This is a genomic window from Haloarcula sp. K1 (assembly GCF_001647155.1).
Taxonomy (GTDB): Archaea; Halobacteriota; Halobacteria; order Halobacteriales; family Haloarculaceae; genus Haloarcula; species Haloarcula hispanica.
Map to the genome: position 1 here is coordinate 1 of NZ_LRHL01000006.1, position 57671 is coordinate 57671.

The window sequence follows — 57671 nt, forward strand, 5'->3', positions numbered from 1 at the left end:
GGCAAATTTGTTGGTTGGTATAATCCATGACAAAGCAAGATATACCACGAAACAGCAGTATCGACCGCAGAACAGTGCTTGGACTCCTTAGCGGGAGCCTTGCTGCGCTTGCAGGATGCAGTGGCGGGCTGTTTGATGATAGCGGCGGAGACGGTGGAAGTGCCGGTCCGCCAGAAGAGCAGTCCGACTACATCGAAGAGACATCGATTGAAATTGTCGAGAACGGCCGCCAGTTGGCTCTGGAAGTGGCTGTGACCGATGAGATCGAGCCCTCATCGGTCAGCATCATCACAGAGTCCGGTCGAGAGTTCGTCAGCGACTATTTCAGTCCTGGTGAAACCCGGACTAGCCTATTGCTAACGGCGGGAGATGATAAATACAAGCCATTGCCCCGGGGCCAGCACACGCTCTATCTCCGTGGGGATGACGTTGAAACCGAAATCCCACTCGAACTGGGCACTACATTCGAACTTGAGAAAGTCGTTCCTGCCACTGAACATCCAGACGTTCGCGAAGGCCTCGGCCACTTGGTGGTGGTTGTCAGGAATGTGGGTGAGCGAACCGGTGCAGCTACCCGCGCATTAATGAACGGGAAAGAAAAAGAAGACGTGTTTGTCCCGGTAGAGCCTGGTGAAACCAATGTCGTCAGATATTTTTCCCTCATTGAAGACACCGTCTCTTCTTGTCCGAAAGTTGATGAGAGCGCTAAAAGAGATGAGCAATTAACCGTTGAATTCCTTTGGAGCGATCCAGTCACATTCACTCAGACGATCAGCTATGAAAATTCATCTGGATGCGAGCGGACTCTGATTGGGACTCCTGAAGAAGTCACTGCTACCTCAGTAGAGACAGAGACGGAGACGGAGACGTAGCAATGCAGTCGGGAATAGGCGAGGACCTCGTTGAGGAGGTTTTCCAGAGATTGCTGAGAGAACTCTCGTCGGCAATCACAGCTGGTATCAGTGGTTTCCTTGCTCAACTTAAAACGCAGATAGTCAATTATCTTGACGGGTTCTTTAAGAGCCTCATTGACCCGATGGTAGGGACACCCGCCCCCGAAGGACCGAATTCATCGGCCCCAGTTGACATTGCGTTCGAATCTGCGAGTAATGCCCCGTGGAACTCGCTAATATCGGGCATCTACTTCGATGGAATCGTTGGGTTGGCACTCGGGCTGCAGTTCATCGTCTTGGCAATGATTGGAGTTCGATACGGGTCGATGAACCCGGTCATTCGGAAGAAGCTCCTACGCCGACTTGGGGTTGCCTTCCTCTCACTGTTCTTTTGGCTTCCGGTCGCCTCACTGGGGACTCAGTTCTTCAATGCCATCGGTCGCGAGATTTACAAATCCGGTCAATCAACGACTGAAGTCGCCGCACTAATCAGCTCAGCCCAGCAGATTGCGGATCTCAGTCTGGGGATATTCCTCGTCCTCATCGTTGTCGGACTGTACGTCTACCTCAAGGCAGCGTTCATCTTTATCACCAGATGGCTGCTGGTCTTCCTGCTGACCCTGTCGATGCCACTGGTCGCGACGTTCTGGGCGGTCGAGGTCTGGCCGCTGAATCGCTTCTCGGGGCTGGCGAAACAGGTCGCCGGCGCGTATCCCGGAGTCCTCGCTGCGGGCATTCCGCCTGCAATCCTGATCCGCATGAGCTTTGAAGCGACAAACTGGGGACTGGCTTCTGACCTGTCCCTGTTCATCAGCCTCGTGACGCTGTACTTGGCGGCAAAATCTCAGAAGGTCCTCATTCAGCGCAGTAGCCGCGTTGCGATTCAAGTCAGCGAGCAGGCGCTCGCCGGCGGCAAAAAGCCACTCAAGATCGGTGCGGCGGCTGGTGGTGCGGCGGCGACAGCCGGCGCTGGCGCGGTCGGTGGCCCCGGCGCAGCAATGGCGACGGGTGGCACGATTCGAGCTGCCTCAGGCGCTGCAAAAGGGCGTGTCGGCAGTGCTGCCACGGGAGCCCAGATGGTCCACCGCCAGATGGCAGCCAACCCCGCCGGCATGAAGAGGGGTTCTAGCGGCGGCCCCACCGGTTCCGGTGGCGGCAGTAGTCCCAACGGCTCCGGAGGTGGCGGCAACAGTGGCTCCGGCGGCGGTGGGTCAGGCGGTTCCGCTCCGCCTTCTGGTGGCGGCAGTGGCAGCAGCGGGTCTGGTGGCTCACCACCCTCTGGCGGCGGGAGCGGGTCCGGTGGAAGTCCCCTCAACAGCCGATTCACCAACGGTGGTTCGTCCGGCTCGTCTGGCTCGTCCGGCGACTCCGAGAGTGACGACACTCCGATTAGTGAACGCCAGACGAAGATGGAGCGCCAAACCAAGATGGAGCGCCAAACACAGATCAACTCTGGCGATACCAGGGTCTACGAGTCTGAGGTTGATCCGCCGTTCTCCGACGATGACTTCGACGAGAACGATACCGAGACCACGGAGTCCGATGAGTCCGAGTCGTACGACTCGCTCAGGGATGTGTTTGCAACTGATGACGATATATTAGGGCCGGATGTGTACCGCGACGGCTTGCCGCACAAGGAGGATGATGACTAATGGCTGACTCAGAAGAAGAATACAATACGAACATCATCCACGAATCGCTCGGAGATTCGACCAACTTCTGGGGCGACTACACGCTGGGGGAACTCATCCTGTTCCTCATCCCGCCGTTTGGCTTCCTCATCGCGATGGGGATGCCGTTCGTGCCAGCAGCGCTGTTCTTCCCCACGTTGGCCCTCACAGCGGTTGTGGAAGTGTTCCTCTACATCCTGCACAAAGTCCGGCCAGATCACTATCGCCTGACCGAGTGGCTGCGGGTCAAACTGTTCTGGCTCGTCAAAAAGCGTCAGTACACTCACGGCCAAGGGAATCAGGATACTCGGCAGGTCACGCGATTAGAGCGGGTTATGCCCCACGGCATTGAGCGCGTCGACGGAGCGTACGTCGGCGCGGTCGAAGTCGAGCCCGCCAATATGTCGCTACAAGATGACGAGAAATGGGAGAAAGCCGTCAAGTCACTCACACGCCTGTCTGAATCCCTGACTGGCCGGGCGAAACTCCACGTCACGACGGCCGAAGTCGACAACGAGTCCCACATCCAAGCGCATATCGACCGACTCGACGACCCCGATGCGAAGAGCCATTCGATCTTCCGGGGTGTCCTCATGGAGTTTGTCAACCGCTACATCGACGACAGCGGCAACGTTGAAACTGAGACTGAACTCCAGCGGAAGTACTACATCGTCGTTTGGGTGACTGACGACGACATTCACGACCTCCAGATGAACAGCGACTCCATCGCGGATTACCTGACCGGGATACCGGTCATTGGGCGGCTGTTCACTCGATTCGACAGTGACACGCTCACTGACGCCGAGCGAGAGGAGTTCAAAGACAAGAAGCTCCACGACCGGCTCGAAACCGTCGACAGAGCAGTCAACAATATGTTCCGGTGTCGTAGTCGGTCGGTCAGCCCACATGAGCTGGCGCACTTGACCGAGGACTACTGGGCCTGTGAAACCCGGACCGAGCGGGAGTACGAAGAGGCGGCCTCCGTCTCCCCGGTGACGTACTCGGCACGGGAACTCATCAAGCACGGCGAGGGCGCTGCAGCCCACGACGCTGCGGAGGGCATGGACACTGACGATGTCGGTGGGACCGACTACGAGGTCGACGAGACCGACTTCGTCTCCCAACTCTACCGGCCCGGTGAGAACCATCGGTCACTGGTCGCGCCGACGGATATCGAGTGGGAAGCCGACCACGCTCTCATCGATCAGGAGACGTACACGCGGTGCTTCTGGATCGAGACGTATCCCGAGCATCCGACGAGTGGGATGTTAGAGCAACTGCTATTGGATACGGACCTTGCCGTCGACGTCTCAATNNAAAGGAGAGTTGGAAGCGGAGGATATCGAACAGGAGGTCAACCAAGCGAAGTACATCCGGCAGATGGTTCGGCGGAACCACACGTCGCTGTTCCGTGTCGGGGCGTTCATCCGCCTCACTGCGGAGACCGAAGAAGACCTTCGGAAGCAAACGAACCGGCTCGAAACGCTCCTGCGCGACTCGCCCTCGAACTGCGGCGTCAAGCGAACGACCCGCCGGCAAGAGGCGGGGCTGGTGACTGTCTCGCCGATCGGGGCCAACGAACTCGGGCAGAACNNGAAGCACTCGGGTCGCTGTTCCCGTTCTCGTCGAACTACCTCCGTATGGAGGACGGCATCGAGTACGGACTGCACGGGCACAACGACTCCTCGCTGTTGATCGACCCATGGGCACTGGAAACCGGCCACTCGGAGCTGGTGACTGGGATGCCCGGCGGCGGGAAGACCCACGGCACGCAGGCTCGGGCGATGCGGATGCTGAAAAAGCGGTCGGACGTCAAGCAGATCTACATCGACCCGGTCGGGGACATGCACGGCAGCGCGCAGATGCTGGATGCAAAGACGATCACAATTAGCGGTGAGACGCCGCTGAATCCGTGCGAGATGCATCCGACGCCGCCGCATGTCCTCGAACAGTCCCCGGATATGCAGCCCGTCTCCGCCAAGAAAGACGAAGTGTACGGGGTCATCGAGAACTTCCTCCAATCCCGGGATGTCGATCTGGAGATGCACAGCGGCCTCATCACGTTCCTGATCGACACGATATTCACTGAGTCCGATATCAACCCAACGGACCCGTCAACGCATACGCCAGAGAACTCACCGAACCTGAGTGACTTCCTCGAAGTGGTCGACCGCCTCCAGGAAGAGCCAGAAATGTTCCCCGGAGCGACAACGGAGTCCTCCCAGCAGAAAATCCAGCAGTACGCAAACGAACTCTCGATTGCACTGCATCCGTTCCGACCGGGGAGTACGTTCGGCAACCTCTCGAAAGAGTCGGACCTGCGGCTGATCGACGACAGCAGCAAAGCCGTCTATCTGGATCTTCAGCAGGTCGAAGGCTCGGGGAGTGGCCTCGGCAAGCAGTCGTTCATCATGCAGTTGCTGCTGAGCACACTGTACCAGCAGGCCAAGAATATGCAGCAGAAGGTCGAGATCATCATCGACGAAGCTCACTACCTGTTCAACGACGACGCGAACTTGGAGTCGCTGAACCAGATTGCTCGCCACCAGCGCCACGCCGGACTGCGGCTGGTGATGCTGTCCCAGACGCTCTCGGAGTTCGAGGACAAGGGCGCAGCCGAGGAAATCGCGGGAATGTGCCCGATCAAGGTGCATCATCGTGAGCCAGAGCTAGGCGACGAGACAGCAACAAGCGCTGGACTGACGGACGAACAGCAGTCCTATATCCAGCATGCCGAAGCCGGCAAGGAGTCACTGGGTGACGGACAGGGCTACTCACAAGCGCTGGTTCGCGTCGACGAACACGGAGACTACCCGCTGACAATCAAGACGTCGTGGGAGGAAAAGCAGATCATTGACCTCGACGCTGACGCGGAAGATGCGCTCGACGTTGTTGCTCACGAGGCCGACTCCCGCGCTGCTGACTTCGAAGAGTTCGTCCATTCCAAAGCAGTCGAGCAAGAGCTAGCGACTCGTGGATTGTCCCCGGAGAAGGCTGAACACGTCCTCAACGGACTCAGCGAAGAGGAATTAGTGGACGTGGTGTCTGTGGCACTTGACCAGACACAGCCAGAAGCAGTTGTCGCTGACGGTGGTATCGAGACAGAGACTGATGCGGAGTTTGACACTACGGAGTGATTCACATGAATGACATAATCTCGCTACGGATGAGTGCAGAAGAGAGAGATCAGATAGTACGGCAGGCTCGGAAGGTAGATGAAGACCTATCGGAGTATATCCTGAAAGCTACGGAGCAACGCATTGCCCGTGAGCTGCACGATCAGCGTGCGGAGGAACTGGGTCTGGAACCAGAGCTGGAACAGATCGCTGAGAGTGTGACAGAGCAAGTGAACAAGGCAGCAGATATTGAGACAACTGAAGAGTTGGCTTATGAAGTAGCTCTCTGGGACTTGATTTCGACAGACTACTCCTCAGAGGAGCGTGCTATTGCGATGGATGAAGCGACAGACAAGCTACAGGAAGAGGTAGACAACGTCCGTAACAAGGAGGGTCAAGAATGAGTGAGAGAACTGTCATTCAGATCTATACGACTGACGAAAATCGGGAGTGGCTTGAACAACTAGCCGATGAAGAGGATACGTCAATCTCGGAGTATGGTCATGAGATGATTGAGGATCACATTGACCGTGAAACTGGGGAGCGTCAGTACGGCCGGTATGGAACTGATACTGAGATAGAAGTCATTTTGGACTCTCTCAAGGAGGAACTGGGGGAGACTCTGGACCAATTTGAGTCTGAAACACTCGAGGAAGTACGGCACATCCAGAGAGTGCGGACAGCGTATCTTATCTCGATCTGGAAGCTGATTAAAGACGACTACTCTACTGCCGAGCAACAGCTTGCGATGAAGTTTGCTGAACGGTTCACTGGACAGGAGCTCAACACCGAGTCCGAAGCAATTCTTCCAAGGGAAAGCAGTAGCAGCGAAGATGGACAGGGGTCCGCCGGCGCAGCGGGTGATGGCGCATGATCGTAGAAACGGACTATCAGCAGAGCGGAGCAGGGAACCTCGTCGATTATATTCGCCGTGATCGAGACCAGGATGCCGGCGCGACAGTTGATCTACGGAACCCGGCCGGCCGAGAACTGTCCAACCCGGAAGTAGACCGATTTGTCGACAAGAGTCAGGAGTTCGGATTCCAGCGGCATCTGATCGTCTCGCCAGATCCTACTGGACAGTATTCTCCCCAAGAGGTCCAGACCAACACTCGGGACGTAATGAACCAAGAGTTTGCCCGCCAGCCGACAACCGACTATGTGTATGCTGTCCACAGGGATACAGACTTTCCTCATGCACATATCGCAGCTACTGGGAAGCAGGCAGAGCTGGAAATGGATTTAGAAGACATCCAGAAACTCAGTGAACGGGCGGAAACCGCGTTTGAAGAACCGGCTCGAACGCGAGACCCAACGGCTGCCGCCAGTGATTCTCCGGAGGACATCGGTCGGGTCGTGGATGAAGAAGCACGGGAGCAGTATCATGAGGAAGAACTATCGCTGAACCCCGAAGCGGAAAAAGCGCTCAAACGGGCGACTGAGAAGAGTCAGCAGAAAGACGTCGGACAGCCCACGGCTGAGAAAGCGAGCGATGAGCGCCAAACTGACCCACTCTCAGAGCGTGCTGCGGAGAGGGCTGAAGAACAGGCGGCAACTGAACGCGAACCCGAAGTTGATCTTGAACGCGAGCAGGAACCCGAACGCGAGCGTGGGTGGTGGCAGTGAGTTCTAGTTCCTCTGCACCACCAGGACAACGCTCCGGAGAAGTCCCGAATAGCCTCAAGTACGACAACGTCGTCGGGTTCGTCTGGGCCGGATTCATGCTGTTGTTCCCGCCGATGATCGTCGACAGCGACAAGGTTCTCCCGAAGCGGTTCTGGGCGTGGCGCTACATCTACCTCGGGTTTGGACTCATCAGTGCGGCGTTCTTTTACGACGTGCTTGTCCAAACTCCCAGCGCAGCGCTGTTGTTCCCGTTCGCACATGTCCTGGCTGCTATCTCAGTCGGGACACTGTTCGCTGACTTCACTGTGCCCGGCCTGTCGCTGCCGATGCTCTCGTACTCAACCACGGTAATCCTGTATGCCATCTCAATCGGTATCGTGTTCTCCGGGGAACTGCTCCGCCGGACCTCGCCGGAAATACTCGCGATGAACCAGTGGGACCACGACGACGGGGAGTCCGTCGTCCCACTCGAAGAGGTCTCTCACGAACACGAAGAGGCTGAGATGCCGTTCACGCTCGATCAGGATGTCTCTACAGCCGTCGTGGGCGAGACTGGTTCGGGGAAGACGTCAATGATGAAGCTGCTGGCCTACCAGTTCCCGTACTACAGCGACACAGCGGTCATCGCCCATGATACTGGGGAGGACTTCCAAGCGTTCTATGAGGACCTGGGCTTTGAGGTTCAGCGCATCCGCCACGAAGATAGCGATGTGGTCTGGAATCTGTTCAAGGACGCCGATTCAGAGTCGGACTTCCGCGAGGTCGCCGGCGCGATCTTCGGCGAAGCCGACGGCCACGACCCGTTCCACCGGCCCGCCAAACAGACCTTCGCGGAGATGCTGATGTATCTGCATCTCAGCGCGAAAAAGAACAGTCGCCGTCACGCGCTCTGTCACGCCGATATCGTCTCGCTGCTCAACGAGGGTCACATCGCGCTCAAGAAAGCCCTTGACGAGTTCGACCGGCTGGATTCGGGTCATATCGACCCTGACAAGGGGAAAGGCGCACAGAACGTCTACCAAACGATCAAGGAGAATGTCGATCCCGTCTTCACCGGCGACTTCGGAGACTACGGGGAGTTCTCACTGCAAGAGTACATCGAGAACCCGGAAGGGCGAGTCCTCATCATTGACTCAAACCCAACGGAACTGGAAACGCTCGGGCCAATGTATCAACTGATTGTGGACTGGTCGATCCGCTACGCGATGAATACCCCGAATCCGACGGTCCACATCCTCGACGAGATTGACGCACTGCCGGCGCTTACTCAGGTAACGAACCTCACGGCCCGAGGTCGGAAACACAAGGCCCGGGCACTAGTCGGCGTACAGACAATCGGCCAGCTCAAGGACACGTACAGTACGATTTCCGGGATTGTCGGCAACTGCCCACAGGGAGTCTACTTCGGACCTGGTGACAGCGAGTCGACGGACTTCATCCTCGACGAACTCGGCGAGAGTCGGCAGTATGACCGCTCCGAGATGGTGTCGATGAGCCACCAAGGGCGCGGCGAGAACCCACGAACGCAGGCTCGGGACATGTACAAACAGAAGGACAAGACGCCGGTCACGTCCGGCCTGCTCCGAGACTTCCAGCCCGGTGAGTGCGTTGCCGTCTCACGGACGACGTGGGTCCACGGACAGTCCTACGAACTGGCCGACGTTCGCGATAGCCTTCCGGCACAGGGTGCGGAGTCGCCGGGTAGTTCGGAGCCGGAACCCTCTGAGGGTGACACCGACATCGAGAGTGACAGCTGGTTCTCGTTCACTCGGGCCCGACTTGATGATGTGCTCTATGGGTCACTTGGTGAGACCGAAGATGATGAGTCCAGAGAGAGTGGCCCGGATCGTGACTCCGAAGTCGAGCCGACTGCCGACGCGACAGATGGGGTGGGCGACGACGAGTCGAGCGACCCACTCGACCAGACAACAGCAAACACCGCCGTCACGTCACCGGATACAGACCACCCAGACCTATCAGATTTAGAGGATGACTCTGGTGGCGCGGATCAGGACCAACAGCTGCCCGATGACGATGGCGACCACTCCCCTGAGACGGTCTCAGGTCCCAGCAGTGACGAGACGGACTCTGCTGAGAAGGAAGAGAGTGAATCGCCTGATGAATCGGACACGGAGACTGATACTGACAAGAGTGAAGAACGGGACGAAACTGAGGCAAGCGGAGAGCGACGCAGGCCATCTGAGTTCATGTGACCTACATCAATTTCCCCGTGTTCTAACTATAAGACGTTCTATATATTTCTCATTTCCGTGACGTGGTGGTGCTTCTCTACAAGTTGGTAACCGGGTCCTGTCGAGACTGTAGCACTCGACTTGTATCAAAGTTATTGAAGTTACTTTCTTCGGACTATTCTATATGCGAAATCGCAAGACGGCGTCGGTAATTTGCCAATCTGAATCACGGTGAATCACTCAAACACAGCGACGAATCATTAGCAAATCGCAGGACGGCATGGGTATGAATCGCCCAGAATCGGATACAAACTACACTCTTTACCTTGTCGTGCATATCCCGGCGGAGGCGCGAGAGACATAAGAAGAAAAACATAAGAGATAGAACAAAGGAAGAGACAGTGGATCGCGGAACCTACCCAGAGCGAAGACTGGTACACTCACCCCGCAAGGAAACCTATCGAGTTTCAGATAGAAGTCGCCTCACTCCCCGGAGCCGTATCGTGACTTGGACGCGGCGGGCCAGCCCCACCGAGCATCATGCGAGTCCACTGTGCCACGCACGTCGTCGGCCACCGACGTCCAGGGCCACGCCGATCACGACTACACGCGAACTGAGCCAGCGCTGGCAGACCGACGCTCGACCCTCGCTTGCTTCGGCCCCTCGTGACGAACAACCCGACAGTCACCGGCCGGCGAACACACCACTTTGTCCGGAGCTTTGTATCCGAATCCCAACAAGTACAACACGCCTTGTTTTCGCACTCTTTCACTATCGCAATTTAGTGTGGCATTCAGCCGGGGAACCGTCTGACTTCCGGCGGGGATCGCGCCCGCCACTGCAGGCACGAGTGGACCGGCGTGAGGCGCGCGACCGCGCCGAGCGCAGCGCCCCGTCGTCCGAGTGAGCACCAGCGAACGAGGACAGGACAGACGAGCATCGCGAGTCTGTCAGTGGCGTCGCGCGCTGGGACGGGCCACTGGTTCAGGTTTGATTCTCACGGACAGTTCGGTGGCTCATCAACCCTTCAGAAGGGTTCAACAGACAGAACTGAACTGCGTTTGGCAACGCATTTGATAGTTGCAATATACTATTCATATAATTCGGGATGGCTATACTGGATGATCTCTCGGGATTCGAGTTCGAAGACCTGATGGAGGACGTGTTCCGCAACCTCGGCTACGAGAACGTCCGCCAAGCCAAGCGCACAGCCGATGAGGGACGGGACGTCATCATGGAGGAAGTGATCGACGAGACGCGGCGTGCGATTATCGTCGAATGCAAGCATACGGGAACGGTCGGTCGCCCGGTCGTCCAGAAGCTGCACTCGGCCATCGCGACGTTTGACTTCGACGGCCCCAAGCGGGGGATAGTCGTCACCACTGGCCGATTCACGAGCCCTGCTCAGGAGTACGCAGATCGGCTCCAGCAAAACGACGACCCGTACCCCATCGAGTTGCTCGACGGTGAGGACCTCCGAGAGATCGCTGACGAGATCGGCCTCGACCTCTACAACGGTCGTATCGAGATTCTCTGCGACGAGACCCTGCGCCCGTACGATCCGGCGGCCGACGTCGACGCGCCGGTCCAGGAAGCGTTCCGCGATATCAAGAATATCGAGGCCGCTGACCTCCCAGAGCCACACTCGCGGGTGACGTTCCGCCCGGTGGTCGCGGTCACCGCGGACACGAACGCAGTCTTCGAGACGTCGGTGGGCGTCATCCACCGGATCAACGACCGCACACAGTTCGTTGTCCACGCCGCACGCGGCCATCCGAAGGTGGCCGACGACGATGTTGCGCCGCTGGTCATCGAGAATTTCCACGCGACGATCGACCTCGATACCGAGCAGTTTACCGAGGTATTCGACGACGTCGAGGAGCGCCGATTCGGGCAGACCCAAACGGAGTACAAGGAGTGGGCCGTCGAGCGGCTTCAGGACTACCACACGACGACAGTGACGTACACCGGCGACAACAACGTCACATACAACAAAAACTGTGAGCCGAACCGCTCGGACATTTCCGTGCAGTCGATCGAACCAGTGTACTTCCCCGAGGTTCGCCAGACGACCGAACTCCAAGAGTACACCTACCCCTACGAATACTACGCGGCAGGCCCGTCAAGAGTGACCGCCGAGGACGGCATCCATCAGTGCGTCCACTGTGACACGACCGGCAGTGACGAGACGTACACCTACTGCCCGAACTGCGGGGCCATTGCCTGCTCCAGTCACATCAAAACGGAGCGGCTGGAAGGTGAGCCGATCTGTACGGGCTGTGCGGTGACGGAGCGGTTCGCGCTGAAGACGAAGTACTTCTACGACGACCAGAACCTCGAGGCGTTCCGCGAGGAGTACGCCGACATGCCGCTTCACGAAAAGGCGATGGAGAACAAGTGGCTGGCCGGGGGTAGCGTGGTCGCGACGCTGCTGCTCGTCGTTGGACTACTCGTCATCGGCGGCATCATCTGAGCGGGCTCGGTGTTCACCGTGGCAGTCTTCGCAGAACTGATCAAAAACTGCTGTTTCTCATCGGTACAGTCACCTGCCCGTAGCAAACGCTTATAGTTTCTAGTTTCGTAACACTATACACGATGAGCTACGATACAGAACACGTTCGAAACACGGGAGATACCCCGGGGATTATCACCGGGATTCCGACGTTCACAGAATTGCTCGAGAACCCGTCCCTTGCTGCCCTCTATACATCGATTAAACGCTCAGAGAGCACAACAGGCCCCGAACTCGTCGAAGCAATGAGTGTCTCGAAAAAGACGGTGTACGACTACCTACATAAACTGGAACAGGCAGGTCTCGTCAGCAAGGTCGCTGAGGATGCTGGTACCGCTGTGTACACTGCTGAAGAATTCGAACTGACCTTAACGGTCCGCGAGGCTGAGGTCTCTATCACCCCAGAACTTATCGAAGTGATCGCACACAAAGACGAATATCCAGCAATCGAGCGAGTTCTTGAAGACCACGGTATTGTCACATTCGCGCTAGCACACGATCTTGTGAAGGAGCACAGTGAGGGGGATGTCACAATCCGTCAAATCGCGAGTCTCACGGATCTTTCGCCTGGAATTGCGTATGACCTTGTTGACGCGCTCTATTTGATTCTTGACCTCGGTGACAGCGAATCGGCTCCGACGACGTACACACCGGGAGATTTCGATGAGGATGACGACGATCTCCTTGAGGAACTGACAGACAAGTAGACTGAATGACGAGGATATACACGGCGAACATTGCGGACACGGTGATGTTTCGGAATCTAGGAAAGTATCCTAGTCCGCGACTACAATCGCTCAAGAGTGCTGTTGAAGAAGCTGGAACCGAAATCTGGGTGCCAGCAGCAGTCTACCACGAGCTGGCGGATACTGGGGGTGGTGACCAACCGACGAATCCATACCTTGACACGGCTATCGAAGAGGGGTGGGTTCGGGTAGCCACCCCGCTGTCAGGTGACCGAACAGACGACTTTGATAGTACCGCTGGGGCGGTTGAGAAAGCCCGGTTCGTTGCAGATGCCTTTCTCAACCAGCAAAGCAAATATCCAGAAACGAACAACTGGCGGGATGCGGCGTTGGTCGCGTTGGCAGTTCGCTTATTCGACCAGAATGCCCGGATTCGCGTAATAACCCACACAGCGGATAAAACCTGGCAACAGCGTGTGCCCGTATCCCTCCCGAATTCGGCTACTATGATGTCCAGTCCAGATATTATAACCCACCACAGACAGCGAAAGCTGAGTTCCCAACTGTTGACCGGCTTACGTGGGATGGGCCAGAGTAGGTTACGAGATGTATACGAAATCAGCTAACAGATCTGTTAGGTTTGTATGCTTGGCCGGGATCGCGCCCGCTACCGCAGGCACGACTGGACCGCCGCGAGGCGCGCGATAGCGCCGAGCGGAGCGTCCCGTCGTCCGAGTGAGCACCAGCGAACGAGGACACGACAGACGAGCATTGCGAGTCTGTCAGTGGCGTCGCGCGCTGGGACGGTCCACTAGCTACTCAGCCCGGTTTCTCCCCGGCCGGCAGACCCACGCCTGCGATCTATCCGGCACTCCGTGGAACCAGTACCTCGATGTGTGCCAGCTGGAGCCACCCCGACCCAGAGCTTTTTGAGCGATGACGGCCAAATCTCAATCGCACCGTTCTCATGTCACAGCCACACCTTTCCCCAGAGCAACAGCCATCCGACCAGCGTCAGATTCCGAGTATCGAAGCGATTGGGCCGGTCGTCGACGAAGTGATCGACATCGCTCGGCAAAAGCTCAAACACCCGATCAAAGTCCGCCTGTGGACGTGGGAAGATAGGGAGTTCAAAGTCCGCGTCAAGCACTGGTATCCTGCCGGGGCAAACAACCGATACGGATACGAAGCTATCGTCCAGTATCATAGCGACCGCGAAGTGGTTGAAGGGTTCTTCGCTGAGAGAGACACGGAAACTGATGATCTGGAAGTCTTGCTAGAAACTGAGTTTGGTCGTCTCCCAGACCCCGTCGAAAAATGAGGGAGTAGTCTGACCAGCGCTACTTCACGACCTCGCGATAGCAGTCCTCACAGAGCTGGTCAAACGATTCGTTGCGGTCAGAGTCGTGGAACGACCCCGACCGAATCCGGACCGCATCGAACTCGGTAATGAATACGTCTTCACAGCGTGGACACTGGACGTCTCCCATTTGAGATATCACCTCCCGGCGGCCCTGTCTGGCCGCCACCAGCCTGCGGCCACACAAAATCGAGGGGTGTCTATCTGGGATACCGGGACCAGACACCGACTAACCAACAGCTCCCTAGAATCCGCCGACTGTGTTGGTTAGACCAGTGAAAACCGAGATACGGCCCTATCGAAGCCCCTCAGAAAATCTCGACAACGTGGCAAGTATCGTCAGATTTCACGCTTCGTTGGACAAATGATAATATGATGAATATTATGTCGCCCAATGCTTTGATACGATCAGTCCTGATTTTCTCCGAGTCATAGAAGATATTTCGTTATTCAGTGAACTGGCCCATTGGTCAGTTGGTGCCTATGAGGTTAGTAGAATATATCAAATGAATAAAAGCTGTGAGTTGAATCCACCAAACACATAGAGTATCACTGCGACTAACAGGAGTATCCACCACTCATCTATCCACGGGAATCCGTTGGTCTCTTTTTCATCACCCCATGCCCAGTTTGTGAGGTGGATTCCGATAACTGACGTACCATACGTGATACAAAAAAACAAGATAGCCCGCTGCTCGGGCTTACACACAGCCCAGATACAATCGCTCATGAGAGTCTGTATTATTTACAGCACTCTAAAGACTCAGGTGTTAAGACTATAGATGAACGCAATTGTTCTTGGGTTGACAACGACCTCGACTGCATCCGAATCTCAGCGGATTCGGTAATGAATCCGTCCTCACGCCATAGACAGTGAATATCATTCACCGGAGATATCACCTCCCGGCAGCCCTGTCTGGCCGCCACCTGCCTGCGGCCACACAAAATCGAGATGTTCCGCCTGGGATACCGGGCCCAGACACCGACTAACCAACAGCACCCCAGACAGCGCCGACTTTGTTGGTTAGAACGAAGATACCGTTACTCACTCAACAACTCAGGTTTGCATGAGAGCGATACTGTTTGTCCTGTCAACCAAGGGGAGTCACAAGGCTAAAGCCAGCCTAAGTTTATACTCTATGTAGGAACCGCAGTCATGAGTTCAACAGATCAAACAAAGACTATACGCCAAGGGCTCTCGACTCGAGAAAGTCGACTCCTCTCACGACTCGCTGGCGCGGGCCACCAAATCATCTCCGTCGACGACATCGAGACGACATTGGAGCTCTCCCCGAACACTGCCCGAGAGATTGCCTCCCGCCTCACTGAGAAAGGTTGGCTCGACCGGCTCTTTCCGGGCACATATCTCATTATTCCACTGACTGCCGGTGAGGAAGGCGTGTACACAACGCACGAGTACCTTATTGCCGCCCACATCGCCGAGCCGATGTACATCGGCTACTACAGTGCCCTCAGCCACCACGGGCTGACCGAACAAGTCCCTCGGACGGTCTACGTCGTCACACCGACCCGAGCCCAAAGCCGGGAGATCCACGGCGTTCCGTACCGCGTCACGACAGTCACTGAGGGGAAGTTCTTCGGCTTTGAACCGACGTCCATCGATGGGACGACCGTACAGGTCAGCGACTTAGAGAAAACTCTGGTCGACTGTGCGGACCATCCCGAATTCTGTGGTGGCCTTCGAGAGCTCGCATCCGCGATGCGAACCGCCGACCAGCAGGGCTGTGCCTGGGACACCGTCGGCGAGTACCTCGAACGACTGGATAACGGAGCAGCGACCAAGCGGATCGTCTACCTCGCCGACCAACTCGGGATCAATCTTCCCACCCGCGAGGCCCTCGTCGAATCGTTCACGAGTGGGTACTCTCTGCTGGACCCAACGCAGCCTGAAACGGGCTCAAACAACAGCACGTATCGGCTCCAGATCAACGTCGAACCAGCAACGCTGGAGCCGGCGGAGGCCTGATTGAAGTGATCAGTCAAGACCGACTCCGAATTCTCGCTCGCGAACTGGGTGTTCGCCAAGGATACGCCGAAAAGAACTACGTTAATTCGTGGCTCCTCTGGGGCATCTTCATGAGCGCCTACGGTGACAATCTCCTGTTCAAAGGCGGAACTGCGCTCTCTAAGCTGTACTTTCCGCAGTCATGGCGGTTCTCAGAGGATCTCGATTTCGGCGTCGAAGGAGAGTATCAGGGATCCAAGCGAGAGCTACGGACAGTCCTCGATACGATTTCCGACCGCTCTGGTATCGAGTTCGAAATTCGAGAGCATCATGAATCACAACAGGATCACTATCCGACCCACTACGTCGACATTAGCATCCAGTACCGGGCAGTCCTCAACCACCCCAATACGACCAGTATTGACGTGATGGTCGACGAGCACATCGCATTCGACCCGGTTCACCACACCCACACATACGAGGATATCCCCGAATTTAGCCTCCAGGCGTACAGCGTTGAGGAAATCTTCGCCGAAAAGCTCCGGGCGGTCTATCAGCGTGGGGCCGCTCGTGACTACTACGACCTCTACCAGTTGCTCGAAACTGATTCAGTCACGATTGACTTTGCCGACGTGCGACCCGCCTTTAAGGAGAAGTGCGAACACGACGGACTCACAGTCGACTTAACAGATGGGTTACCTGACGAACAACGAGAGACTATCCGCCACCAGTGGGAGACCACCCTTCCGGACCTCACCGGCGATCCGCCGGCGTTCGAGATGGTCTGGAATCAATTAGACACGACAATCTCCCAACGAGAGTCGAGGTAGTCAAGGCCCGATATTGGCATCAGTGACCGGCGAATCTCCCATTCGGAACTCCGGTCCTCGCTCTTCTGTAGAACAGTAGAAAGCCCTGCTAACGATACAGCCAATGGTTGGCTCGACGAACTCACCAGGGATTGGGCGACCGAATGACATGAAATGAACCCACGTAACGGGGCGAAGCCCATCCACTGTTGGCTAACCCGCTGAAGAGGTTTCCACCCACTCACAATATCTAAACAGAGATGCAATGCGGCTTCTTCCTTTTCTTCCCGACGGCAGGCCGGGATCGCGCCCGCTACCGCAGGCACGATGGACCGCTGCGAGGCGCGCGATAGCGCCGAGCGGAGCGCTCCGCTGGCGTCGCGCGCTGTCGCGACCCACCAGCCACTCAGCCCGGTTTCTCCCGGGCCGGCTGGCCCACGCTCACGCACACATCAAGACATCGGCTCTCTCACAGCCGCCACCAGACTGACCCACGTTGACGCGCTGGTGCGGTGGCGTGCCAGTCCGTGCGCGCGGTTGTCTCGCCGCCGCCCGGTGTGCCGGAGGCGGCGGCGAGGCCGCGTGCGCGAGCACCGTCGCACCGCCCGAGGAAGCCCCCGCTCAGTGGAGGACGCCCTCGCTACCGGGCGTCAGTCTGCGGAGTGGACGAGACCCTGATGGGTGGCGGCCCCATGCTCAGTGTCGAACAGGTCCGAACATCCGGGTTCAGGACAGCGGGCCTTCCCGAGCGTCACGGCGACCGCGTGGTCAGTGTCGCGCTCGTTGGCCCACTGATGGGTGTCTGACTCGGCTTCCCATGACGCCACCGCCGGGCTAGCACCGGACGAACCGAACGAGCCGCCCCCGTGTCCGGTGGGCGCGGGACCGTCGCCACGCTCGATGATGCACATGAGCGTGTCGCTCGTGACCGCCACGGTCTTGATACCGTTGTAGTCGTCGGGCTTGCCCCCCGAAATCCGAACTCTGTCGCCCTCGTGGAGCGTGCGAACCATCTCGACGCCATGCATGGACTTGCCCCAGACCGTGACCTTCGCGCTCGTGCCCTCGTCGTCCTCGATGTAGAGGACTTGGTACTGATTGCGGGCGTCTGGCTCCTCAATGATGTGCGTGACTTCGCCTTCAACCGTACACTCGTAGCCGTAGGGACTCACCTCGTCGATAGGCGTGGGGACTTGCAGGTCGTTCTGAGCCTCGTCCAAGACGGTAAAGGAAGCCTCATACAGGCTGTTACAGTCGCCCATCTGCCCGGACACAAGGGCCGCGAGTCGGCGGCTTGCCGCCGCCTGCGACAGACTGGTCTTGTCTGCCAGTGTTGCGGCTTGCTGGTTGACTCGCGCCAGCGTGTCGCGGTCCATCCACTGTCGGGGGTCAGCCGGGGAGCGGAACCCGTCAGCCCGTCCGGTTTCCGCGTCGGTGAGCTGGCGAGCCGAGGCTTCGCGGTCGGCATCGTCGACGTGAGCGCGTGCGACCTCGGAGTGTCGGGCTTGCTCGGTTTCGCGGCCGTGGCGTTCCTCTTGCTGTTCCAGCGTTTCGCCAAAGCGCCGGTCCGGGCCGACCTCGGTCGAGCGCGTCCAGTCGTAGTCGTATGCCTCCTCCTGACGAGCGTAGTAGTTGCCACGGCTATCGCTACCCCGATTCATCCTGAAATCGAGTTCGTCGCCGTTCTCCGTCTCTGCGACCGCCTCTAGAAGTTGTTCGGGGCCACCGTCGACGTGGGCCGAAAGGGAAACCGTCTGGTTGCTTGCCGATGCTTTCTTACCGCTGGAATTGTTAGCGTACATTGTCTTTCGCAATCCTACGGAAAGACACTTGTCGGGTGCTGCTACACCCGATTTCTGCGGCGTGAAACTGCCCTGCCAGCGCCGCGTGCGTCGTGTCTTTCCGTACGTAAATGCATGGGTGCCGACTACTTAAAGATAACGGACCATTTGGATTGTTTCAAGTGCAATATTCGGGTGTCTGAGTGGTTTCTAAGCCGCGTCTTGTGTTTCGCGTTTCGAGGGAAAATAGTATATAAAGACGGTAGGTGGTTGACACCCGGCGGGCGGTCCCATCGTGTGCGGTTGCGGTGAGCCAGCATCCCGCGCGGCCAAGCGAGTGCCGGATGGGTGAAAGCCCGGCAGCGCAACGAAGTGAGCAGCCCGGAACACAGGGCACGCAGTGCCCGTCCTCGTTCCGGCGAGGGAGCGCCGGCCGCGAGGGTTCCTCAGCCGGATCGCGCGCGACTCCGACGCGTGCGTTCGATTACTGCTGTGCTGTGCCGTAGCAGTCGGGTGGGACTGAAAGGGGCACGCCGCTGGCGCTTGCCATGGTCGTGTCAGCGGCCCCTATCCGCGTGCGGTTTGCGCGGATATGTCGCTGAGCGACCGCCAGCGGCGTGGGGCTTTCAAGGTGTGCTGGTCCGACACGGAGTCCGTCGTCGCGATACCGTTTGGAGTGGTGCCGCCAGTCCCAGCAGTCCCGTCGAAGTCAGTGTACCGAGTCCCGCCCACAGTAGTCCCACGAGTCCTGCCATCCGAACCGTCGCCTCCCTCGACACCGTCACGAGTGCCACAGGACTCGACTCCAGGCCAAGCAGTACTAGAACCTCTTGCCGGTCACACACGAGACGCTACCCCTCCGAACCCTCTCCGCCGGCCCTCGGCCTCCGTACCGGCTTCGGCAAGAGCGAGCGTGCCGCCCAGCGGCGGCTGCCCGGCGGTCAGACGTCACACCAGCCAACCATCCGTTCCTGCCCGGCCGTCAGTCCCACGCCGACACACACTCGTCTCTCGCGCTCTCAGCCGGCCTGCCAGCCCCACGCTGCTATCCACCAGGTATCCAAGGAGTCATACAACGTTCCCCACACTACTCAGGTAGTCTTTCAATCGGTGCCCTGTGACAACAGATTGGGCTTAAGTCCGATTACCAGCATTTCAATCGCCGCCAAGACCTGCAATCCGGCTACGGCAACATACCCCCTTTCGAACCCGAAAATCGCCGGCATAGAACCGTCAAGTCCGACATATAGAATGAAGATTGTAGAGCAAAGGATGATCGGCACGGCTATCAGAGCCACAATTCTCGATACTGTCCTGAAGAGCATACTAATACGAATCGCCAGCATAAACAAATAGAGTTTGCAACCGACCTGCGGCACTCGCATACTTACTGATAGGGTAGTTCTCTCTCAAGAGTGGTGAAACAAACTACCCTATGAACTGTTCCATGACACCGTAATCAGGTATACCTCTGTTTCGCCCGGCCGTCTGCCCCACGCTGAGAGGGACCGACTGCCAGCGCGAGTGGAGTCGTGTCCCTCTCGTCTCCAATCGCGCGTTTCGAGTAGTGAGATACGCGGACTCGACCACGACTGAGACCACCCTTAATCTCGACGGCCTCCAAGCTGTCCTTCGGGAGCATCCGGTCCGGCTCGCAATTCTCTTCGACTCTCACGCCACCGAGACGACCCACGGACGAAACGGACCGTCCGGACGTACCTCTCCAAAATGGCGCAGTACAACCTCCTCGAGGCGGGGAGGACGAGTCGAGACGAAAGTACTCGCTCGTCGATTCGGCAGCTGCGTCGCCGATGCAATAGGTCGAGACAGCTCCGAGAACTCTGTATCTCTTCAGTATCAAGATTTTTGGCCCTTTGAACCATTAGACCAGCCATGAATGGTGACGCAGTTCAAAGTGAGAATCCGAAAGAGGGATCTTACGTTCGGCTCCCCATCCCGCTCGGTGAGCCCGACGCTTTCCGATATGGGGCAACTGCTGATATCCTCCATATCCTCGTCGACAACCCAGATCGAAGGTTCACGAATCGAGAGCTCCACCGGGTGACGGGAAAAGGACTGAGTAGCGTGAATGCCGCCGTCGATACGCTCGAAGCACTTGGCGTGATTACCGTCGACCGATCTGGCCGGGCGAATGCTGTTCAGATGGATTCAGCAATGCTTGTCAAGGCCGATGATCCAGTGACGACCATTCCACAAGCAGCGTATCACGCACCAGTCAGAGCAATTCTGAGTAGACTAGAAGAACGGGTTACCGACGAAATCGGCGTCGTCCTCTTCGGCAGCGTCGCACGAGGGAGCGCTGATCGAACGAGCGACATCGACCTGTTCGTCGTTGTCGAGGGCGACCGAATGCAGGCACAGCGTGAGGCCCACACCATCGAACAGGAGATCGCCGACGAGGAATTTGACGGCGATCGGTACGAGGCCCATATCGTCGTCGAACCCCGTGAGTCGGCCGCGAACCACGACCAGATCGGCAACATTCTTGCCGAAGGGCTGACGCTCCGAGAGTCGCCAGCACTTAACGCGATAAAACAGGAGGTGTTTGGAAATGGGTCTGAATGAAGTCGTCACCGCACTCGAACACGCCGAACAGTTGCTAGAGGATGACCAAACCGGGCCGGCACAGGACTCGCTCTCCTGGCAGCGGGCTGACGACGACGCTGACATCCAACTCGGGAAGGCCTGTGCCATGCTGGGGACGTGCCGGCAGCTTCGGCAGGGAACGAACAACTACGTGAGCATCGTCGAACTGTCGTTCAACGCCATCGAGCGGTCGTTCCAGTTCTACCTTGTAGAGATGACGGCGGCGGAGTCAGCAGATTACATTAAACACGAGGAAGTATTCGACGACATCGCAGTGCGAAACGTCTTTTCCGACGAGGACGTCGCTGGTCGGATCGAAGCCTTCCGCTCGGAACATCGGGCACGCTTCTACTATGACATCGACCGGCCCGGTCGAGACTTCGCCATGGCAATGCACGACTTGGCGGAAGAAATCCACCAATATCTCGTGGAGTTTGCTGACTCTCACTCCCGGTGCAGCTGCGACGATCGAAAATGAATCCGTAAAGGAATTCTCTCAATTCAGGTAAAGAACCTCGGGGTAAATCCCCAAGGCACTCGCCTTACCTATCTGTAGAGGCGATGGATAGCTCTCTATACTGGCCGATGTACATCATGAACAGAGTGAGTGACTGTGTTTCTTCCCCAGGTGATCGGATCGTAGATCACCCTATCGAGATAGGACTTCTGGACACACACTGCCGCTGTTTGGAACCGGTAACAATCTAGGGTATCATCGCTCACCGTGAGGACGCCCCGCAAAAACTTCGCCACTCGTCTGTGCCTGCCGGTGTTGGGCACGAATGTCTGGTTGGTCGTCGGCTTCGGTGCCTGAAGGCTGCTCGTCGACGGACTGCTGTTCGGTGCTCATGTTCGGGCAACCCCTCACCCTCTCGGGGGGACACAAAATTGAGGGGTAGTACCGTCACCAGACTGGACGGTACAATATTTCAACTACATCTTGACGAAAACGTCTGGATGCTCGACCTGATACAGAGATGTAACGAAGCGGTTTCGTCTGTCGACAAAACGGTTGATTGGACTGTTGGTGGCTCTTGAAAACGAATCTTGACTCATTGCATATATCTTGTTCTCATAACGTACAAGCATAACCCAACAGCTATTGCTGAAATATATAACATTGCCAATGCTGTCTCACCAACATATATCAGACCAGCTATCATTAGCAAAGAAAAGGAATAAGCGGACATTTCCGACCACGAAACTTGATACGCTGTCATACTCTTGGATAAGAGAATCTCTGATTACGCGACAGTGTTATTAAATAACGAAATTCTGTCGCATGTTGATTATGTATCCTAACGATCAATTTGTATGTCATACCGACTTAGTGTTTCCGGAAATATATGCGTTTACAATCACATTACTTCTACAAATATCGACAGACTCCAGACGGTTACATTGTGTCTGAAGAAATGTATTTACGCATAGTAGCCGAAAAGATGATGAAATCACGAATGAATATATTCAACTAGATACTTCTCGCTCGTATTCGATTTCGACGACGGCATTGGTGCAACCTAGAACACAACAGCAAACACGAGGACGGCTCTGTGGGCCAGAGTCTGGCGGCCGAAGCGCTCAAATCCGTCGTCGGCAAAGAAGTTGGCACAGTCGTTGGCGGCGCTGCAGGCTGGGCCACCCAGAAAGGCGTCGAGCGATACGGCGGCGGTCTCGCCAAGCACCTGCCCGACGGCGTCCGCACTCGCTTCAACGACACCGTCGATACCGTCACCACCAAAGCTGATATGTGGGCCAGTGACGAGTCCGTAGCTCAACATGGAGCCCCAGAAGAATCGACGGGGGAAGTCACGGGTCATTGGTTGTCACGAACTGAGAAAAGATTGGATGAGAAACTCCAAGAAGCGTTCCCCCAGATGACTACGGAACATCTCCTGAATGGTGGAGATGATCGTCGAGCTATCTCAGTCACAGAGATGGATGACGACTGGGAGGAAGACTACGTTATTACCCTCGAGGAACCAAGAGTTGACGATGGGCGGGTTGTCGAATATCAAGTGACAGTCACTGCTGAATCAGTGATTATTGACATGGTTGACCGGTTTGAGGTATCCGAAGAAGCTCGGGTCGAGGCGTTCTCTCATGCAGCAATAATTGATGAAGTGTTCAGCAAGCATGACCCGTCATTTGAGGCGGCGACACCAACCGTTGAAGTGCGATTTTAATTTAGAATCCGGACCCGCTATTCGTCGAACAACTTCTGTGCCCGCCGATAGATCGGCTGTCCAAGCCAAGACCGCTGTTCGGCGAGCTGGTCCAGTTTCTCCAGAGCCGTCTGTCTATCGAGGACCTGCCGGGTTACCAGTGCTTTGAGCACGATGGGTGAAATCGCGACCTGTGCGTCGACAGCGGTCTGGAGCTCGGGCAGGGCACGAAGATCATCAGTAATCAAGAACGCTGCGTCGAGGTCGTTGCACAGGAGCGCACAACTCCCTTCGCCCTCGTCAATCCGGGATGAGGCAAGCGTGCCGTCAACCTGTCTGACAGTGAACTGCGCTGTATTGTCGAGCACAGTCTGTGCGGCGTGGCCGTGGGTATCGTCGTAGGCACTGGTTGCATCGAGTTCGTCGATAACTGTCTCCGTGGTAGCGACCTCGAATTCGGTGAGCAACGTATCGAGCAGGTCGACCGACGCGAGTGAAATGAGTGCAGCTGTATCCGCGACAATCATGCAGTGCTCACAGTTCCGCGAGGTCGTCGGCCATCTCGTCGCCCTGCTCAAGAAGGGTCTTGGACGCCCGGACGGATTCTGCGTCTTGCCGTCCGAGGACCTCTTTCAGCGCGTCAAAGCCGATCTCGTCATCGAGATAGAGGTCGACAACGGTTTGCTTGAATGTTTCTTGATCCTCCATCTCGTCTAAGTACTCCTGGAGCGCCTCGACGACGATCTCTGTCCGGTTTTTGTGCGTCGCTGCGGCCGCGACATCCGCTTTGTCCAGAAGTTCGTCGGGTAATCGGAAATTGACGCGGGTCGTCATGTATGTACAGTGTACCCACAGATGGATAAATTTCCGGGGCCGGCGGTACCCGTCACAGCGACCGAACGGGTTCTGGCGTGGCTTGGTTGGTCGACTTCCTCGAAGGGGTGACGAAAGCGCGGAGGTGGTACATCTGGGTACGATACCGCCGGCATCTCACCACACAACGGACTACTTCTCTCAGTCACCGAAAGAGATACCAACAGTTTGTACACAACGTATACACATGAGTACTATTCGAGTCACCGACGAAGTGAAAGAACGACTGCGTGACCTGAAGCAGGACGACGAAAGCTTCAACGACCTGTTGGACCGCCTTAGCCGAAGCGAGAAAGACGTAGAGGAGATGGCTGGGTTCCTCAGTGAGTTCGATGATGGAAGTCTTGCAGACGATATGCGTGAGACCCACGAGGAACTGAACGAATCGCTGGACCGTCGCAGTGACGAATGATCGTACTGGACAACGACATATTGGTGAAAGTCGGCGGTGCGAACCCTGACCCCGAGGTTGTCAGCCACCTACAGCAGTATCGTAGTGAGGAGTGGACAATCCCGTCGCTTGTCGCCTTCGAGTTCTACCGCTCCTGTAGCAGTCGGTCGGAGATGGAACGCGCACGAACGCGCCTCACGTCGACGTTGGACCGCATCATCGACTTCACCGGGAACACTGCGCTTGAAGCCGCCTATCTCGAAGAACGCCTACAGTCGCAAGATGTCTCTCTTGACCCTGTCGACCTCTTGAACCTCGCAACTGCACACACCGAGGGTGGTACCTTCATCACCCACAACAAGAATGATTTCGACACGGAGCCTCTTCTGGAGCTTGCTGACGTAGATATTGTACATACCGCGTGATTGTGCCGGGCTAGATGTATTGGATTCACTGGACGGTATGATAGGCTGTGACTAGGGCGGCTGGGACGCCCTTGGAATGTTCCTCAACCACGATCAAGGGACTGCGACGCTTGAGGTACAGTTGCAGGAGTCGAAAAAGTGGGATAGTTATAATTTCATCTGATAGTGGGTTATTTCTTTATTGTATTAGTGTATATATTTCACTATAACTTAGAAATGGAAACGGCATACTGGCGTTCACTCTGACTCGAATGTACAGTGGTGTCTCAATGTTCGCGCCGCCGGTGCTTACCGGCCTCGGACAGCCTCTATTCAGGGAGGGGTACTGGGTATGGACGGGTTGGCCACCCGGGCGATCACTGATCAACGGACTGGCGAACACTATTTTGCGCTGGGTTTGAAGCCAATCCCGAGGAGGACCGGAATGGAACCATTTCAGGGAGACGTAATTCTCGACAATCATACAGCCTTACATCTTTTTACGGCGCTGACTGTCTGGCGTGGTCAATATGTAACAGAATGAGCTAAAACCGGAACAAGTGACAAAATGCATTGAGTTCCGGATTGACTAATCGAGCCAGCACAATAGCAAAGACTGGACTGGCAAGTGATCCATTCATTACAGCCCATTCTGTTCGATCCGGTGGAATAAGCCCTCGACCCGGTCGACGAACCACTGTTCACTCCGGTCTCGAGGTCGAGATTGCTCGATAACAGTTGTATCCCGGACACGGCCCGGTGTTCCAGAGAGGACAACGATGCGATCCGAGAGCGCAACGGCCTCCTCAATGTCATGAGTTACGAATAACACCGTCTTATCTGTGTCACGCCAGATATCGAGTAGTTCGCGTTGCAGCCGTCGGCGCGTCTGCATATCTACGCTTCCGAACGGTTCATCCAGCAAGAGAATATCGGGGTCCACTGCTAATGCGCGCGCAAGGCCAACCCGCTGTTTCATACCACCAGAGAGTTCCTTGGGGTAAGCCGTGGCAAATTCAGACAACCCGACGAGGTCAAGCATCTCTTGGACTCGGTCCCGCCGCTCAGCATCGGGCACTCCCAACTCTACCGGCCCAAAGCCGACATTCTCCTGGACGGTCAGCCACGGAAACAGGTGGTATGCCTGGAAAACTGTCCCCCGGTTCGGGTCAGGGCCTTTCACTGGTTCCCCTGCAACTGTGATGTCACCGCTTGTCGGTGATTCCAGCCCACTCACGAGTCTGAGTAGCGTCGTCTTTCCGCAGCCAGAGGGGCCAAGCACGGTGACAAACTCGCCGGGCGAGATGGTCAGAGATACGTCACGGAGTGCTATGGTGGTCCCGCTCTCGCCGTCGTACCGCTTGGAAACCCCAGAAACAGAGATTTCGGCGCCTGTATCGTCCCTCATGGTTGCCAGTCAAGGAGGTGGACACGGACTCGCCTTACGGCCCAGTCGCTGAGTAGAAACACTGCGCTAATCGTCAACATATACGCGATGCTTCGTGCCATCGCAAGATTGTTTGCACTTGTGATAATCTCGTAGCCGACACCAGGCGCGCCGAACAGTTCGGCCGCAATCACCATCATCCAGCATTGACCGATGCTTGTACGGACACCAGTCAGAATCTCCGGTAATGCATCTGGGATGACCACCCGCCGCAGTAGCCGCCGGTCGCTGTCGATACCGAGTGTCGCAGCGACTTCCATCAGATCACGAGAAGCGTTTTCAACACCCTCGTAGGCGTTGTAGAACGTGATCCAGAACGCACCAATAAACACGATAAACGCCGCACCAGTGTGACCGAGACCAAGCCAGATGATGGCGAACACGATCCACGCCAGTGGCGGAATCGGGCGAAGCACCCGAACGACGGGAGTGAGGACGTCATCAATGAACCGACTCCAGCCCATACCGACGCCAAGCAGACCGCCAGCCACGACGCCGATAGTGACACCGGGAACGTAATGTAGCAGACTCTCGCCGAGGTGAATAAACAATTGACCACTCATCACTTCCGTCCACAGCGCCCCTATCACTTCGTCAGGTGTCGGCAACAGGTACGATGGTACTTCACGCCCAACCAGCCACCAGACTCCAAGAAACCCGGCGGTTCCCGCAAAGCCACGCCATACCCGCGTGAGGTTCCACTGTCGGCCAAGTGCGCCCGTAGTTGTCGGCTCAGAATGGCTACGAGACGAACCCATTACAGGGTCGAATTCAGTGGCCATCCTATTCGGCGATATTGTCGTAGAGCGACTGTTCGAAGATTGTGTCGGTAGACACCCCACTATCGATCTGGCCAAGTTCTTCCATCTGCTTGACGAACAGCTGCGTACTCTCTGTGATCCCTGAAGGGTCACTAATATAGTTCGATGCCTTCGAGTTGAGGGCTTTTCGGGCAATCTCTGTCGGGAGCTTGTCGCCCTTTGCCTTACTCACGGCCTCCGCCGCGACCGCTGGTTGTTCCTGGATAGTCTCGGTTGCGCGTGTATGCTGAGTGACGACAGACTCCGCGAGGTCCGGGTTCTCGTTCCAGAGGCGGTCGTGCATAAACATGATGCCGCCTGGCTGACCGGACATGAACGAACCCGCCCAGGTGATACGCTTAAAGGGCGCGCCCCTTGCCTCAAGGGCCGTTGGGATGGGTTCCATGATGACAGTGCCGTCGACGTTGCCAGAGAGCAGCGAGCGCTTGACGGGGCTGCCACCAGCCATTGGTTCGACATCGACAATATCTGGGGAGACGCCGAGTTCCTCTCGAAGCCAGTACTGGAGGAGAATAAACGCGACACTCCCCTTTGGGAAGGTGCTAAACTTGAATTTTCGACCCTTCTCCTCACGGAATTTTTGGAAAGCGTCGGCACCGTGTTCATCCCAGAGTGCAGCAAAGTCTTTGTGAGCGAATACGACAAACCCATTTTTGTGGTTAGCAGCTGTGACTTTTCCCGGGACACCCTTACTCTTCATTTTGATCGCAGGGGTAATGCCCATGAAGGCTAAGTCGACATCGCCGTCGGAGTACGCTGAAACAATGGTGAGACCTTCGTTGGCGAAGTTTGTCGCTTCGATAGTAGGGGCTAGCTCCTCAAAATACCCTTCTTGATTCATAACGTGGTACTGGAGGAACGGGAACGGCGGCTTGAACGCAACGTTGAGCGTATCCATGGAGTTCCCGCCGAGTACTGAGGTACAACCGGAGAGGCCGGTAAGTGCACTTGCACCAACCGCCGAACCCGCCTTAGTCAAGAACTGGCGACGGCTCTTGAGGACAGTCATATCGGAACAATCCGAGCTTTTAGGTTGGCCTAAGTTAGGCATGCCTAAAACAACCAACGGGTAGTTAATATAAGCTTTCGTTTCAACCGATCATAATTACCGAGATGCAGCCGAACTACGGAGGACCCGAATGATCCGTCCCGGAATCAGATCAGCTTCTGTTCCGAGACAATAGCACAGCAAACCCCACAGCAATCACTGCCGCCACTAGCCCAAAGCCAGGTCCACTTCTGTCCGACGACTCAGGTACACTATCACCATCATCAGTCGATGCCGAAGTTGCCCCAGTTCTCTCGGTTGTTGTCGAATTGCCTCTTGCAGGTGCTGTGGGCGTAGCCGTGGTTGCTGTTGTATCGTCAATCGTAGTCGTCGGGGTGGCTGTCACTATATTCTCAGTCGTCACATTTCGGTTTCCGACCTCCTGATCACTGTCACCGCTTCCATCGTTGTCTTCACTCCTGTCAGTAGCTCCATCCCTGTCGTCGTCAGTGGGTGCAATACCACCGCCACCGTTGTCCCCCTCTTCACCAGTATCTCCATCTCCACCGCCGTCAGTGGGCGGGCTGTCATTACCATTGCCGTCGTCATCCTCACCGGGATCTCCATCCCCGTCGTCATTAGTGGGAGGACTGTCACTACCACCGCTACCGTTATTCCCACTGTCTCCCTCATCAGGAGGGCTTGGGTCAGTTGTTCCATCGTCAGAGCCAGCGTGCGCCGGCGCATTGAGGTCGATATTGGTTATGTTCCCGCTCGACCACTCTACGGTTTGATTTAGCTTCACATCGTTCACGTAGAACGTGACGGTCGCACCAGCATCGTCACGAGTGCCATTAACTACGAGCTTCTCCGCAGCCACACTGCTGCCGCCAAATGTTCCTGGGGACTCCGTGGTGAGGTTCCCCCGAAGCTCGCCATTGATTTTTGCCGTGATTTCAGTTCCTGCAGGGGCTGGCTCATCATCGATCGTCACGTTGCCGTAGTACGCAGCAGGCGTCGGTGGGGGGTTTACGCCTGCGGCCAGCGTCACGAATGCGGTACCACCGCTGCACACGACTAGTCCTATGGTGAACAGGGCTGCAACAACCCTAGTATGTCGTATCATAGTTGTAAATTTAAGATGGGTGCGTTAGGACGCTGGCACAGTTGTTACTGAGCGTGGGGTTGAAACTTGGTCAGTTTTGTTTGCCTCAGCAGTATGAGTATTGACGCCATCCCTTCGTATGCGCTCAACTGCATCGTCAGCCGCGCTCGAAGTTATATTTCGATGGGATGACGCTGTGTCAGCAACGATATTAGCTGCCGCCGCTTGGATGTTTGCCATAGACGCGGTACCATTTTGGGCTACCACCGCCACTGTCAACTTTCGGTAGATAGCTTGCGATAGCGTTGTTTGTAGCGTCGCATTGTCCATGGAGTCAGCGTTCGCTAACACGTTCGAGACTGATGCAGAGCCATTTAGACGCGGCGCCTCCCTACTGGTGCTATTAGACGCAGTGTTGTTTACCGGGTACAGCCCAACACCTTCGTAGAGTTCTGTCGTCGACGGATTTGGACTAACATATGATGGAAGTGTGCTCTCATTCTCCACGAACACGAAGTAACCCTGATATGGACTTGCATCGGGCACAGTCCCACTTGAGCTGCTTTGGAATCGGTACGTCCCTTCAAAGCTGGTTGCTTGCCCCGGCTGGCTGTTCGGAGCCGCCATCGGTGCAGTTGCCAGGTCTGGTTTAATTGTACCGGCGTCAAAAGCCAAGTCAATCCGATTGTACATCGGTGAACCGACGAAGTTCCAGCCTTCAACAAGGGCAGCCTGAGCCGGTGCATTCGGCGAGTTCGTTCCAACGTGGTGAGTGATCGTCATCCGGCCGTCACTCTCTGCGACCACTGCAAGACCCTGCAGCGGAGCAACCCGGTCATCTCCAGATAACATTTTCCAAGTCTGTGAGTTCGCGTCGAAGCCGTAGACTGCACCCTCAAATCCATCACCAAAGAGATCAGAAACGGTTTGCTCAGTTGGCCCCGGCACACTCACGCTGTATACCTCGCCTCCCGCCAACGTGAGATCAATCCCAAAGCGCCGCGTCTCTGTCGTATTAACCGCTTCCGGTGGAGCCGTGAGGAACGGCTCGTAGACCACATCCCCGGTGACGAAAGACTCGTTGCCCGCTCGTTCTCCGTGGTAGTTCATTGTTGCTCGGAGTGTCGTGTTAAGTCCGGTTCCGAGCGAAGTGTTGGACTCTGAGAGATCGTTGTGATGGATTTCAACCGCTGGAACGTCTGCACGGTCAACCCAGACACCGTATTCTGCATCGATATCGTTACCAGCAATCTCACCTCCAGTGTTCGTTCCCTCGATGTAAACACCTTCAGAGAGGTTCCAGATGTCGTTATTCACTACCGTTGCATTTGTTACGAACGCCTCCAACTGGATGCCAACAGTGTTTGATGCCGACTCATCCATGTCGTGAATCTCGTTGTTACGGAATTGGACGTTGTCTGTCTCAAATGTCGTGAGACCAGCCCCGCTATCGGTGATTTCGTTGTGTTTGATGACCGTATCGCTGGAGGTGTAAACATCCACCCCGGAATCTTGTCCCGAGATAGTTGCGTTAGATACGTGTGCATTGTCTGCCTCACCGACAGTGATACCGATAGCGAGCAGACTTGCCCCGTTTGTGATGTTCACGTCACGGACAATCGCGTTATGCGCGGTCGATCCGGCACCACCGATAAGCACACCGTGGGCAGCACCGTTAACCGAGACATTTTGAATCGTTGCATTCATTCGCTCAACAGCGATACCATCAGGAGCAAACCCTTTCGCATTGACATCGAGTTGTTCGACAGTGACATTCGGCGCGTCAACGTGGACAACTGGATCGTAGAACCCAGCGATGTTCGCCTCAATAGTCGGTCGGGCTGCCGAATCGTGAGCCGTTAAGGTCATGCCAGGTGTCGTAATCTCAACCGGCTTCGTATACGTCCCTGGTGCAATTTCGACGGTTGTCCCCGGTGGGGCCAAGTCAATTGCTGCTTGAATCGTGTCCACATCTTCAGGGACAACAAGTGGCTTCTCATATGCCGCAGTCTGTCCGCTGAGTAGTTCGACAGTCTCGCTATGACCGTCAGCGGTAATGGAAAGTCCGACGCTGCCGACGATGTTCTTCGATGTATTAACTCTGATAGCTACTGTTTCGGTCTCGTTTGGTACGTTATGCCATTCGCCAAACGAGCGCTCGGTTCCATTGACATATAGTGAGAGGTCTGATTTTTCCAGCGTCGTTGATTCCGTTAGTGTGACATTCAAGCGGTCAAGATCATCGGCGGCGACCTCAACGCTGAATGAGCTACCTGGTGAGACGTGTGTTGGCTGTGTAGAAGCAAACCAAGCTGGTGGCTTGCTGTTGGCATACACGACAGCATTCCCCAGAATTTCGTTCGCATCATTGGTCAGGTGTGTATTCCGAACCGTAGACGTACGGCCAAGCGACGAGAGCAACACAGACTGTGTCGACTCATCGATAGCGATACCGGTGCCAGATGTGTCGCTACCATCACCTACCGTTGCAAGTGTCGTCCCCTGATAGCGGTCGAACCACGCGATATCGCCTCGAGATTGGTTATGAATCTGAACGCGCTCACCAGCAGTAGCCACGCCATCAAATAGTGGGTGGCCTGTCACCACTTCAAATACTGGCCGGTCATTCTGTGTCGACTGTCCAGTAACAACCGGATTCTGTGTCGCGTCCGAGAGCGCTGTGATTCCATTGCTTGCGGCACCCCACTGGTCAAGGTACACAACGCCGGTGTCAGGATGATCAGTTGCCGTGGCAAACGCTTCGACATCGGTACCAGATCCGATCTGATTGACAACGAGGACATCGTAACTGTCCGCCTCTGCCATCGCCTCCTCAGGTGTGATAACAGATACGAAGTACTCGTCGGGGACGTTTGTGTCAACCGCTGTTTGAACTTGGTTAGCGTACTCCGAGCCAGTGCTGTCTACAACACCAACGTATACCGGATCAGGTACAACATTCGTTGGACCAGTGGTCAGTGTCGTTGTGTCTCCAAGGCCGGAAAGCGTGTGCGAGAGTCCGAGCTGTCCGTCTGCGTTTGCTGCCGTCTCAACGCGAACTTGAACGACCGTGGCGTCGGAATCGTTTAGCGCGATATCCTCACCAAACGCGCGCTGCTGGCCGTCAACGTATAGCGTCGCATTCTCAGTCGCGGTTCCGGTTCGCGTGATGGTAAGCGTCTCTGCGTGAGCCGTCTCATAGGAGACCGTCGCGGCGTTACCGGATTTAATTTGACCGGTCTGGTTCGTTGTAACGCGTGCGTCTAGAGACGGCGATAACTCTACATTATCGGTTGCCATCATCCCACTGTCAACAGTGACCTCACTCGTCGCTAGCTCGTAGCCAAACTCAGAGGAAGTGACGTTGAACGTACCCGGGAGGGTCCGGACAAGGTAGCTCCCGTTAGTATCTGTCCGTGTCTCGGCACCGTTATCCAAGGTGACTGTGGCATCAGCAATTGGGGCTCCACTCGTGTCTGTGACAGTACCTGTGATGCCTTGCTCGGCGGCGACAGCAGTTGTCGCATCTAAAGCGTCAACAATGCCGTGGCCATAGCGGATGTCCTTATCATCGGGCGCATTCGTTGGTTTCGTCGCGGATTTCCGTAGGGCTGTATCGATTTCCTCCGGTGAGAGATCGCCGCCAGAGGCGGACACCATCAGTGCAACGACGCCAGAGATGTGTGGCGTTGCCATTGAAGTTCCGGATTTCTCGCCGTACTCACCGCCAGGGAGCGTGCTATAGGTTTCGACACCTGGCGCCGCGATGTCTGGCGTGACAAAGCTTGCGGGCCAATCACTAGGCGCAGCGTCACCCCAATCACGCTGGGTCCGTACCACATCACCTCCGGAGAATGGTGCGATGTCTCGGTCTGGGCCCGAGGCCCCAACGGTAGTTGCATCGTAAATGTTTCCGGGAGACGGTGCCGTTTCGGGGCCATGATTGCCAGCTGCTACGACAACGGTAGTGCCAGCATCCTCAGCGTTCCGGATTGGCGGAATGAGCGTGCTGTAGAAGCCGTCAGCACCAAGACTCATACTGATGACATCGGCATCTTCCTCAACAGCCCACTGCATTCCAGCAATGATTTGTGCGAACGACCCCGTGCCCTCAGGGAGGACGAGTCCATGCATCATGGCCGCATCGGGCGCGACGCCGACGGCAGTGCCACTAGCATCACCACCGCCAACGGTACCAGTAACGTGAGTTCCGTGGTCGCTGGTTGCATGCGGGGTTGAGTTTATTACGCGGTCACCGTTTGTGTCGAATTCGGCCCAGCCACCGGGATACGTGGCGTCATTTTGGTTCTCGGTACGAAGACTCAGGTCTGGATGATCAATGTCAGCGCCGGTGTCAAGTACAGCGACCTTCGCCCCAGCACCCCTTGTTCCGTGTTCGGCCCAGACCTCGGGGACATTGAGCTGGTCCAGCCCGTATGTCACGTCACCCGACGCTGAGCCCACAGCGGTTGGCTGTTGTGCCGTGCTATTTGACTGTGCGTTTGTTGTGGAGAGTGCACGGACCTGGTAATTCTTGTGAACATGAGTGACGCTCGGTTGCTTGACAAGCGCGCTAGCGTTAGCTTTCGAGGTGTTGACTCGCATGAGCACCGCATTAGTGATCCAAAATCTATTCACGACTGTGACGCCGTCCGTTGATGCAGCGTAGTCAAGAACTGGCTGCTGGGTCTTGTTAGCGTGAGTGCGAAGTTCGTCGACAACTGCCTTTTTCGAGAGTGTGCCGGCTTCGGGAATCTCGAACTCTTCAACCCGGACGATTACCTCAGTAGTCGATGAGTTGTTGCTGGAGTTGCGTTCCCTGTTACGCTCGGTAACCCCACTGACTGTTGTCTCGTTTTCTAGTGATTCAGTTGTGTTACCTGAAGGCGGCGTTGTCTCGTTTTCTGGTGATTCAGTTGTATTATCTGAAGGTGGCGTCGTCTCGTTTTCTGGTGATTCAGTTGTATTATCTGAAGGTGGCGTCGTCTCGTTTTCTGGTGACTCTGTTATGTTATCTGAAGGAGAGGTCGTCCTGTCATCAGGCGGAGTGTTGGTCCTTTCTGACGGCGGAGCAGAGGTATTGTCAGACTGCTCTGTCTCTGAAGAGTTGCTATCTGTAGAAAGAGTCTGTTCAGTGGAAGTGGTCTGACTGGGCTCCTCAGATTCAGGAACCGCCAGTGCTGCAGCACCCGGGGCGGCAGCACTGGTAATAAGGAGGATCGTAAAAACGACAGCTATGATCTGACTGTAAGTACGCTCCCCCATCATATGTCGTTTCGAGTGTACTTAGCAGTGGGAGAGCGTACACAGGTATCAGGGGGCAATGTATCTGTATGATTTAGCCTTTTGAGTACTGTCGTACCCAGCAGAGTGGCCGTTGAATATTGGGATAGTAGCCCTTGATTCGCGTATTTATTTGCTTCCTGTTCGATATGGTGGTTGTTATTAGGTCTGCGCACACTTTTAGGCTAGCCTTAAAATATAAAAATGTAGCGAAATTTTAGCCCAGCCTAAAATTATGATGTAAATACAAATTTTCGTGGTTTGGTGAATTGGCTGACTACGTTGGCTTTAGCCGTCAGAACTAGCTTTTTGCGCTGCTGGTGCTTACCGGTCTCGGACAGCTTCCATTCAACAGGGAGTACCGGGTATGGGCAGGTGGCCACCCGGGCGATCACCGACAACGGACGAGCAGGTGTTCGTTGAGCGAGGCTACGCGGTCACGGTTCGGGATCACCGGCTGGCGGGACCCGTCGCAGCGACCGAACGGATTCTGGCGTGGTGTAGTGGCCCGACACCCGAGAGTGCGTACATGTGGAGTCTGGCGCGTGCGGAGTACGAGCGGTGGCGTGAAGAGGTTTGCAGTCAGCGATTCTGTGGGGCCTGAAACCCGGCACTCATGCAGCCCTCATACCCCTCATAGCACCGGGCACCCGGTGTGATTGGCGTACAACAAATCACCTCGGAATCCGGAACCACTGCTCTTTGTCACCGACCGTGCGCGCGCCCCCAACGTGCGCGTCGACATTCTCCACGTTACTACAAGAGAACAGAATCGTCTAGAAGAGGCGACCGAACAGCCTATCCACAAGCTCCGCTGGACGGGCAACGGTAAAACGTAGGACTCGTCACTCGTTTTCGAGCGCTGCGTAGATATCTGCGTGGCGACGTCCATCGAGCTTCCCCATTTCAGGCGCAATCTCACGGCGTTCGGCGTCGCTTTCGGCCGCCTGATATCGCTCGTACAACTGACGGACTTCCTCGTCGACCATCATGCGTCCGATTTTTGCAGACTCCTGATTAACCGTTTCTCAACTGCGAGGTTGAATCTCCCTTGTGGGGCCTGCTGGTAGCCGGGACAACACATATATCTCTCACCCCGTGGACGACCCGCAAAAACCTCGCCACTCGTCTGTGCCTGCCGGTGCTGGGCATGAATGTCCGGTCGGTTGTCGGCTTCGGTGCTTGGAGACTGTTCGTCGACGGACTGCTCCTCGGTTCTCATGTTCGAGAAACCCCTCACCCTATTGGGAGACACAAAATTGGTAGTGCAAGTGTGCGGCCGACGGGGACTCAGGCCTCAGCGACGTCCCAGACAGAGAGATGACCGGTAGAACAGACGCCGGCGTGACGCCCGACAGCCATGCAGGGCCCGTACGCTCCGTCGACAGACGCGATGCGCTCGGCGTCGACGATCGGCGCGTCGCACTCGTCGGTTCTGCAGATCATATGGTTGGATGAGTCACTGCACATCACGTCTCGCCCGCCATCGCTTGGTGACGGAGCTCGCCTTCGCCTGGTAGGTCCCAGCCGTGGTACTCGTGAGCGATGTGGCGGGCTCGCTTGACGTTGCCCACGACGCCGGCTGCTGGTGACTGCTGTGCCTCAGTACGCTCTTTCAAAAACTCAGTTTCGATTAATTAACTCTCCGCTACTAAGTGGGTGTCTGCCGGTGCTACACACCATATTCCACATGAAAATCTGGATTGTTTGTTGCGGCTTATATAACAAGTCGTTACTACAACGACTGTTAGCTTAGACCCTAACGTTCTTACTGTTAGGATATAAACTAACAATTATCGATGGGCGATGACGTTGTGGTGCTGGAAGATGAGATTCAAGCCTACGATGACGGGACTGTTGCTCGAGTACGCATCCTTGAGGTGCCCGAGTCTGACCAGTACCCAGACGGCGTCAAGTACGCGTTCCACTACGGAGAGGCTGGTGCTGCGGACCCCATCATCCGGTTCGACAACCACCACGGGCCACATGAACTGCACATCGCGGGACAGGTCTTCGAACTCGAGTTCGACGGATTCCAGCCACTGTATCAAGCGTGGCACGCTGCACTCCCGCCCGAGAAACGCATCGACTGGTAGTACCCCTCACTCACACACGAACCCATGACCCGAACACTCCACATCACGATTGGTACGCGACCCGACCGTAGCGGCCTCGAAGATACCCTTGCAGCAATCGACGAGGGCGAAGACGTCGAAGCAAACCCGTCTCGACTGAGTATCGAAAGTCTCGCGACGTTTGGCCGCCTCTTCCGACCGGCGAATCTGAAACTCTTAACGGCGATCGTCGACCACGAACCGGACAGCATCCGCGAACTCGCACGCATCGTGGACCGCCATCCGCCTGAAGTGACTGCAAACGTCCACGAACTTGCTGACTATGGGCTGATTGAGCTCAAGGACGAGGGACGGGCGAAACGGCCCACCGTCTGGTACGACGAATTCGAGTTCTCTGGTGATGTCCCACTGCAAGGACTCGATACTGGCAATGATACCCCGATTGCGCCGTAAGATCACCCCTGCATCGTAGCATCTTATTTTCAAAGTCGTTACTCCCAATTCCAATCTCAGATACTGCTATCTTGAGTGCCGTTACACCCATTACAGCTATTACTTTCTGTTACAAACTGTGGTGTATGCCCATCGATATCGACCGTTTCGAGGACGGGTCCAGCGAGGACCTCCGCTCGGGCGGCCGGACGAACGCTGAGGAAATCCTCTCGTTCCTGGCTTCCCACCCAGAGCAAGCCTACACGCCTAAAGAAATTCACGAGGCGACGGATGTCGCCCGTGGGAGCGTTGGCGTCGTTCTGTCACGGCTCGAAGACCGTGGTCTCGTACGGCATCGCGGTGACTACTGGGCCATCAGTGATGCCGAGGACATCGAGCAGACCCTCAGTGCGATGGCCACGGCCCGTGCAGCGACTGATCGCCTCGGTTCCGAAGATCCCGACGAATGGGGGCTCGGCAGTGAGGAAGCTGAGGAGCAGGAGTGATGCCCTACGAACAAGGCGATGTCTGGTGGGGGCCTGCGTCACACAAATCGGGGCCATCGTACCGACCCTGAGTCATCGTCAGCGACAGCTCGCATCCGTTCGCACACACGGAATGTATCGCCCTCGCGATGACAACCCAGCAGCACTCCGGCGCAATCGCCGTCCCAGACGATGCGTGGCTCGAGGGCGGTTCAGACGCAGATGCCTACATCTCACCGTGGTACACGACGACGATCAAGCATCGCGACTTTGACCGCCAGCAAGGGACGCTAGAACCGTCGCTTGTCGGCGAAGCAGTGGCGGAATTACATCGATATACACCGGCACCTGACACCTGACCCTTATCGCCGCCAAAGGGCGGCTATCCAAACCGATGGCACCAACTGGCCGATGTCTGTGCTCCCTTCTGATTCTGTGAAAATATGGTCGGTCGCAGAATCCGGCAGAAGCGATTCTGTGTGACTTGTTCTCACGATGCTGCATACGCGCGCGCGGGTATTAAGGCGAAACACACGACATATCTGGGTGCTGGCGTGGTTGGCCGACCGTCCTGCTGTCGGACGATAGACGACACTCACATTGGCAACGACATGATGCAGGTCCACCGCCACTTCGGTCTAATCATGGTAACTGTGGACCGTCTGAGGCAGGCAGTGGCCGATATATCGGATCTACCGGAACAATAGCAGAAACGGAGACGAGGCTTAGAAAATCTATTCAGCGGCGGACTCGACATTGGTGATTTCGAAGCGGGCTCCGCCCTCGGAGCTGTCGGTTGCCTGAATATCCCAGCCGTGGGCTTGAGCGATCTGTTTGACGATGCTCAGGCCAAAACCAGTTCCGTCCTCGGCAGTCGAGAACGCTGGCTCGAACACGTCGTCTCGCTCGTCTTCAGGGATGCCCGGCCCGTCGTCTTCAACGTAGAATCCGTCTTCTAACTCACCAATAGTGATCGTCACGTTTTCGCCACCGTGTTCGATCGCGTTGCGCAGAAGGTTTTCTAGAAGTTGCTGGAGACGACTCCGGTCGGCCTGAATTCGCCGGGTAATCTCGGTCGTGAGTGTTGCCTCAGCCGTGGCCACGTTCTTCCAGCAGGTCTCCGTGAGACTCGCCACATCGACTGATTCAAGCTCACGAACTGCGTCGCCTTCGCGGGCAAGCGTCAGCAGGTCTTCGATCAGCTCGGTCATCCGGCTATGTGCCCGCATCACGCCGTCAAGATGCCCACTATCGCACTCCTCGCGGGCCAACTCCAGCCGCCCCTGGGCGACGTTCAACGGATTCCGCAAGTCGTGGGAAACAATCGATGCGAACTGCTCCAGTTGCTCATTTTGCGCTTGGAGCCGTTCGTTTACCTGTTGTCGCTGTAGTTCGTGGCTCACCCAGTTACTCATCAGATCGACCAGCGTTTCCTCCCACTCGGAAAACCGGCTGGCTCGTGAGTCCGTGTCGTAAAAACAGAACGTCCCGTAGACCTCGTCCTCAACGAAAATGGGAGACCCGATATAGCACGAGATGCCCCACTCGGTGAAGCCAGCCCGGTCCGTTTCTCCCGGGGCGTCCCGTTCGACGTTTTCGAGAACGAGCGTCTGTTCGGTGCTGGCCACAATCTCGCAGTTGGTTGCCGACACAGGCACGACATCATTTGGCTGGATGCTCTCGCTGTCCGCATCTACGAACTTGAACACGTACTCCTCGCCGCGGATCTCCGAGAGGGTTCCGTACTCGACGTCCAGTTCTGCCCGTCCGAGTTCGAGGAGCGCCTGAACTTGGTCTTCAAACGAACTGTGCCGGTTTGAAATAATATCGTACATCTCACGGAGGACGTGCTCGCGCCGTCTCCGGTCAGTCACATCGTGCACTGCACCACGAACTGTCACGACTTTGCCGTCCTCAATGACTGGCTCACCGCGAATGTCGAACCAGCGAATCTCACCGTCGGATCGTCGAAACCGAGCTTCCACGGCAAAGGATTCGCCAGCTCCAAGCGCCTCCTCAACTGCGCTCTGAACCCGTGGCCGATCTTCTTCAACGTAAACATCGAGAGCATCCTCCAGGGGTGGTTCTTCCTCATCTTCCCAACCCAGCATTTCGAACAAGTGATCTGACCAATACACGTCCTGGGTCTCGGGATCGACCTCCCAGCTGCCAACGTCAGCAATACCTTCGGTATGTCGAAGCAGGTCGCGTGCTCGTTCGAGTTCAGACGTGCGCTTGATGCGCTCCCGAGTCCGTAATACCTGCTGGACGAGGTCGGCGATGTCATTCGCGAACTCTGTTTCGTCATCGGTCCACTCTCGGGGGCCCCCAACGTGTTCATGACAGACCACGCCGACAACAGTACCTTCAGAACGGATCGTCGAATCCAGCAGCGCTTGTACGTCGTGTTTTTCAAGATAGTCTCTGAGTTCAGCCGTCCGTGGGTCTTCAATCGCATTGTGGGCGACGATCGACCGGTTTGATTCGAGTGCCTCGACGTATGCGGGGTAGTTCTCTACGTCAAGTTCCATAGTACTCTCGTGGATACCAGATGGCTTGTCGAAATGATCCACGCACTGAAGCGTGTCATGGTCATCATCGAAGAGCCAGACGTTAATCCGGGGAACGTCCAACACGTCAGCGGCGGTTTCGGTGATCCGTTCGAGTGCTGTTTCAAAATCACCTGCAATTGTGGTCTTGTCCGTTGTCAATTCGAGTAGTGCGTCCCCCTGGCGTTTCTGTCGCTCTCGTCGACGGCGTCGTTCACGATTTACACGATACTGCTCGACAGCGTTTCGAATGCGGTTGGAGAGGACAGTGTACTGGCTGGTACCGGACTGTTTTTGCAGATAGTCGGTTGCGCCCGCAGAGATGGCGCTACTGGCGATTTCTTCGCTACCCTTGCCGGTATAAAGAATGAACGGTAGATCGGGATACTCCTCACGGACGGATTCGAGGAATTCGATTCCATTCTGATCAGGCATATCATGATCGGAGATGATACAATCAAAATCACTCTCGGCAAGGCGAGTGTGTCCTTCGCTCACGCTCGTCTCGGTTTAGACCGCAAACCGATCATCTTCGCGTTCAAGAAACTCTGAGGCCATCTCCGCGAATCCCGGCTCGTCATCGACGTGGAGAATGCGAATTCTGTTGGAGAGGACTCCCATTACGTTGGAGATTCTATGCCCCGTTAAATAAGTATTTGATAGCCATTCACATAGTATAGATACCACATAGATTGAGACGCTCATTCAATCTTGAACGCTGCCAAGAGCAGTGTCGCTCATTGTGATGGAGTAACGGTCACTCTGCAGCTATTGCGACCAGCCCCGCGAGAACCGACCAGACGATCCCACCTGATGGGGTCCGCTGCCGAACTCGACTTTGTTGGCAATATTATTTCACCATTCAAACATATGGCCGGCCTCAGAATCGGCCGGTAGCGGCTTCGAACTGCTGACTCCCAATCCCGCCCCTGCACGCGCGGGTATTAAATGAACTGGAGGGGGGAGGGGATGGATAACTGCATTTCTTGCCGCTACTTTGCTGGTGCTTACTCGACACGGCTTCGCCGAAACACTCTAGGAAATCCGGCTAGTCAACTTGACATATATGGCTATGACTGATCCCGATTCACAGACCCCGATGCACGAACGCCAGGCTGACCTCGTCGCCGCACTCGATCTGGATGAGTTCTCGGCGGACGCCTATACGTCGGCACCGTATCTCGAAGCGGCTCTCGAGGCCGGCTTCGATGTCATCGACCTCGCCACCGCACACGATGTCTCGAAGCGCTCCATCTACCGCGTGCTGGACCGCCACGATATCGACTACGAAACGCCGCCGAAGAACGGCCCTGCCCGCCGGCTCTGGAACGCCCATCCCGACACGGTGCCCGGTGATGACTGATGGGTGCGACCGACGCAACTGCGACTGCCGACGCTGGCTTAGACTCGGCGCTTGTCGAGACAATCCAGCGCATCGAGAAAGGTGATGTCCTCGTCGTCAACGGCGACTCCCGAACCTGGGATGTCACGGATGTCGTCGACCGGTCCATCGAAGACCCGAACGACGCTCGTGAGTCCAAGCGCGTGTGCCGACTGTCCTGTGGCGCGTCGGTGTTCGGCCTGGAACTCGTCGCGTATCCGGACCGCTACACAGCATCGCTGCATGTGCTTGCGACCGAGGACTGGACCGAGGACGGCCAAGTGTTCGAGGTTCACGATGTCGAGATACTCTCCCAGCAAGTTCCGTGGGTGGTCGTGACCGGCGGCGCAGACCGCTACCACTTCCCGGCCCCACAGGCAGCTGCGTTCGGTGAAGCACAGCCGGCCTGTGGCGGCGGCAACCCTGGGGCTTCGTATCGCGTTGTCCGTTCCAACACCGTCCGGCCCACATACTCGGGCTGTAAGGACTGTCTGCGCTATGAGAAGCCCGTTGCGCTCGAGTCGGTCACGTGTCCGTCGTGTTCAAAAGCGATCTACCACGGGATTCTCTAGGGCGGTGCGGTGGGTGCCGTCGACGGGCTGTCGATTACGTGTCCACGGTGTGGCTTCGAGGGTGTGGTGGAAGCCACTCTCGAACGCTGACCCTGAGGGTGAAGTAGCTGCTGTTGTGTTCCGTTGGATAAACCATATCTGGATATGTGAAATCTCTTGAGTGCCTACAGCAATCTCTATAGGATATCATACAGCAAATGCTACAGCAGAACCTATAGGAAAGGCTATAGGCCTTTCGTTGCTTGCTTTCGCACCGCCTCGCGGACGGCTTCGAACTGCTCTGGGGCTGCCTCCTGAAAGCCCACCCGCAGCGCCAGCCGAAGCACCGAGCTTCGATCCGTTTCAGTCTCCTCGATATCGAGTTGTTCTTGGAGGCCGTTGCCGACCGCATCCAGATGTTCGGGGTTGCCCTCGAGCGCTCGAATGAACGCGGCGAGCTGGCCATCCCACACACTGACAGTTTTCTGCTGGTCGCCGGCGTCGATCGTCTCGAGTTCGTCGACGATATCGTCGACGAGGTCCTGTCGGTCCACCTCCTTCGCTGCGGAGTCCAGCCGATCACCCTGTGACGTCTGTGCTTTGAGATCCTCAAGGTCTGGGTCGTCACTCATCGGTCTCACCCTCCAGTTGTTCGACGAGGGCACTTGCGGCTTCGAGATAGACTTCACGGGCCCGACCTGCCGTTGTCGAGGGTTCAGCTATAGCGAAGGCGGTCTCGCCGCTTTCGGCGGCATTGCGGATGTCCTGTGAGTACGGGATGTAAGCGGGTGCAATCGCATCGGGATATGCCGTCTGGAATGATTCGAGATACTCCTCGGCGAGATTGGTCCGTGTATCGACCTTGTTCGGGAGTACCAGTGAGAGGTCGATGTCGACTTCAAAGTTCTCTGCGATTTTTTCGAGGTCCACGCGGAGAGCGTTTGCCTGCTCGGCTTCAAACGGCCCCATCTCGACCGGCGTGATGACGTGCCGTGCCGCCCAGAGCCCGTTGTAGGAGACGTTGTTGGTCATGCCCGGCAGGTCGATGAGGACGACATCGTACGAGAGCGGGTCGACGTACTCGTCGAGGAACTGCTCAAGCCGACTGTAGCGCTCACGAGCATCGTCGATGTTCCCGAGTTCAGCATCTAGCGTGTCCAGCCCAGGGTGGGCAGGGATGAGGTCCGGTCCCTCATCGGTTGCGATGACCAAATCAGCGACGGCGTCGTCACCGAGCTTCCCGGCGATGGTGTCCCAGGCATCGTCGAAGACTGTGCTGATGTTCGGCCACGCCTCATCAGCGTCAATCTGGTCTCGGTACTGCCCCCAGACCCCGAAGTGTTTCGCGAGGTCGCCTTGCTTCCCGGCGAGGTCGATGAGGAGCACCTCGTGACCCTGTTCGCTGAGTGCGACGCCGAGGTGGGCCGTTGTGGTTGTCTTCCCAGTGCCGCCCTTATCGAGGAACGCGGCGGCGCGTAGTGTCTCTGTCATGTGGCTATAGTAGTTCCTATAGGATACTCTGTAGGCATAAATCTACGTCAGACATCTGCTGAGGAGGAGATATAGCAAATCCTATAGGATCTCCTATAGGAGAGGTTTTCGCGTGACAGGTGGTCTGAAGTCACCGCTCCTCACGCGTGTATTCACACCACTCCGAGAGGTATTGAAGGGCGTCTCCGCCAACGTAACCTTCTCTGCCTCACCATCAGCCTCGACAACAGCCACGGCGAACTCGTAGCTGTCCCAGTAATGGGCGGCACCCCCGCCATCGACGCCCAAGAGGAGCGGCCGACCTTGGTGTGAGTAGTTCGCGTGCGGTACGATCAGTACAGACACCTCACCAATCGCTTGGCACTATGCAGCCACAGACCAAATTCCAGCAATAACTGCGATTAGAGCCAGCACTACCGTAGACCACACTATTCGGTCGTCAGGAATTGAATCAGACGGATTGGATGAGAGAACAACTTCATACACTGCACCGAATACCATCCCAGTTCCGCCAATTGACAGGAGCACTGGAGCGAGGGACACTTCCCCTGAAATGACACTGGCCAGACCACTGAAACCGAGGATGCCGCCGCAAACGGTCATCGAGCCGTGGTAGAGGAGGGCTTTGCTCATACTTCTAGACTAGTCAGATCAGTACAAACATCTTTTCTCCCTGACAGTCGGTGTTCACTCCGCACACCCACTGAGCGGATAGTTCCCTCCGGAAGTCATGACACAAACTACCCTGTGAACTGTTCTATGACATCGTAAGTAGGCATACTTCTGCTTCGCCCAGCCGTCTGCCACACGCTGCAAGGGACCGACTGCCGGCGGGAGTCCAGTCGTGTCCCTCTCGTCTCCAACCGCGCGCGACTCCGATATGTGTAGCCATTCACAGTGAGTTCCCTTTTCGGTCCCGTACAAGACTGATGGTAGAAGAGGACTGAAGGAGCCGTGCTATCGACGAACGCCGATAAAGCTAGAAGCGTTCCGATCTGATCGGTGTCTCGGGGAGCCTTAGCATAGAGAGTACCGTGTCTATGCCAGTATTGTTGCTTCGGACTGGGATATCGAACCGGCTGTCCGGTGACATTCTGGTTCCACCCCAACGCTTATTCAATAATAACTGGTTTGCCAACTATATGAGCGAGGAATCGGCACGGATCTACAATCGAGCACGCCGAAACGGGGTTTGCTCAGTTGAGGCGTGGAAGGACCTGCAATCTCTCTCCGAGGATATCGACTGGGATGTTGAGCGGATGCTGTCTGAGTCTCCTCAATCTACTGATGCGGACCGTGAACTGCCACAGTAAGTTCTGAATGGATGTTTTTGACTCGAATATCTGGATATTCGGCCTGACACAGACGTGTGAGGAAACGGTTTCGCTCGTCGACAAAGCGATCCAAAGTGCCTATCACGTCGGTGTGAGCGCATATATTTTCGAAGAAGTGATGCACAATCTCCAGCGTTCGGATCACGACCAGAAACTAATCGAGCGAGTGCAAACCCGCTTTGCTGACATCGTCTACGGAAAATTGACCTTATCCCGACGCCGCCTGTGGATTCACCAAGACATTTTCGTTTCTGTACTACTCTAACCAGTGACAGGCTGAGATAAATAGAATTGAGATTACGGTAGTGCCGTCCGAAGATCTTTGCAGAGGTCATCGGCGTCTTCGAGGCCAACAGATACCCGAACCAACGTTTCGGGAATCTCTGCCGAGTCCGCACTCCGACTGAACTCATCGGGGAGCATTAGTGATGGCACTTCAACAAGGCTCTCGACCCCGCCAAGACTGGCTCCAGGCGTGAATACCTCCAGTCCTTCGATGAACGCCTCAAGTTCGATGAGGGCCCCATCAAACTCGAAGGATAGCATTCCGCTGTATCCCGACATCTGCTCACTCGCCAGTTCGTGTTGTGGGTGGCTCTCAAGACCCGGATAGTAGACACGAGCGACCTGATCGTGGCTTTCGAGGAACCGGGCGACTTCCATCGCGTTCTTTTCATGATGTTCCATCCGCGCGGGCAACGTCTTGATGCCTCGTGCAACGAGATAGCAGTCGAACGGCGAAAGCATATTCCCAAGCCCAACCCGCTGTGCGAACGCCAATTGCTCGAAAACCTCATCGTCGTCGGTGATAACGGCACCACCGATTGAGTCCGAGTGCCCGTTGAGATACTTGGTGGTGCTGTGAACGACGACGTCAGCGCCCAGTTCAAGTGGAGCTTGATAGTACGGACTCGCAAATGTACTGTCCACACCGAACAGAGTATCGTGGTCAACGGCGATGTCGGCTATCGTTTGGATATCGCACAACCTAATTAAGGGGTTCGACGGTGTTTCTGCCCAGATCAAGTCGGTGTCAGCGTTGACTGCATCGGCGACGTTGTCCGGGTCACGGGCGTCAACGAAGTCGATGTCAACGTCGAGATGTCCGGCCATATGTTCGGTGAGCAGTTTTTCGCTTCCGCTATAGATGGTGTCCGAGGAAACGACGTGGCCTCCCGGAGGGACCAGCGACAGCATCGTCGTCGATGTGGCGGCCATTCCGGAGGCGAACGCCAATGCGTGCTCGCCGCCTTCGAGGCGGGCTAACTGCTCTTCGAGAGCTTCCCGCGTCGGATTGCTCTCGCGGGAATAGTCGTGTTCGTTGGCGTTCTCTCCGCTGCCCCACTCGAACGTAGCCGAGAGGTGGACCGGCGGGACGATATCGTTCGTCCCGCCTCTGTGAGGATGGGTCTCGGTTTCCGCTGATCCAACTGCGATGGTTGCGAATCGATTCCTGTCGGAATGGCTTTCATATTGTGTCATTATATCATCACCATAGGCTACGTGGATCCGGTTTAGAGGGGCATTTATAGAAATGTTCTCAGTTGCGGAGAAAATTGTGAAGTTCCCGGTGGGTGGACAAAAAGCAAATCTAACTTGACCGAGGTCACCAAGTTAGTTGTTACTCGTGGTCTGATCCAAGGGAAAGCATCTTGTTCATGTGGACGAGTGCATAGTTCTGATGTATTTAGTAACGTTCCGTCTCGCTCCAGGTGAGTACGATGCAGAGTTTCACGAATTGAATGATGCGGTACAAAAGGCTGCTGAGGACTCAGAAGGATATCTGGGCAAGCAGACGTGGCATGCACCGGATAATGACGAAATCCTTGTCGTCTACTACTGGGAATCATTGGATGCGCTTGCAACGTTTGGGGCGAATGGGGACCACAAACGTGCAAAACAGCGGTGGACTGAGTGGTACGACGCTTATGAAGTCACCATTACAGAAGTAATTGAGACATATGGAAGTGGATTCTGCGAGGATGCAAGTCCGATTGCGTAGGGGAGCACAAGCTGGTATTGGTCAGTGTACTTGGCAAGCGAATAATCCTCTGTTTTCTGTATTGATCAGTTCATTGGATCAGCAGAATCACCTACTGATATTATGTACGCTCTTGCGAAGTAGATCGTTGATAGCGAGAGCTGCGGCTGAAAGTTGAAGATGGCAAGGGCACCGTGCTAGCGGTGACCGATATGTTCCCAATACGCCGGTTCGTATCGGAGTCGGCTACAGCGGACCTGCTGCAGCAGGTTCGCTGGTGTAATGGTGTCAAATGCCCCGCTACCGTTCTGACCTAACGGTCAGAAACGGCGGCTACCGGCAGTATCAACGATATTTGTGTAAGAATTGCGGTCGGACGTTCAACGACAAGACCGGCACGGTTTTCGCTCACTCAAAACTCCCGCTCAAAGAGTGGCACTTCACGATCTACGTATTCTTACGGTTTAATACGAGCATTCGACAGGTTGAGGCGGAACTCAATCTTTCGTACAGAACAGTGGAGCGGCGCGTCGAGCGCTCTGGGAAGTGCTCGACGCGCCTTCGATCACGCTATCTGGGCCAGTTGAAATCGACGAAGTGTACGTTTCTGCCGGCCTCAAAGGCCGTGAGCACGACTCCAGTTCGTGCTCGCGTGGCCTACTATGCGTGGATGAGGATCGTACGATGGTAACAAACCACCGGTGTTCACACTGGTCGATCGTGGCTGGGATGATCGGTACGTCGTGCCAGCGAAATCCGCCAACGAATCGACCGTTCAACTCCTGCTCGTCAACTACGACCAAGAGTCGATAACCGTCTATACAGATGGATTTCGGGCCTATGATCCGCTCGAAGAATACGACGTATTCACTCTCAAATACGTCGTCCACGGCGACGAAGAATACGCTGACGGCGACATCCACGTCAACACTTGCGAAAGCCACATGTCGCTGACTCGACGGTTGCTCTCACCCCACCAAGGAATGTCAAGAGACAAGCTAACACCATATCATTGATCCTTTGATCTCCGCCGAGAACTCTACAGAAAACCAGGTGATGAAGCGCTCAAACATGCTCTTGACGCCGCCGTTTGAAAACCAACAACGTGCTTCACAAGAGCGTTAATACATTCATTCTGGGGGTCTTTCTCAGCTTACTCGTCTTCATCGTCGTCAGCCTCGGTCTCATCCGACCCTACCTAACGTAGATGAAGTGTTCCAGCCGACGTATCCCTGACGCTGCAACACTCCGTTCGGAGGTCGCTACGTGGGAGTACACACGGACCGAAGGCGAATTTCCGATTGCCTTGAAGGTTACAACTGATGACCCGGACTACGGCGAGTGGATGAACCGCCATCTCCACGCATAGGCGTTCGGCCGGCTTCAACAGCGCATCGAGGACAAAGCACGAAAGGGTGGCATCCCAGTCGAATACGTCCGACCGTGGTACACGGGCCAGACGTGTCACGAGTGCGGCTACGTTGGGTACCGGAACAGCGACAAGTTCCGGTGCCAGAACGATGAGTGTTTGGTGTAGGAGTATCACACAGACATCAATGCGGCGGTCAATATCGCAGACCGCCACGACCCGTGGGTGGGAGCCTGCCGCTGAAACCGGCGGAGGATGACATCACACGGGACGGAACGTCTGTGACAGCGCCACGACCCTCACCGAGCAGAGCCAGCCACAGCAGATAACGCTTGGAGAGGTCGGGTCGGTGCCCCTGCCGGTAAGCCGGTATTCCCATGCAGGAAAGCCGCGCTGTTTACAGTGCGGAGATGTCACTGTATTGTGGGACGGAGACGCGCTAATAGATCGATATCCCACTGGTGTATTCGTTCCCAGAGTAACACTGCGGGTGGGAGTGCTATCACCGCCGCGAGGAACGAATAGGTGACACTCAGACCGATCAGGACCCCGAAATTGCCGAGAATCGGGGTAATGGCTAGTGCGAGCGCACCAGTTCCCAGCGCGGTTGTCAGCATACTTCCGAACAACGCGCCGCCAGTCCCTGTCAGCGTTACCATCATTGCTTCGTGGGCACCTGTCGTCGCATCGTATTCGTCAATAAACCGGTGGGTTGTATGCACCGAATAGGCGATTCCAACCCCAACGGAAATAGAGAGGATCGTTGCTGTCAGTGCATTCAGCGTGATATTCAGGTATCGCATCGTCCCGAGCAAGAACGCGATTGCCACCAGTATCGGGAAGATATTGACCACGCCGAGCAGTGGCTTCCGTTCCAGGATGCCGTAGATGATCACAAGGAACGCGGCAGTCAGTCCGACTGCCATGACGAGTCCCTGAATCGCAGACTGGAAGATACGATCCATTACCGCCGCAAGGACGACGACGCTCCCCGTAGCCGTCGCTTCGAACCGGAGTCTGTCTGCTAGTTCAGCCCCGCCAGCGGTCACTTCTGTCTGTGTGGCGTCGGAATCAGTCCGATATTCGATCTGCGCGGAGCGGTAATCCTCAGTGAGGTATCGTTCGGCCCGATCACTCGCCGAGGACAAGAACAGTTCGTCGTAAATCTGTTCGAGATTCTGGTCGGGAATTCCGTTGCCGTTCTGGTCATTTCGGGCGACTAAGGCGGCAAATTCTTCGTTTTCGTTCGCGTGGGATTTGATGACAGTCACGATGCTCCGCGCCTCTGCCTGCCCGCCAGGCCCAACTGCAAGCGACTCTGGAGGATCGTCGTTCGGAGCGGCGAGGGCTTCGAGAGCGTGATCTTGCTTGAGGTTCCCCTGGACATATATTTTCACAGTACTACCCTGACTGCTCCCGAATTTGTCATCCAGCAAGTTAATCGTCGACGTTATCGTATATTCACCTGGACTGAGCGACTCAGGCAACTCTGTGAGGTAGGCTGGAATCTCCTCGGGGGGAAGAAAATCTTCATTCTCGAATGAGGTGCCGACACCCGACCCATACGCGCCCATCAGACCACCTGACAGGAGCAAGCCCAAGACGATCACCGTTGGAGCGTACTGGCTCACCTGTGCAGGAAACGCGAGCATTCGTCCGAGGACTGAGTCCTCTGACGCGATCGGGGCGGAGTTGAATTCCGGAACGCCGAGACGCGTACGTAGGTCGTCGCTCACCAACTTGGCCGCGGGTAAGAATACCCCGAAAAGGAGGAACGTGAAGAGAATACCAACTGCTGAAGCGATACCCAGGTTCCGAATGGGTGTAAGGGTAGAGATAACGTTCGCACCGAATCCGAACACTGCGGTCACGGTCACAATGACGAACGCGACGATGAGCTGGTCGTTCGCCTCTCGCATCGCCTCAACTGCTGTGAACCCGCGCGCTGTCTCCTCTCGATAGCGGTTAATGATGTGGATACCGAAGTCAACGCCAACAGCAAGCAGTAACACCGGGACCGAGATCATCTGTTGGCTGAACGGAATCCTTGCGTATCCAAGGAATCCAAACGTCCAGATAATCGTCATCACAAGCGTTACCAGTCCCAGCAGTACGTCGATGGGGTCACGGTATGCGACTACCAAGAAGAACAGTAACAGTAGTATCACCACTGGCATCACAATCAGAAGAGAATCCGACATCGACTGCCGTATTTCTGCTTCGGTCGTTCCTGACCCGAACGCACGAACGTCGCCCGGCATATCGTTAGCGACCCTTTGGACGCCCGTCTGGACAGCAGTCAGATCGTCAAAACTACTGGGGAAGTCATGCGAAATCGTCGTGATTGATGCAGATGCTGAGACGCTAGTTGGATTGAAATCGTTTGATACCGATCCGGTCAGTCGAGACTTATCTTCGAGTTCGCGAACAGCCTGTCTGATGTCAGACCGGGGCGCACGTTCGAGGGTCTGCCGGTATGCTTCCGGCGTTTCCGCTGACGGGTTCAACTGCTGTGCAATAGTCGGAGCCGGGCCACTAGCTGACTCCATCCGAAGGTCATCACGGTCCGCAACGCGTTCGATAAGGCGTGCGTCACGGACAAGTGCTTCTTTGGTCAGAACGTTGCTGTCCGTCCGAATGAGTTGTGTCGTGTCCTGCGTGTCCGACTGAAACGGGCCCTGGAAATTCTCGGTGACTTCGTCTTCGGCCTCCTGTTCCGGTAGTCCCTCTGTGAACGAGTCAAGACCACCGGCGCTCACTTGCACAGATCCTAAACCGCCGACGAAGACCCCCGTAACAAGCAGAAATACGACGATAACTGCTCGTGGCCGGTCCACGATTGTCGTATTGAGGCGTTCTGTCGCCGTTTCAACCCGCTCCGCCAGTGACATCAGTCACGCCTCCAGTAGACGACTGCCCCACCGCCGATGACAACTACTCCCAGCCCCAGGATGAGTGGGACAGGCAGTCCCCCGCCGCTCTCGGGAGCCGCATCGACTGGCTTCCTGAACGTATCCGACAGGTGGGTGTTGCCATTGCTATCCGTATACCGGAAGTCGAACGACATTGGATACGTGCTCCCCGCTGTCGCGGAGGACCCCGCCGACACTTCGAACGCCAGCGTCGTGGACTCACCGGGGTCTAACGACTCGATGTAGCTGGTGTCCGCGCCACTGATGCTGAGTGGGTCGTCAGCAAACAGCCGTGCTTCGATGTCGGTAACCGTCTCGTCGAGGTTGTTCGTCACTTCCACCGAGACGACCCGTGCGTTCCCCACGGTAATCGTCCGGTCTGCGACCGCGAGGTCGAACTCGTCCTCACTGGCGGCAACGTCGGACTGGACCGACAGCGTGTCACTCGTCAGCTGGTCGCCGTTGTCGTCCTCGTAGCCGACGGTGTAGTCGAACTGGCGTGGCCCCTCGCGGGCGCTGTCGGAGGTGTCGACGCCGAAGCTCACCGTCGTCGACTCGCCGGGTTCCAAATTACCGACGGCGTACTGGGTTTCCTGCGGGGAGAGATTGGAGTGATCGCTTTCCCAGTTCACCACGGCGTTCCGGACGGTCCGGGGACCGTCGTTGACGAGCGTGGCTTCGAGCGTGCCGTCTTGGCCCGCCCGTAGCGTCCCGGTAACGTCCGACAGCGCGAACTTCTGTTTCGGCGTGGTCTCTATACCCAGCGAGAGACTGTCGTCGGTCCCCGCGTCGCCCTCGGGGTCGTCGTACTGGACTGACGCCGACAGCGTGTACGAGCGGACTTCGGAGTTCGAACTTGCAGTTGCGTCGACGGTCACGGTTCGGACCTCGCCGGGGGTCCACTCCCCGACGAACTGCGAGGTGGAGCTGGCGTCGCCGAAGGTGATGTCGCTGCTCTGTGAGGTGACCGTCACCGCTGCGTCGTTGACAGTGACTGGTCCGTCGTTGCGAAGTGTCAGTTCGTACTCCCCGGTGTTGCCGACGGGTACCGTCGAGGAGGTGTTGACGACTGTGAACGACTGTTGGGGTGCGGGGGCGATGCCAACCGTGTTGCCGACTGACTCCGTTCGGACGCCGTCAGTGTTGTCGAAAGCCACGGACAGGCCGAAGTTGTGCGGCTCCGGCTCGGCGTCACTGGACGCACCGACCCGGTACTGGAAGGTTCGGTTCTCGCCGGATTCCCATGTATCGACAAAGCGGGAACTCTGCTCGTCACCGCCGACGGTGAACTCGCTGTTCTGGCTCGCCAGTGTCACTGCGGCGTCAGTTGCGGCCGTCTCACCCGTGTTCTGGATGGTGAGTTCGACGTCGCCTGTCGAACCGACACGCGCGCTAGAATCGACATTGACGATGTCGAAGGTGGCGTCGTCGCTGATCCGGACGGTAACATACTCGATTTGGGAGTCACTGTCGTAGTCACGGGCGCCTGTCCCCTCAGAGACGTAGCTGTAGTGGTCGTACTCCAGTTTGACAGGGACGCGGTAGGAGCCAGGGTCGGCGTCATCGTCGACGCTGACGTCGAACGATACTGTCTGCGATGCGCCCGCAGCCAGATCTCCAGTGAGTTGCCGCGAGGTCGTTACCGATATCGGGGCGTCGTTGGCGCTGACACTGACCGACAAACCACGGGCAGTAGTCACCTCGCTGTTCAGACTCGGGTTCGTACTGGAACCGGAATCGAGCTCACCGTTGTTCGAAAGCACGACATCGAGTGTCGTTTCCTCGCCCGGTGAGACGGTGTTGTCTGCAAGTGCAACCTCAATGGCGGGACTTCCGGTCACGGCGGCGACGGCAGTGCCACTCGCAACCGACACCACGACGGCAGCGAAGAGGACGGTCGCGATACTGCTACGCTCCATTACGTATCCCCCAGTGTGACTGTGATGGCCGTGAGCAGGCTTGTATTCTGCAGAAACCGGGAGATCGTATCATCTGCTGACATTGGCTGAAGAATGTGTGCTGCAACAATTCTCGTATCACGGGAGAACAGATGGAGAGGGGATAATTAAACAGGAATCCAGATTTTCCACGCCAGAAAAACTGCTGTAGAGTCGGTACAGAGCTTGTTAGCGGAACTCATACACACGCAAGAACTGGGCTGATAGACACTGAGATGGCTCGTATTCTGAGTGAGGAAATAGTATGAGTCGTTTTTCAGAGTCAGAAAATCAGCACTCATACCAAGCATGACTGCGAGAACGACTACATGTGAGTGAGGATACCCAGTCGAGCGAGATTTACTCCCTTCTCGACGATGAGTACGCTCGTACCATCCTCACGTCAACGAATACGACGGCCAAATCCGCGAAGGAACTCAGCGATGAGTGTGACGCCTCACTCCCGACGATCTACCGCCGCACTGCACGCCTCATCGAGTGTGGACTCCTCGAAGAACAGACCCAGATCGAAGACGGCGGCCACCACTACAGTGTCTACAAGGCGCGGCTCAAACGCCTCACAATCGAACTAGAAAATGATGAACTCACGATCGAAATCGAAGAGCAACCGACGGAAAATATGGCGGACCGCTTCACCGAGATGTGGGGGGAACTCTAATGCAATCAATGCAGGTTGATCCGTCGCTGATTCCGCCCCACTATCTGCTTCTCCTCTTGGTTACGCTACTCGCCGTTGCGATGGGGCTATTTATCGCCTATCAGGCCTACCAAGGGTACCGTAGAAATGAAAGACGACAGATGCTGTTTCTCGCGGTTGGGCTCGCATTTATCACCGTTATTTCACCGATAATCTCGCTGGCAATTTCAGCCGTCGCATTACAGTTCAGACTCGAACTGATTGTGTACACGTTTTACTCACCGCTAGTGAGTAATACCATCAAAATCATCGGCATCGGATTCATCATCTATTCGCTTTCTTTACGGGGCCGATCCTAATTAGCGATAGAGTATTGACCGATCATTCAACAACACCTCAGTACCTCATTCTGTAGGTATATTCTCATGCCAGCAGCTACAGACTCCCGATTCGTGATGTAGAAACGGCGACTCAGAACTGTGTCTCTTGCCGTTCGGTGAAGGTCTCGTAGCCGTCTTCGTCGGCCTCGATGAGATCAGGTCGGACCTCCGCAAGTCCTGCCCGGACAAGCAGTCCCAGGACTGACCCGCGACTCTCCGAGTCGGTGGTATCTCTGTCTAGGTACTCCCGAACATCAGTCCCAACAGCACCGAGTTGTCCAGCCTCGTCGAGGCCACGGATCAACACTGCAAGATTCCGGTCTCGCATGGTGAGATTCGTCGGTACTTCTCTGGCATCGAGTTCCTCGTAGACATCGACGATGTACATCTTCGACCAGTTATACTGAAAAAGGCACCCACTAACGTGCATAGTGGCTGCTGCCTCCTATTTGAATAGCGGATGTGAAGACAGAGGGGTAAATCTAATATTGTTGAATGTTACCACAGATATATGAGCGGCATATACAGTGGGCCAGACCAACGGCCCGTCCACTATAATTTCACCCACCCCTCAAGAAATACGGCACCAAACCATTATTTAATATCCGAACAGTTCATCATTTCTGCTGGAGAGAAACTGCTTAATAGTACTATTGAGTTCGCTTAACAAAATCAAAATGGCTCGGATGCACACCAGAAGACGTGGCCAAAGTGGTTCTGACAAACCCCTCACCGATGAGCCGCCGGAATGGAGTCATGTAGACCCAACTGCCATTGAAGCACGCATTGTGGAACTTGCTAACCAGGGGTACTCTCCATCAAAGATTGGAATTAAACTTCGCGATGAAGGAGTGCAGGGAACTCCTGTCCCTAATGTAAAGCTTGCCACAGGAAAGAAAGTAACCGAAATACTCGAAGAGAATGACGTTGCATCCGCTTTTCCAGAAGATCTTCGCAGCGTTATGAAAAAGGCAGTTCGAATTCGCGAGCACCTCGACACACATCCAAATGACGACAGTAATAGGAGGGCTCTGCAGAATAATGAAGCTAAGGTTCGACGACTCATATCGTACTACAGTGGTGACAAGATTCCTGATGACTTTACATATAGCTATCAGAACGCAAAGGAGGTCCTCAATAGCCCTGCTCACACGGATTCTGCGTCGATGACTGGAGAAATGTTGGTAGGGAGTGATACCGGAGAGTCAATACCAGATGATACTGCGTCTGCTTGGGATAATCAACCGTCTGGTGACGCTCCTGAGATCGGTACAGCTGTACAAAATGACGCCCCCGAGGGATCACTTCAATCTCTGCGCGTGCTTCCACTTACCAATGTAGCTGGTAACCTCGTGAAAGGTTCAATTCCAACTGATAGGCAGCAGTTCACGTATGAGCGGTTTTCTACGGGCGACTCATCACTATACTGGCCATCCAATATGGACGTCGAATTATTTATATCTAGAGTGCAGTCTTTCCCGAAAGTCAACGACACTACCCCTTGTGAAATTATACTGGATGCCAGTGAGAGTTCTGGGTACAGGCAGCTTGAACTATCGTTTTGGGAGGTTCGTAGCAAACACAAATTAGCGGATAGCTGTGAATTTGTCGCAGTGGTAACAGATGACTATGAAATAACATGGGAACATCGTCCTTCACAACCGATGGGGTATGATGCAGAAATTGTAATTATGCTCAAAAGCAAAGACATCCATTTAGAACAGATGCTCCCACAATTATTTGAAGATCCAGTACCCACTCCTGAAAAAAGCGAATCACTGGCTAACTTAGCAAAGACTCTTCATCGAATGGATCGTGACAAATTGCTCGCACACAAGTAATATGAACGAAGTTTATAATTCCACACCATGTGATCGGAGTTCCGGTAACGACCATCCCACACAAACCCTTCGAGCCCGGGTAATCGATACGGAAGAGGAGTGTGTTATTGGACCCGATGAAGAGGCTACTCACGAGATTGAATTTCGAAATGTTCGACGTAGGGGTGTCATAGGTAAACTCATAGCAGACAGCACTAATGAGTGTATCCAATATTCCGATATTGATCCCACAGATAACATCTCAGAAGATGAGACAAGAGTGACAAAAAAACTAGTGACTGAGCCTGGTATTCCGTACCCACCAGTCCGCTATACTATCACTGTCTGTAATGAGGAGTCCACTGAAGATTCCCTGAAAACGTTACTTCGCCCATTAGAGAACGAGGATTCAGTCGAATGCAGTGGCGATACAGTCAGCGATGGAGGGAACCCCATCCCCGCCGAGAATCTCCGAGTCGTGCCAGAAGTAAATATCAAATAAAACATGGAATCCGCAGAGTACAGTTATGTTAGCTGAAATCTTGATTACTACTTTTTTTCGAACTCTGATCGAACTTTTGCCGTTTTTAGCAGTCCTTGCAATCGAACTCAAAGGAAAACGGTTCCATCAAGTATACGCAGAGCAATTTAAGATGGTGGCAGATGCGGATATTTTGCCGACGTTTAATGACTCGAATGAAGATGATATCAGTGCCGTTCAAGAGGTCGCTCAATTTAGTGTCGCAAGACACGACACCATCAAATACGCATCGTACTCTTTTTTCGTAATTACCGTTATTTTCTTTTCAAAAATTCCAGAGGTCCTTGATCTCGATATCTCTAACGCTGGACAGATAGCCATCTTTTTTGTAGGTGTGTTGTTGTGGGCAGCTGCCGCTTACAAACTATATGGCTGGCGGACAGATGCAACTGTATTTTATCGAAATATTACTCCGTTCGATTACTTCCGTGACCCCGGTGACGAGCCACATCGCCGCAGCCAAACCATTCCGTTAATTGGAGAGGTGAGTTTGCTACGACATCACGCTGATATACTCCTCATCAATGGCACACCGGTATTGTTAGTGCTTATTGCAAATGGACTGCTTGTGATAATTCGTATTTATACAATGCCGACCATATCGATTTCAGCGCTCACAACGTTGATTTGAAGCATGACGGTCGAATCTACGCGTATCGGATTCGCTATCGATTCCGGCGTTGACGACGTGCACGAGGCTTGACGAGCTTCATGGAGATGGTTGAACGGCTGCTGAGTTGGGTGCGAAGATTGAGCAGACGATGACTTGATTGATGCCATTGTCTACGAGCTATGTAGGCTTACCAACGTGGAAATCGAGAGTGTTGTGGATACGATCGGGGAGAGACTGGTCTGCTGGGTCATAGCTAACTAACACAGATCCGTAATCGCCCGGCTATTAGCCAGTCAGCTGTATATCGGGACAAGCTAGTTCTTGATGGACAATGGGGCATTCCAACAATATACTGATCATCATATGAGATGCTCTATAGACTCGCTGTCCGGGGCTAGCTTGGACTGCTCGGGCAAGGCATCTGTCTCACGCTCGGAGAACGACTCTGGAGAGACGGCCTCTTGCA

At 55.6% G+C, this 57671-nt stretch carries 52 protein-coding genes and 5 pseudogenes (1 of these 57 running past the window's edge); 32 read left to right on the plus strand and 25 right to left on the minus strand.

What is annotated here, in order from left to right; genetic code table 11:
- The first annotated feature begins 26 nt into the window (after positions 1-26).
- The 9 genes from AV929_RS02975 (at position 27) to AV929_RS03025 (ending at position 14017) form a co-directional block, all read left to right on the plus strand.
- Positions 27-872, plus strand: coding sequence for a hypothetical protein (locus tag AV929_RS02975; protein WP_064287387.1), 846 nt, complete (start codon positions 27-29; stop codon positions 870-872).
- 2 nt (positions 873-874) lie between these two features.
- The gene (locus AV929_RS02980; RefSeq protein ID WP_064287388.1) at positions 875-2545 is read left to right on the plus strand and encodes a hypothetical protein; all 1671 of its coding nucleotides are present in this window, start codon (positions 875-877) and stop codon (positions 2543-2545) included.
- 3160 nt (positions 2546-5705) lie between these two features.
- On the plus strand, positions 5706-6083 hold the full coding sequence (locus AV929_RS02990; RefSeq protein ID WP_004966056.1) for a hypothetical protein: 378 nt from the start codon (positions 5706-5708) through the stop codon (positions 6081-6083).
- Positions 6080-6553, plus strand: coding sequence for a hypothetical protein (locus AV929_RS02995; protein ID WP_004966057.1), 474 nt, complete (start codon positions 6080-6082; stop codon positions 6551-6553). The genes AV929_RS02990 and AV929_RS02995 overlap by 4 nt, the downstream gene beginning before the upstream one ends.
- Positions 6550-7305: a relaxase/mobilization nuclease domain-containing protein gene (locus AV929_RS03000; protein WP_064287389.1), complete on the plus strand. Its 756-nt coding sequence runs from the start codon at positions 6550-6552 to the stop codon at positions 7303-7305. The genes AV929_RS02995 and AV929_RS03000 overlap by 4 nt, the downstream gene beginning before the upstream one ends.
- Entirely contained in the window at positions 7302-9518 is a 2217-nt protein-coding gene (locus AV929_RS03005) for a type IV secretory system conjugative DNA transfer family protein (protein WP_064287390.1), read from the plus strand. The genes AV929_RS03000 and AV929_RS03005 overlap by 4 nt, the downstream gene beginning before the upstream one ends.
- Before the next feature lie 1088 nt (positions 9519-10606).
- Positions 10607-11971 carry a restriction endonuclease gene (locus tag AV929_RS03010; protein ID WP_064287391.1) on the plus strand — a complete coding sequence of 455 codons (1365 nt, stop codon included), beginning with the start codon at positions 10607-10609 and terminating at the stop codon, positions 11969-11971.
- Between the two features lie 122 nt (positions 11972-12093).
- On the plus strand, positions 12094-12717 hold the full coding sequence (locus AV929_RS03015) for a helix-turn-helix domain-containing protein (RefSeq protein WP_230458821.1): 624 nt from the start codon (positions 12094-12096) through the stop codon (positions 12715-12717).
- 946 nt (positions 12718-13663) lie between these two features.
- Positions 13664-14017 carry a hypothetical protein gene (locus AV929_RS03025; protein WP_080510017.1) on the plus strand — a complete coding sequence of 118 codons (354 nt, stop codon included), beginning with the start codon at positions 13664-13666 and terminating at the stop codon, positions 14015-14017.
- A 19-nt stretch (positions 14018-14036) separates the two neighbouring features.
- Here the strand turns inward: AV929_RS03025 and AV929_RS21655 are convergent, their stop codons facing one another.
- Positions 14037-14186 (minus strand): hypothetical protein, encoded by a 150-nt coding sequence (locus AV929_RS21655; RefSeq protein ID WP_155120706.1) that lies wholly within the window; start codon positions 14184-14186, stop codon positions 14037-14039.
- Positions 14187-15212: 1026 nt separating this feature from the next.
- Between AV929_RS21655 and AV929_RS03035 the strand changes: the two genes are divergently transcribed.
- Both AV929_RS03035 and AV929_RS03040 read left to right on the plus strand, forming a co-directional pair.
- Positions 15213-16043, plus strand: coding sequence for a type IV toxin-antitoxin system AbiEi family antitoxin (locus tag AV929_RS03035; protein ID WP_064287394.1), 831 nt, complete (start codon positions 15213-15215; stop codon positions 16041-16043).
- A 5-nt stretch (positions 16044-16048) separates the two neighbouring features.
- Positions 16049-16852, plus strand: coding sequence for a nucleotidyl transferase AbiEii/AbiGii toxin family protein (locus AV929_RS03040; RefSeq protein WP_064287395.1), 804 nt, complete (start codon positions 16049-16051; stop codon positions 16850-16852).
- Between the two features lie 629 nt (positions 16853-17481).
- On the opposite strand, the gene AV929_RS03045 is transcribed toward AV929_RS03040, so the two are convergent.
- Both AV929_RS03045 and AV929_RS03050 read right to left on the minus strand, forming a co-directional pair.
- Positions 17482-18633, minus strand: a complete 1152-nt coding sequence (locus AV929_RS03045) for an SOSS complex subunit B family protein (protein WP_064287396.1) — start codon at positions 18631-18633, stop codon at positions 17482-17484.
- A 1082-nt stretch (positions 18634-19715) separates the two neighbouring features.
- Complete coding sequence (locus AV929_RS03050) at positions 19716-19937, minus strand: hypothetical protein (protein WP_058997961.1); 222 nt, start codon at positions 19935-19937, stop codon at positions 19716-19718.
- A 346-nt stretch (positions 19938-20283) separates the two neighbouring features.
- Between AV929_RS03050 and AV929_RS21195 the strand changes: the two are divergent.
- From AV929_RS21195 to AV929_RS03060, 3 genes and pseudogenes are all read left to right on the plus strand, one after another.
- A pseudogene (locus AV929_RS21195) lies at positions 20284-20432 on the plus strand (AAA family ATPase); the annotation flags it as partial.
- Positions 20433-20505: 73 nt separating this feature from the next.
- Positions 20506-21198 (plus strand): nucleotidyltransferase domain-containing protein, encoded by a 693-nt coding sequence (locus AV929_RS03055; protein WP_014030739.1) that lies wholly within the window; start codon positions 20506-20508, stop codon positions 21196-21198.
- Positions 21185-21697: a hypothetical protein gene (locus AV929_RS03060; protein ID WP_064287398.1), complete on the plus strand. Its 513-nt coding sequence runs from the start codon at positions 21185-21187 to the stop codon at positions 21695-21697. The genes AV929_RS03055 and AV929_RS03060 overlap by 14 nt, the downstream gene beginning before the upstream one ends.
- A gap of 1042 nt (positions 21698-22739) precedes the next feature.
- Here AV929_RS03060 and AV929_RS21660 read toward each other — a convergent pair.
- On the minus strand, positions 22740-23039 hold the full coding sequence (locus AV929_RS21660) for a hypothetical protein (RefSeq protein ID WP_064287399.1): 300 nt from the start codon (positions 23037-23039) through the stop codon (positions 22740-22742).
- A 24-nt stretch (positions 23040-23063) separates the two neighbouring features.
- Between AV929_RS21660 and AV929_RS21665 the strand changes: the two genes are divergently transcribed.
- Positions 23064-23405, plus strand: a complete 342-nt coding sequence (locus AV929_RS21665) for a hypothetical protein (protein WP_155120707.1) — start codon at positions 23064-23066, stop codon at positions 23403-23405.
- 17 nt (positions 23406-23422) lie between these two features.
- Here AV929_RS21665 and AV929_RS03075 read toward each other — a convergent pair whose 3' ends face one another.
- On the minus strand, positions 23423-23911 hold the full coding sequence (locus tag AV929_RS03075; RefSeq protein ID WP_064287401.1) for a hypothetical protein: 489 nt from the start codon (positions 23909-23911) through the stop codon (positions 23423-23425).
- A 7-nt stretch (positions 23912-23918) separates the two neighbouring features.
- Positions 23919-24218, minus strand: a complete 300-nt coding sequence (locus AV929_RS03080) for a CopG family ribbon-helix-helix protein (protein ID WP_064287402.1) — start codon at positions 24216-24218, stop codon at positions 23919-23921.
- A gap of 226 nt (positions 24219-24444) precedes the next feature.
- Between AV929_RS03080 and AV929_RS03085 the strand changes: the two genes are divergently transcribed.
- On the plus strand, positions 24445-24669 hold the full coding sequence (locus AV929_RS03085) for an antitoxin VapB family protein (protein ID WP_064287403.1): 225 nt from the start codon (positions 24445-24447) through the stop codon (positions 24667-24669).
- Positions 24666-25073, plus strand: coding sequence for a type II toxin-antitoxin system VapC family toxin (locus AV929_RS03090; protein WP_064287404.1), 408 nt, complete (start codon positions 24666-24668; stop codon positions 25071-25073). The genes AV929_RS03085 and AV929_RS03090 overlap by 4 nt, the downstream gene beginning before the upstream one ends.
- Positions 25074-25692: 619 nt before the next feature.
- Here AV929_RS03090 and AV929_RS03095 read toward each other — a convergent pair.
- The 5 genes from AV929_RS03095 to AV929_RS03115 all read right to left on the minus strand — a co-directional run bounded on the left by AV929_RS03095 (position 25693) and on the right by AV929_RS03115 (position 34681).
- Positions 25693-26460, minus strand: a complete 768-nt coding sequence (locus AV929_RS03095) for an ABC transporter ATP-binding protein (protein WP_064287405.1) — start codon at positions 26458-26460, stop codon at positions 25693-25695.
- Positions 26457-27281 (minus strand): ABC transporter permease, encoded by an 825-nt coding sequence (locus tag AV929_RS03100; RefSeq protein WP_080510018.1) that lies wholly within the window; start codon positions 27279-27281, stop codon positions 26457-26459. The genes AV929_RS03095 and AV929_RS03100 overlap by 4 nt, the downstream gene beginning before the upstream one ends.
- A gap of 1 nt (position 27282) precedes the next feature.
- Positions 27283-28218 (minus strand): ABC transporter substrate-binding protein, encoded by a 936-nt coding sequence (locus tag AV929_RS03105; protein ID WP_225306845.1) that lies wholly within the window; start codon positions 28216-28218, stop codon positions 27283-27285.
- Positions 28219-28480: 262 nt separating this feature from the next.
- Entirely contained in the window at positions 28481-29434 is a 954-nt protein-coding gene (locus AV929_RS21670; protein ID WP_155120708.1) for a hypothetical protein, read from the minus strand.
- 24 nt (positions 29435-29458) lie between these two features.
- A complete protein-coding gene (locus tag AV929_RS03115; protein ID WP_064287408.1) occupies positions 29459-34681 on the minus strand; it encodes a S8 family serine peptidase in 5223 nt (1740 codons plus the stop codon).
- Positions 34682-35063: 382 nt separating this feature from the next.
- Between AV929_RS03115 and AV929_RS21675 the strand changes: the two genes are divergently transcribed.
- Positions 35064-35300: a hypothetical protein gene (locus tag AV929_RS21675; protein ID WP_155120709.1), complete on the plus strand. Its 237-nt coding sequence runs from the start codon at positions 35064-35066 to the stop codon at positions 35298-35300.
- 241 nt (positions 35301-35541) lie between these two features.
- On the opposite strand, the gene AV929_RS22190 is transcribed toward AV929_RS21675, so the two are convergent.
- The 3 genes from AV929_RS22190 to AV929_RS21680 form a co-directional block, all read right to left on the minus strand.
- Entirely contained in the window at positions 35542-35688 is a 147-nt protein-coding gene (locus tag AV929_RS22190; protein ID WP_196219969.1) for a hypothetical protein, read from the minus strand.
- A gap of 298 nt (positions 35689-35986) precedes the next feature.
- Positions 35987-36142, minus strand: a complete 156-nt coding sequence (locus AV929_RS22195) for a hypothetical protein (RefSeq protein WP_196219970.1) — start codon at positions 36140-36142, stop codon at positions 35987-35989.
- A gap of 23 nt (positions 36143-36165) precedes the next feature.
- Positions 36166-36315: a hypothetical protein gene (locus AV929_RS21680; RefSeq protein ID WP_155120710.1), complete on the minus strand. Its 150-nt coding sequence runs from the start codon at positions 36313-36315 to the stop codon at positions 36166-36168.
- A 180-nt stretch (positions 36316-36495) separates the two neighbouring features.
- Here AV929_RS21680 and AV929_RS03120 point away from each other — a divergent pair, with 180 nt between their 5' ends.
- The 4 genes from AV929_RS03120 (at position 36496) to AV929_RS22555 (ending at position 38047) form a co-directional block, all read left to right on the plus strand.
- The gene (locus tag AV929_RS03120; protein ID WP_064287409.1) at positions 36496-36792 is read left to right on the plus strand and encodes a DUF6516 family protein; all 297 of its coding nucleotides are present in this window, start codon (positions 36496-36498) and stop codon (positions 36790-36792) included.
- Between the two features lie 24 nt (positions 36793-36816).
- Complete coding sequence (locus AV929_RS03125) at positions 36817-37224, plus strand: transcriptional regulator (protein ID WP_064287410.1); 408 nt, start codon at positions 36817-36819, stop codon at positions 37222-37224.
- Between the two features lie 125 nt (positions 37225-37349).
- Positions 37350-37709, plus strand: a complete 360-nt coding sequence (locus AV929_RS03130) for a helix-turn-helix domain-containing protein (RefSeq protein WP_064287411.1) — start codon at positions 37350-37352, stop codon at positions 37707-37709.
- A 128-nt stretch (positions 37710-37837) separates the two neighbouring features.
- Complete coding sequence (locus tag AV929_RS22555) at positions 37838-38047, plus strand: ArsR family transcriptional regulator (RefSeq protein WP_230458822.1); 210 nt, start codon at positions 37838-37840, stop codon at positions 38045-38047.
- A gap of 375 nt (positions 38048-38422) precedes the next feature.
- Here AV929_RS22555 and AV929_RS21685 read toward each other — a convergent pair whose 3' ends face one another.
- Both AV929_RS21685 and AV929_RS21690 read right to left on the minus strand, forming a co-directional pair.
- Positions 38423-40399, minus strand: coding sequence for a GAF domain-containing protein (locus tag AV929_RS21685; protein ID WP_255359457.1), 1977 nt, complete (start codon positions 40397-40399; stop codon positions 38423-38425).
- Positions 40400-40438: 39 nt separating this feature from the next.
- Positions 40439-40858: pseudogene (locus AV929_RS21690) on the minus strand (response regulator); the annotation flags it as partial.
- Positions 40859-41309: 451 nt separating this feature from the next.
- Between AV929_RS21690 and AV929_RS03145 the strand changes: the two are divergent.
- Together AV929_RS03145 and AV929_RS03150 are read left to right on the plus strand one after the other, a co-directional pair.
- Positions 41310-41600 carry a hypothetical protein gene (locus AV929_RS03145; RefSeq protein ID WP_064287413.1) on the plus strand — a complete coding sequence of 97 codons (291 nt, stop codon included), beginning with the start codon at positions 41310-41312 and terminating at the stop codon, positions 41598-41600.
- Positions 41600-42190 carry a hypothetical protein gene (locus AV929_RS03150; RefSeq protein WP_230458823.1) on the plus strand — a complete coding sequence of 197 codons (591 nt, stop codon included), beginning with the start codon at positions 41600-41602 and terminating at the stop codon, positions 42188-42190. Before AV929_RS03145 ends, AV929_RS03150 begins: the two co-directional genes overlap by 1 nt.
- A gap of 224 nt (positions 42191-42414) precedes the next feature.
- Here AV929_RS03150 and AV929_RS03155 read toward each other — a convergent pair whose 3' ends face one another.
- The 4 genes and pseudogenes from AV929_RS03155 to AV929_RS21210 all read right to left on the minus strand — a co-directional run bounded on the left by AV929_RS03155 (position 42415) and on the right by AV929_RS21210 (position 44293).
- Entirely contained in the window at positions 42415-42801 is a 387-nt protein-coding gene (locus AV929_RS03155) for a hypothetical protein (protein ID WP_064287414.1), read from the minus strand.
- The gene (locus AV929_RS03160; protein WP_064287415.1) at positions 42794-43660 is read right to left on the minus strand and encodes a ParA family protein; all 867 of its coding nucleotides are present in this window, start codon (positions 43658-43660) and stop codon (positions 42794-42796) included. Before AV929_RS03160 ends, AV929_RS03155 begins: the two co-directional genes overlap by 8 nt.
- 133 nt (positions 43661-43793) lie before the next feature.
- A pseudogene (locus AV929_RS22560) lies at positions 43794-43994 on the minus strand (hypothetical protein); the annotation flags it as partial.
- A gap of 29 nt (positions 43995-44023) precedes the next feature.
- Positions 44024-44293: a hypothetical protein gene (locus tag AV929_RS21210; protein ID WP_230458824.1), complete on the minus strand. Its 270-nt coding sequence runs from the start codon at positions 44291-44293 to the stop codon at positions 44024-44026.
- 509 nt (positions 44294-44802) lie between these two features.
- Between AV929_RS21210 and AV929_RS21695 the strand changes: the two genes are divergently transcribed.
- Positions 44803-44973: a hypothetical protein gene (locus AV929_RS21695; protein ID WP_155120711.1), complete on the plus strand. Its 171-nt coding sequence runs from the start codon at positions 44803-44805 to the stop codon at positions 44971-44973.
- A gap of 318 nt (positions 44974-45291) precedes the next feature.
- On the opposite strand, the gene AV929_RS03170 is transcribed toward AV929_RS21695, so the two are convergent.
- The gene (locus AV929_RS03170; protein ID WP_064287417.1) at positions 45292-46476 is read right to left on the minus strand and encodes a PLP-dependent aspartate aminotransferase family protein; all 1185 of its coding nucleotides are present in this window, start codon (positions 46474-46476) and stop codon (positions 45292-45294) included.
- A gap of 199 nt (positions 46477-46675) precedes the next feature.
- Between AV929_RS03170 and AV929_RS03175 the strand changes: the two genes are divergently transcribed.
- The 3 genes and pseudogenes from AV929_RS03175 (at position 46676) to AV929_RS22565 (ending at position 48512) form a co-directional block, all read left to right on the plus strand.
- Complete coding sequence (locus tag AV929_RS03175) at positions 46676-46996, plus strand: antibiotic biosynthesis monooxygenase (protein WP_064287418.1); 321 nt, start codon at positions 46676-46678, stop codon at positions 46994-46996.
- Between the two features lie 191 nt (positions 46997-47187).
- Positions 47188-48069: pseudogene (locus tag AV929_RS03180) on the plus strand (IS1595 family transposase).
- Positions 48070-48395: 326 nt separating this feature from the next.
- On the plus strand, positions 48396-48512 hold the full coding sequence (locus AV929_RS22565; RefSeq protein ID WP_230458829.1) for a transposase: 117 nt from the start codon (positions 48396-48398) through the stop codon (positions 48510-48512).
- 245 nt (positions 48513-48757) lie between these two features.
- Here AV929_RS22565 and AV929_RS03185 read toward each other — a convergent pair whose 3' ends face one another.
- Positions 48758-51235, minus strand: a complete 2478-nt coding sequence (locus AV929_RS03185) for an RND family transporter (RefSeq protein ID WP_064287419.1) — start codon at positions 51233-51235, stop codon at positions 48758-48760.
- Positions 51235-53175: a COG1361 S-layer family protein gene (locus AV929_RS03190; protein WP_064287420.1), complete on the minus strand. Its 1941-nt coding sequence runs from the start codon at positions 53173-53175 to the stop codon at positions 51235-51237. Before AV929_RS03190 ends, AV929_RS03185 begins: the two co-directional genes overlap by 1 nt.
- Before the next feature lie 349 nt (positions 53176-53524).
- On the opposite strand from AV929_RS03190, the gene AV929_RS03195 reads away from it, so the two are divergent.
- Together AV929_RS03195 and AV929_RS03200 are read left to right on the plus strand one after the other, a co-directional pair.
- Positions 53525-53872: a hypothetical protein gene (locus AV929_RS03195; RefSeq protein WP_064287421.1), complete on the plus strand. Its 348-nt coding sequence runs from the start codon at positions 53525-53527 to the stop codon at positions 53870-53872.
- Entirely contained in the window at positions 53872-54210 is a 339-nt protein-coding gene (locus tag AV929_RS03200; RefSeq protein WP_064287422.1) for a hypothetical protein, read from the plus strand. Before AV929_RS03195 ends, AV929_RS03200 begins: the two co-directional genes overlap by 1 nt.
- Before the next feature lie 112 nt (positions 54211-54322).
- On the opposite strand, the gene AV929_RS03205 is transcribed toward AV929_RS03200, so the two are convergent.
- Complete coding sequence (locus AV929_RS03205; protein WP_230458826.1) at positions 54323-54619, minus strand: hypothetical protein; 297 nt, start codon at positions 54617-54619, stop codon at positions 54323-54325.
- A 289-nt stretch (positions 54620-54908) separates the two neighbouring features.
- On the opposite strand from AV929_RS03205, the pseudogene AV929_RS22570 reads away from it, so the two are divergent.
- Positions 54909-55367, plus strand: a pseudogene (locus AV929_RS22570) (30S ribosomal protein S15); the annotation flags it as partial.
- A 1211-nt stretch (positions 55368-56578) separates the two neighbouring features.
- The gene (locus tag AV929_RS03215; RefSeq protein ID WP_064287424.1) at positions 56579-57223 is read left to right on the plus strand and encodes a hypothetical protein; all 645 of its coding nucleotides are present in this window, start codon (positions 56579-56581) and stop codon (positions 57221-57223) included.
- Positions 57224-57564: 341 nt separating this feature from the next.
- On the opposite strand, the gene AV929_RS03220 is transcribed toward AV929_RS03215, so the two are convergent.
- Positions 57565-57671, minus strand: partial view of a radical SAM domain-containing protein gene (locus AV929_RS03220; protein ID WP_080510022.1) — the 3' portion only. 322 nt of this gene lie beyond the right edge of the window; only the last 107 of its 429 coding nucleotides appear in the window; its start codon lies beyond the right edge, outside the window; its stop codon occupies positions 57565-57567.

What these genes read in the sequence shown, in the direction of transcription:
- AV929_RS02975 (WP_064287387.1), top strand. Translation starts at nt 27, where the DNA reads ATGACAAAGCAAGATATACCACGAAACAGCAGTATCGACCGCAGAACA.
- AV929_RS02980 (WP_064287388.1), top strand. Translation starts at nt 875, where the DNA reads ATGCAGTCGGGAATAGGCGAGGACCTCGTTGAGGAGGTTTTCCAGAGA.
- AV929_RS02990 (WP_004966056.1), top strand. Translation starts at nt 5,706, where the DNA reads ATGAATGACATAATCTCGCTACGGATGAGTGCAGAAGAGAGAGATCAG.
- AV929_RS02995 (WP_004966057.1), top strand. Translation starts at nt 6,080, where the DNA reads ATGAGTGAGAGAACTGTCATTCAGATCTATACGACTGACGAAAATCGG.
- AV929_RS03000 (WP_064287389.1), top strand. Translation starts at nt 6,550, where the DNA reads ATGATCGTAGAAACGGACTATCAGCAGAGCGGAGCAGGGAACCTCGTC.
- AV929_RS03010 (WP_064287391.1), top strand. Translation starts at nt 10,607, where the DNA reads ATGGCTATACTGGATGATCTCTCGGGATTCGAGTTCGAAGACCTGATG.
- AV929_RS03015 (WP_230458821.1), top strand. Translation starts at nt 12,094, where the DNA reads ATGAGCTACGATACAGAACACGTTCGAAACACGGGAGATACCCCGGGG.
- AV929_RS03025 (WP_080510017.1), top strand. Translation starts at nt 13,664, where the DNA reads ATGTCACAGCCACACCTTTCCCCAGAGCAACAGCCATCCGACCAGCGT.
- AV929_RS21655 (WP_155120706.1), bottom strand. Translation starts at nt 14,186, where the DNA reads ATGGGAGACGTCCAGTGTCCACGCTGTGAAGACGTATTCATTACCGAG.
- AV929_RS03035 (WP_064287394.1), top strand. Translation starts at nt 15,213, where the DNA reads ATGAGTTCAACAGATCAAACAAAGACTATACGCCAAGGGCTCTCGACT.
- AV929_RS03045 (WP_064287396.1), bottom strand. Translation starts at nt 18,633, where the DNA reads ATGTACGCTAACAATTCCAGCGGTAAGAAAGCATCGGCAAGCAACCAG.
- AV929_RS03050 (WP_058997961.1), bottom strand. Translation starts at nt 19,937, where the DNA reads ATGCTCTTCAGGACAGTATCGAGAATTGTGGCTCTGATAGCCGTGCCG.
- AV929_RS03055 (WP_014030739.1), top strand. Translation starts at nt 20,506, where the DNA reads ATGAATGGTGACGCAGTTCAAAGTGAGAATCCGAAAGAGGGATCTTAC.
- AV929_RS03060 (WP_064287398.1), top strand. Translation starts at nt 21,185, where the DNA reads ATGGGTCTGAATGAAGTCGTCACCGCACTCGAACACGCCGAACAGTTG.
- AV929_RS21660 (WP_064287399.1), bottom strand. Translation starts at nt 23,039, where the DNA reads ATGACCCGTGACTTCCCCCGTCGATTCTTCTGGGGCTCCATGTTGAGC.
- AV929_RS03075 (WP_064287401.1), bottom strand. Translation starts at nt 23,911, where the DNA reads ATGATTGTCGCGGATACAGCTGCACTCATTTCACTCGCGTCGGTCGAC.
- AV929_RS03080 (WP_064287402.1), bottom strand. Translation starts at nt 24,218, where the DNA reads ATGACGACCCGCGTCAATTTCCGATTACCCGACGAACTTCTGGACAAA.
- AV929_RS03085 (WP_064287403.1), top strand. Translation starts at nt 24,445, where the DNA reads ATGAGTACTATTCGAGTCACCGACGAAGTGAAAGAACGACTGCGTGAC.
- AV929_RS03090 (WP_064287404.1), top strand. Translation starts at nt 24,666, where the DNA reads ATGATCGTACTGGACAACGACATATTGGTGAAAGTCGGCGGTGCGAAC.
- AV929_RS03095 (WP_064287405.1), bottom strand. Translation starts at nt 26,460, where the DNA reads ATGAGGGACGATACAGGCGCCGAAATCTCTGTTTCTGGGGTTTCCAAG.
- AV929_RS03100 (WP_080510018.1), bottom strand. Translation starts at nt 27,281, where the DNA reads ATGGCCACTGAATTCGACCCTGTAATGGGTTCGTCTCGTAGCCATTCT.
- AV929_RS03105 (WP_225306845.1), bottom strand. Translation starts at nt 28,218, where the DNA reads ATGGATACGCTCAACGTTGCGTTCAAGCCGCCGTTCCCGTTCCTCCAG.
- AV929_RS21670 (WP_155120708.1), bottom strand. Translation starts at nt 29,434, where the DNA reads ATGATACGACATACTAGGGTTGTTGCAGCCCTGTTCACCATAGGACTA.
- AV929_RS03115 (WP_064287408.1), bottom strand. Translation starts at nt 34,681, where the DNA reads ATGATGGGGGAGCGTACTTACAGTCAGATCATAGCTGTCGTTTTTACG.
- AV929_RS21675 (WP_155120709.1), top strand. Translation starts at nt 35,064, where the DNA reads ATGGGCAGGTGGCCACCCGGGCGATCACCGACAACGGACGAGCAGGTG.
- AV929_RS22190 (WP_196219969.1), bottom strand. Translation starts at nt 35,688, where the DNA reads ATGATGGTCGACGAGGAAGTCCGTCAGTTGTACGAGCGATATCAGGCG.
- AV929_RS22195 (WP_196219970.1), bottom strand. Translation starts at nt 36,142, where the DNA reads ATGATCTGCAGAACCGACGAGTGCGACGCGCCGATCGTCGACGCCGAG.
- AV929_RS03120 (WP_064287409.1), top strand. Translation starts at nt 36,496, where the DNA reads ATGGGCGATGACGTTGTGGTGCTGGAAGATGAGATTCAAGCCTACGAT.
- AV929_RS03125 (WP_064287410.1), top strand. Translation starts at nt 36,817, where the DNA reads ATGACCCGAACACTCCACATCACGATTGGTACGCGACCCGACCGTAGC.
- AV929_RS03130 (WP_064287411.1), top strand. Translation starts at nt 37,350, where the DNA reads ATGCCCATCGATATCGACCGTTTCGAGGACGGGTCCAGCGAGGACCTC.
- AV929_RS22555 (WP_230458822.1), top strand. Translation starts at nt 37,838, where the DNA reads ATGACAACCCAGCAGCACTCCGGCGCAATCGCCGTCCCAGACGATGCG.
- AV929_RS03145 (WP_064287413.1), top strand. Translation starts at nt 41,310, where the DNA reads ATGACTGATCCCGATTCACAGACCCCGATGCACGAACGCCAGGCTGAC.
- AV929_RS03150 (WP_230458823.1), top strand. Translation starts at nt 41,600, where the DNA reads ATGGGTGCGACCGACGCAACTGCGACTGCCGACGCTGGCTTAGACTCG.
- AV929_RS03155 (WP_064287414.1), bottom strand. Translation starts at nt 42,801, where the DNA reads ATGAGTGACGACCCAGACCTTGAGGATCTCAAAGCACAGACGTCACAG.
- AV929_RS03160 (WP_064287415.1), bottom strand. Translation starts at nt 43,660, where the DNA reads ATGACAGAGACACTACGCGCCGCCGCGTTCCTCGATAAGGGCGGCACT.
- AV929_RS21210 (WP_230458824.1), bottom strand. Translation starts at nt 44,293, where the DNA reads ATGAGCAAAGCCCTCCTCTACCACGGCTCGATGACCGTTTGCGGCGGC.
- AV929_RS21695 (WP_155120711.1), top strand. Translation starts at nt 44,803, where the DNA reads ATGAGCGAGGAATCGGCACGGATCTACAATCGAGCACGCCGAAACGGG.
- AV929_RS03170 (WP_064287417.1), bottom strand. Translation starts at nt 46,476, where the DNA reads ATGACACAATATGAAAGCCATTCCGACAGGAATCGATTCGCAACCATC.
- AV929_RS03175 (WP_064287418.1), top strand. Translation starts at nt 46,676, where the DNA reads ATGTATTTAGTAACGTTCCGTCTCGCTCCAGGTGAGTACGATGCAGAG.
- AV929_RS03185 (WP_064287419.1), bottom strand. Translation starts at nt 51,235, where the DNA reads ATGTCACTGGCGGAGCGGGTTGAAACGGCGACAGAACGCCTCAATACG.
- AV929_RS03190 (WP_064287420.1), bottom strand. Translation starts at nt 53,175, where the DNA reads ATGGAGCGTAGCAGTATCGCGACCGTCCTCTTCGCTGCCGTCGTGGTG.
- AV929_RS03200 (WP_064287422.1), top strand. Translation starts at nt 53,872, where the DNA reads ATGCAATCAATGCAGGTTGATCCGTCGCTGATTCCGCCCCACTATCTG.
- AV929_RS03205 (WP_230458826.1), bottom strand. Translation starts at nt 54,619, where the DNA reads ATGTACATCGTCGATGTCTACGAGGAACTCGATGCCAGAGAAGTACCG.
- AV929_RS03215 (WP_064287424.1), top strand. Translation starts at nt 56,579, where the DNA reads ATGTTAGCTGAAATCTTGATTACTACTTTTTTTCGAACTCTGATCGAA.